This is a genomic window from Pseudomonas sp. IPO3747, from assembly GCF_013385245.1.
In the GTDB taxonomy this organism is placed as follows: domain Bacteria; phylum Pseudomonadota; class Gammaproteobacteria; order Pseudomonadales; family Pseudomonadaceae; genus Aquipseudomonas; species Aquipseudomonas edaphica.
Genome location: NZ_JACAQL010000022.1, coordinates 434,421 through 492,091, shown reverse-complemented (window position 1 = coordinate 492,091; position 57,671 = coordinate 434,421). Strand labels below are relative to the sequence as shown.

General features: G+C 59.3%; 43 protein-coding genes (2 of these 43 cut by a window edge). 20 read left to right on the top strand and 23 right to left on the bottom strand.

All coding sequences use genetic code 11. The features are described 5' to 3' along the window. Positions 1-584 carry the 5' portion of a LysR family transcriptional regulator gene (locus HX790_RS23655; protein WP_017135506.1) on the bottom strand. 316 nt of this gene lie to the left of the window's left edge, so 584 of the gene's 900 nt are visible here — the first part of the coding sequence; it begins with the start codon at positions 582-584; its stop codon lies beyond the left edge, outside the window. Positions 585-661: 77 nt separating this feature from the next. Here HX790_RS23655 and HX790_RS23650 point away from each other — a divergent pair, with 77 nt between their 5' ends. Both HX790_RS23650 and hppD read left to right on the top strand, forming a co-directional pair. Then, entirely contained in the window at positions 662-1,585 is a 924-nt protein-coding gene (locus HX790_RS23650; RefSeq protein ID WP_169985907.1) for a DMT family transporter, read from the top strand. Positions 1,586-1,830: 245 nt separating this feature from the next. Continuing rightward, a complete protein-coding gene (gene hppD, locus HX790_RS23645; RefSeq protein WP_017135508.1) occupies positions 1,831-2,907 on the top strand; it encodes a 4-hydroxyphenylpyruvate dioxygenase in 1,077 nt (358 codons plus the stop codon). A gap of 56 nt (positions 2,908-2,963) precedes the next feature. Here the strand turns inward: hppD and rarD are convergent, their stop codons facing one another. Further along, positions 2,964-3,845: an EamA family transporter RarD gene (rarD, locus tag HX790_RS23640; protein ID WP_017135509.1), complete on the bottom strand. Its 882-nt coding sequence runs from the start codon at positions 3,843-3,845 to the stop codon at positions 2,964-2,966. A gap of 343 nt (positions 3,846-4,188) precedes the next feature. Here rarD and HX790_RS23635 point away from each other — a divergent pair, with 343 nt between their 5' ends. Next, the gene (locus HX790_RS23635) at positions 4,189-5,433 is read left to right on the top strand and encodes a hypothetical protein (protein WP_169985909.1); all 1,245 of its coding nucleotides are present in this window, start codon (positions 4,189-4,191) and stop codon (positions 5,431-5,433) included. A 50-nt stretch (positions 5,434-5,483) separates the two neighbouring features. Here HX790_RS23635 and HX790_RS23630 read toward each other — a convergent pair whose 3' ends face one another. Both HX790_RS23630 and HX790_RS23625 read right to left on the bottom strand, forming a co-directional pair. Beyond that, a complete protein-coding gene (locus HX790_RS23630; protein ID WP_017135511.1) occupies positions 5,484-6,491 on the bottom strand; it encodes an aldo/keto reductase in 1,008 nt (335 codons plus the stop codon). Positions 6,492-6,572: 81 nt separating this feature from the next. Further along, complete coding sequence (locus HX790_RS23625; RefSeq protein WP_176992263.1) at positions 6,573-7,475, bottom strand: LysR family transcriptional regulator; 903 nt, start codon at positions 7,473-7,475, stop codon at positions 6,573-6,575. A gap of 101 nt (positions 7,476-7,576) precedes the next feature. On the opposite strand from HX790_RS23625, the gene HX790_RS23620 reads away from it, so the two are divergent. Then, entirely contained in the window at positions 7,577-8,281 is a 705-nt protein-coding gene (locus tag HX790_RS23620; RefSeq protein WP_017135513.1) for an SDR family oxidoreductase, read from the top strand. Between the two features lie 93 nt (positions 8,282-8,374). Here the strand turns inward: HX790_RS23620 and HX790_RS23615 are convergent, their stop codons facing one another. Beyond that, positions 8,375-9,841: a HAMP domain-containing sensor histidine kinase gene (locus HX790_RS23615; RefSeq protein ID WP_017135514.1), complete on the bottom strand. Its 1,467-nt coding sequence runs from the start codon at positions 9,839-9,841 to the stop codon at positions 8,375-8,377. After that, positions 9,838-10,548 carry a response regulator transcription factor gene (locus HX790_RS23610; protein ID WP_017135515.1) on the bottom strand — a complete coding sequence of 237 codons (711 nt, stop codon included), beginning with the start codon at positions 10,546-10,548 and terminating at the stop codon, positions 9,838-9,840. The genes HX790_RS23615 and HX790_RS23610 overlap by 4 nt, the downstream gene beginning before the upstream one ends. A gap of 271 nt (positions 10,549-10,819) precedes the next feature. Between HX790_RS23610 and msrB the strand changes: the two genes are divergently transcribed. The 3 genes from msrB to msrA all read left to right on the top strand — a co-directional run bounded on the left by msrB (position 10,820) and on the right by msrA (position 13,963). Then, entirely contained in the window at positions 10,820-11,320 is a 501-nt protein-coding gene (msrB, locus tag HX790_RS23605; RefSeq protein ID WP_169985910.1) for a peptide-methionine (R)-S-oxide reductase MsrB, read from the top strand. Positions 11,321-11,358: 38 nt separating this feature from the next. Then, entirely contained in the window at positions 11,359-13,119 is a 1,761-nt protein-coding gene (locus tag HX790_RS23600) for a cytochrome c biogenesis protein DipZ (RefSeq protein WP_176992262.1), read from the top strand. 148 nt (positions 13,120-13,267) lie between these two features. Next, on the top strand, positions 13,268-13,963 hold the full coding sequence (gene msrA, locus HX790_RS23595) for a peptide-methionine (S)-S-oxide reductase MsrA (RefSeq protein ID WP_176992261.1): 696 nt from the start codon (positions 13,268-13,270) through the stop codon (positions 13,961-13,963). Between the two features lie 122 nt (positions 13,964-14,085). Here msrA and HX790_RS23590 read toward each other — a convergent pair whose 3' ends face one another. The 3 genes from HX790_RS23590 to HX790_RS23580 form a co-directional block, all read right to left on the bottom strand. Then, complete coding sequence (locus HX790_RS23590; protein ID WP_017135518.1) at positions 14,086-14,514, bottom strand: nuclear transport factor 2 family protein; 429 nt, start codon at positions 14,512-14,514, stop codon at positions 14,086-14,088. Positions 14,515-14,622: 108 nt separating this feature from the next. Continuing rightward, positions 14,623-15,573, bottom strand: a complete 951-nt coding sequence (locus HX790_RS23585) for an alpha-E domain-containing protein (protein WP_017135519.1) — start codon at positions 15,571-15,573, stop codon at positions 14,623-14,625. A 2-nt stretch (positions 15,574-15,575) separates the two neighbouring features. Next, positions 15,576-16,985 carry a circularly permuted type 2 ATP-grasp protein gene (locus HX790_RS23580; RefSeq protein WP_017135520.1) on the bottom strand — a complete coding sequence of 470 codons (1,410 nt, stop codon included), beginning with the start codon at positions 16,983-16,985 and terminating at the stop codon, positions 15,576-15,578. A gap of 462 nt (positions 16,986-17,447) precedes the next feature. Here HX790_RS23580 and HX790_RS23575 point away from each other — a divergent pair, with 462 nt between their 5' ends. From HX790_RS23575 to HX790_RS23565, 3 genes are all read left to right on the top strand, one after another. Further along, the gene (locus tag HX790_RS23575) at positions 17,448-17,993 is read left to right on the top strand and encodes a hypothetical protein (RefSeq protein ID WP_026013566.1); all 546 of its coding nucleotides are present in this window, start codon (positions 17,448-17,450) and stop codon (positions 17,991-17,993) included. A gap of 72 nt (positions 17,994-18,065) precedes the next feature. Then, a complete protein-coding gene (locus HX790_RS23570) occupies positions 18,066-18,278 on the top strand; it encodes a hypothetical protein (protein WP_017135522.1) in 213 nt (70 codons plus the stop codon). 11 nt (positions 18,279-18,289) lie between these two features. Beyond that, positions 18,290-18,430 carry a hypothetical protein gene (locus tag HX790_RS23565; protein ID WP_176992260.1) on the top strand — a complete coding sequence of 47 codons (141 nt, stop codon included), beginning with the start codon at positions 18,290-18,292 and terminating at the stop codon, positions 18,428-18,430. A 105-nt stretch (positions 18,431-18,535) separates the two neighbouring features. Here the strand turns inward: HX790_RS23565 and HX790_RS23560 are convergent, their stop codons facing one another. After that, complete coding sequence (locus tag HX790_RS23560; protein WP_256349298.1) at positions 18,536-23,449, bottom strand: glycosyltransferase; 4,914 nt, start codon at positions 23,447-23,449, stop codon at positions 18,536-18,538. Between the two features lie 159 nt (positions 23,450-23,608). After that, entirely contained in the window at positions 23,609-24,535 is a 927-nt protein-coding gene (locus tag HX790_RS23555) for a LysR family transcriptional regulator (protein ID WP_017135525.1), read from the bottom strand. 112 nt (positions 24,536-24,647) lie between these two features. Between HX790_RS23555 and HX790_RS23550 the strand changes: the two genes are divergently transcribed. Beyond that, complete coding sequence (locus HX790_RS23550; protein WP_099549847.1) at positions 24,648-25,631, top strand: aldo/keto reductase; 984 nt, start codon at positions 24,648-24,650, stop codon at positions 25,629-25,631. A gap of 176 nt (positions 25,632-25,807) precedes the next feature. Here HX790_RS23550 and ligD read toward each other — a convergent pair whose 3' ends face one another. Next, entirely contained in the window at positions 25,808-28,288 is a 2,481-nt protein-coding gene (gene ligD / locus HX790_RS23545; RefSeq protein WP_099549846.1) for a DNA ligase D, read from the bottom strand. A 24-nt stretch (positions 28,289-28,312) separates the two neighbouring features. After that, complete coding sequence (locus HX790_RS23540) at positions 28,313-29,167, bottom strand: Ku protein (RefSeq protein WP_176992259.1); 855 nt, start codon at positions 29,165-29,167, stop codon at positions 28,313-28,315. A gap of 184 nt (positions 29,168-29,351) precedes the next feature. Here HX790_RS23540 and HX790_RS23535 point away from each other — a divergent pair, with 184 nt between their 5' ends. Continuing rightward, positions 29,352-29,669: a hypothetical protein gene (locus tag HX790_RS23535; protein WP_176992258.1), complete on the top strand. Its 318-nt coding sequence runs from the start codon at positions 29,352-29,354 to the stop codon at positions 29,667-29,669. A gap of 12 nt (positions 29,670-29,681) precedes the next feature. After that, entirely contained in the window at positions 29,682-30,836 is a 1,155-nt protein-coding gene (locus HX790_RS23530; RefSeq protein WP_170038323.1) for a PQQ-dependent sugar dehydrogenase, read from the top strand. Positions 30,837-31,055: 219 nt separating this feature from the next. Here the strand turns inward: HX790_RS23530 and HX790_RS23525 are convergent, their stop codons facing one another. Both HX790_RS23525 and HX790_RS23520 read right to left on the bottom strand, forming a co-directional pair. Further along, positions 31,056-31,535, bottom strand: a complete 480-nt coding sequence (locus HX790_RS23525; RefSeq protein WP_017135531.1) for a nuclear transport factor 2 family protein — start codon at positions 31,533-31,535, stop codon at positions 31,056-31,058. A 54-nt stretch (positions 31,536-31,589) separates the two neighbouring features. Further along, a complete protein-coding gene (locus HX790_RS23520) occupies positions 31,590-32,153 on the bottom strand; it encodes a TetR/AcrR family transcriptional regulator (RefSeq protein WP_138453363.1) in 564 nt (187 codons plus the stop codon). Positions 32,154-32,278: 125 nt separating this feature from the next. On the opposite strand from HX790_RS23520, the gene pssA reads away from it, so the two are divergent. Both pssA and HX790_RS23510 read left to right on the top strand, forming a co-directional pair. Then, on the top strand, positions 32,279-33,622 hold the full coding sequence (gene pssA / locus HX790_RS23515; RefSeq protein WP_017135533.1) for a CDP-diacylglycerol--serine O-phosphatidyltransferase: 1,344 nt from the start codon (positions 32,279-32,281) through the stop codon (positions 33,620-33,622). 363 nt (positions 33,623-33,985) lie between these two features. After that, complete coding sequence (locus tag HX790_RS23510) at positions 33,986-37,843, top strand: hypothetical protein (RefSeq protein ID WP_176992257.1); 3,858 nt, start codon at positions 33,986-33,988, stop codon at positions 37,841-37,843. Between the two features lie 58 nt (positions 37,844-37,901). Here the strand turns inward: HX790_RS23510 and efeO (HX790_RS23505) are convergent, their stop codons facing one another. The 4 genes from efeO (HX790_RS23505) to efeU are packed head-to-tail and all read right to left on the bottom strand — an operon-like array spanning position 37,902 to position 42,123. After that, positions 37,902-38,720: an iron uptake system protein EfeO gene (gene efeO, locus HX790_RS23505; protein WP_017135535.1), complete on the bottom strand. Its 819-nt coding sequence runs from the start codon at positions 38,718-38,720 to the stop codon at positions 37,902-37,904. A gap of 25 nt (positions 38,721-38,745) precedes the next feature. Then, positions 38,746-40,050, bottom strand: coding sequence for an iron uptake transporter deferrochelatase/peroxidase subunit (gene efeB / locus HX790_RS23500; RefSeq protein ID WP_017135536.1), 1,305 nt, complete (start codon positions 40,048-40,050; stop codon positions 38,746-38,748). Between the two features lie 14 nt (positions 40,051-40,064). Further along, the gene (gene efeO, locus HX790_RS23495) at positions 40,065-41,267 is read right to left on the bottom strand and encodes an iron uptake system protein EfeO (protein ID WP_176992256.1); all 1,203 of its coding nucleotides are present in this window, start codon (positions 41,265-41,267) and stop codon (positions 40,065-40,067) included. A 10-nt stretch (positions 41,268-41,277) separates the two neighbouring features. After that, the gene (efeU, locus tag HX790_RS23490) at positions 41,278-42,123 is read right to left on the bottom strand and encodes an iron uptake transporter permease EfeU (RefSeq protein WP_099549836.1); all 846 of its coding nucleotides are present in this window, start codon (positions 42,121-42,123) and stop codon (positions 41,278-41,280) included. A gap of 167 nt (positions 42,124-42,290) precedes the next feature. Between efeU and HX790_RS23485 the strand changes: the two genes are divergently transcribed. Then, positions 42,291-43,310, top strand: a complete 1,020-nt coding sequence (locus tag HX790_RS23485; protein ID WP_017135539.1) for an AraC family transcriptional regulator — start codon at positions 42,291-42,293, stop codon at positions 43,308-43,310. Between the two features lie 131 nt (positions 43,311-43,441). After that, a complete protein-coding gene (locus HX790_RS23480) occupies positions 43,442-46,867 on the top strand; it encodes a hypothetical protein (protein ID WP_176992255.1) in 3,426 nt (1,141 codons plus the stop codon). Positions 46,868-47,083: 216 nt separating this feature from the next. Here the strand turns inward: HX790_RS23480 and HX790_RS23475 are convergent, their stop codons facing one another. The 4 genes from HX790_RS23475 to HX790_RS23460 form a co-directional block, all read right to left on the bottom strand. Next, positions 47,084-48,499, bottom strand: a complete 1,416-nt coding sequence (locus HX790_RS23475) for an efflux transporter outer membrane subunit (RefSeq protein ID WP_099549834.1) — start codon at positions 48,497-48,499, stop codon at positions 47,084-47,086. Then, positions 48,496-51,675, bottom strand: a complete 3,180-nt coding sequence (locus HX790_RS23470) for an efflux RND transporter permease subunit (protein WP_017135542.1) — start codon at positions 51,673-51,675, stop codon at positions 48,496-48,498. Before HX790_RS23470 ends, HX790_RS23475 begins: the two co-directional genes overlap by 4 nt. Before the next feature lie 15 nt (positions 51,676-51,690). Continuing rightward, a complete protein-coding gene (mexE, locus tag HX790_RS23465; RefSeq protein WP_176992254.1) occupies positions 51,691-52,932 on the bottom strand; it encodes a multidrug efflux RND transporter periplasmic adaptor subunit MexE in 1,242 nt (413 codons plus the stop codon). A gap of 253 nt (positions 52,933-53,185) precedes the next feature. Continuing rightward, positions 53,186-54,391: an MFS transporter gene (locus tag HX790_RS23460; RefSeq protein ID WP_176992253.1), complete on the bottom strand. Its 1,206-nt coding sequence runs from the start codon at positions 54,389-54,391 to the stop codon at positions 53,186-53,188. A gap of 114 nt (positions 54,392-54,505) precedes the next feature. Here HX790_RS23460 and HX790_RS23455 point away from each other — a divergent pair, with 114 nt between their 5' ends. The 3 genes in view from HX790_RS23455 to HX790_RS23445 are tightly spaced (at most 50 nt apart) and all read left to right on the top strand, a layout consistent with a single transcriptional unit that may run on beyond the window. Then, positions 54,506-55,417, top strand: coding sequence for a LysR family transcriptional regulator (locus HX790_RS23455; RefSeq protein WP_176992252.1), 912 nt, complete (start codon positions 54,506-54,508; stop codon positions 55,415-55,417). A gap of 42 nt (positions 55,418-55,459) precedes the next feature. After that, complete coding sequence (locus tag HX790_RS23450; RefSeq protein ID WP_176992251.1) at positions 55,460-57,514, top strand: prolyl oligopeptidase family protein; 2,055 nt, start codon at positions 55,460-55,462, stop codon at positions 57,512-57,514. A 50-nt stretch (positions 57,515-57,564) separates the two neighbouring features. Beyond that, positions 57,565-57,671: the beginning of a DUF1460 domain-containing protein gene (locus tag HX790_RS23445; protein WP_099549830.1), read on the top strand. It continues 736 nt past the right edge of the window; only the first 107 of its 843 coding nucleotides appear in the window; the start codon lies at positions 57,565-57,567; the stop codon falls past the right edge of the window.

The window sequence follows — 57,671 nt, the reverse complement described above, 5'->3', positions numbered from 1 at the left end:
AACGGATCGTCACACAGCGCTTGCAAAGGTACTGATGTGCTGGCAACCAGCGCATGGGTGGCCGGCAACAACACGACAAGCTGATCCTCGAACAACGCCACGGTGTCGAAACGCTCACTGTCTGTTGGCGTGTCGGCGAGCACCACAAAACCCACGTCGACACGCCGCTCGTCCAGCCACTGGATGACTTGCCGGTCTGGCCCCTCGTCCACATGCACTTCAATGCCCGGGTAGGCCTGCCGAAAATGGCTGAGGATTGTCGGCAACAAGCGCACCGACGCAGTGGGGCCGAAGGAGCCGATGCGCAAGGTGCCGCGTTTCATGCCACGGGCGTCGGCGGCTTCCTGCTGTAACGTCGCGGCCAGGCCGAGCATAGCACGGGCGCGCCCGAGTAATTGCGCGCCGATATCGCTCAGCTCCACCAACGTCTGGTGGCGCCGAAACAATTCCACGCCCAGCTCCTGCTCCAAGGCCTTGACCGCATGGGACACCGCCGACTGGCTGATACCCAGGCGGTGCGCCGCACTGGTGAAACCTTGCAGCTCGGCCACCAGTGAAAAAATTTCCAGTTGGGTCAAGGTCATGAGTAAAGGCTCATTTTACGATTACTGAACATTAGTCGAAGAATATGCCAACCCTGCCACCTGTCGAGCAACTGCTAATGCATCATTCATCTGATCGCCTCACCTACCTGAAGCTCGCCGCTGTGACCATGATCTGGGGTGGCACCTTTGTCGCCGGGCGCTACCTGGCCCATCAAGTAGACCCGCTGCTGGCCGCCAGCCTGCGGTTTATCCTGGCCAGCCTGGCGCTGCTGCTGTTTATGCTGTGTGCACGCATCCCGCTGGCGCGGCCACGTCCCCGGCAACTGCTACGTCTGGCAGTGCTGGGTTTTTTCGGGATCTTTTTCTACAACCTGTGTTTTTTCTACGGCCTGCAGTACATCAATGCCTCGCGCGCTTCATTGATCGTGGCGTTGAATCCGGCCGTGATCGGCCTGGCTTCCTGGTGGTTGTTCAAAGAGCGCCTCGGCGCTGCCAAGGTGCTGGGCATGGCGTTGTGCCTGGCTGGCGCTGCGGCGGTGATCGTCAGTCGTAACCCGCAACTGCTGCAAGGTGCATCGAGTACCTGGCAGGGCGACGTGCTGGTGTTTGGCTGTGTGCTGGGGTGGGGGATTTACTCGTTGTTTTCCCGCGCGTTGAATCAAAGCCTGGGGCCATTGCAAACCGTCACGTGGTCAGTATTGCTCGGCACCCTGATGCTGACACTGGCCACCGCGCTCACCAGACGCTTCACCGTACAAGGGGTCGTCAGCCTGCACTGGCCGCAGGTTGTGAGCCTGTTGTATTTGGGTGTGCTCGGCTCCGCGCTGGCGTACATCGGCTATTACGATGGCATCCGGCGTATCGGCGCGACCCGCGCGGGCGTGTTCATCGCGCTTAACCCGCTGACGGCGGTGATCTGCGGCGCGCTGCTGCTCGGCGAACAACTGACGTTACCCATGGCGCTGGGTGGCGCGGTGATCCTGTTGGGCATCTATCTGTGCAACAAACCCCTTGCGCAGCCCAGGGCAATAGGGATTTGATGAGAGTGCGGACAAATACTGTTACGCTGTGTAGAATCGATTTACGCATACAAGAATATGGACTTGCGCTCACGCAAGCCTCGGCCGTCAGAGACTGATGTAATCATGAAGCTACTCGGCTCCCCCCTGATCTTTGGTGACTTCCTCGCCCGCAGCGTGCGGGGTCTCTCGTGCGCGCCACCCTGCAACCTCATCCTTGCCTGTATTTGACTGCTTGCTACTTACAAGAATGATGAGGTGCCGAAATGGCCGACCAATACGAAAACCCGATGGGCCTGATGGGCTTTGAATTTATTGAATTCGCATCGCCGACTCCAGGCACCCTGGAGCCGATCTTCGAGATCATGGGCTTCACCAAAGTCGCGACCCACCGCTCCAAGAATGTGCACCTGTATCGCCAGGGCGAGATCAATCTGATCCTCAACAACCAGCCCGACAGCCTGGCGTCGTACTTTGCCGCCGAACACGGCCCGTCGGTGTGTGGCATGGCGTTCCGCGTCAAAGACTCGCAGCAAGCCTACAACCGCGCGCTGGAACTGGGCGCCCAGCCGATTCATATCGAAACCGGCCCGATGGAACTCAACCTGCCAGCCATTAAAGGCATTGGCGGTGCGCCGCTGTACCTGATCGACCGTTTCGGTGAAGGCAGCTCGATTTATGACATCGACTTCGTGTACCTCGAAGGTGTCGACCGCAATCCGGTAGGAGCAGGCCTCAAGGTCATCGACCACCTGACCCACAATGTGTATCGCGGCCGCATGGTCTACTGGGCCAACTTCTACGAGAAACTGTTCAACTTCCGTGAAGCACGCTACTTCGATATCAAGGGTGAATACACCGGCCTCACGTCCAAGGCCATGAGTGCCCCGGACGGCATGATCCGCATCCCGCTGAACGAGGAATCGTCCAAAGGTGCCGGCCAGATCGAAGAGTTCCTGATGCAGTTCAACGGCGAGGGCATCCAGCACGTGGCGTTCCTCACCGAAGACCTGGTCAAGACCTGGGATGCGCTGAAGAAGATCGGCATGCGCTTCATGACTGCGCCGCCGGACACCTACTACGAAATGCTCGAAGGCCGCCTGCCAAACCACGGCGAGCCGGTGGACCAACTGCAGGCGCGCGGTATTTTGCTGGACGGCTCCTCGATCGAGGGCGACAAACGCCTGCTGCTACAGATTTTCTCGGAAACCCTGATGGGGCCGGTGTTCTTCGAATTCATCCAGCGCAAAGGCGACGATGGGTTTGGCGAGGGCAACTTCAAGGCACTGTTCGAGTCGATCGAGCGTGACCAGGTGCGTCGTGGTGTACTGACCACCGACTAAGCACAAAAAAGCCCGGCCGAGGTTAACCCCCGGCCGGGCTTTTTATTGCCTGCGCATCAGGCTTTGCGCTGACGCAGCAGATGCTTGAAACCTTCATACACCAGCACCATCACCGCCAGCCAGATCGGGATATACGTCAGCCACTGGCCGCCCTTGATGCCTTCGCCCAGCAACAAGGCCACGAACAGTAGCAACACAGGCTCCACATAGCTGAGCAAGCCGAACAGGCTGAAGGCCAATAAGCGGCTGGCGATGATGTAGCTCACCAGCGCCGAGGCACTGATCAAACCCAGCATTGGAATCAACGCATAGAGCTTGGGGTGCAGCTCGAGCACGGCAAAACCTTGTTCGCCATGCTGCACAAACCACCAGGCCACCGGCAGCATCAGCGCCATGTCCAGCCACAAGCCACCCAGGTGATCGGTGCTCAGGTATTTGCGTACCACGAAGTAGATCGGGTACCCAATGATTACCACCAGCGTGGCCCAGGAAAAACCACCGGCCTGGTACAACTCATTAAGCACCCCGAGCGCGGCAAAAAATACCGCGATCTGCTGCAAGCGCGACAAGCGTTCGCCGTAGACCAGGCGCCCGGTCAGCACCATGGTCAGTGGCAGCAGGAAATACCCCACCGACACATCCAGGCTGCGCCCGTTCAACGGTGCCCACATAAACAGCCATAACTGTACGCCCAGCAGGGCGGACGACAGCACCACGCCGCCGATCAGCCGCGGCCTGGCCGCCAGCATTCGCAGCAACTCCCACACGCGCCGCCATTCACCGCTGACGATCATGAACACCGTCATGCACGGCACGGTCAGCAGCATGCGCCAACCAAAAATCTCCAGGCCGCTCAAGGGCGTGAGCAGCGAGGTGAAGTAATACATCACGGCAAACAACACCGAGGCCAAGACCGATAAAACAACACCTTTAGACACACTGTCCTCGCGAAAGCTGATTTTTACAGAAGAAGGGGAACTTAGGTGGGGAATATAGGGTTCGTGACACTCTTTGTCACGCCGATTACAACATTTTAATGGAACACCTTCCTACCCCCGTGCCACACAAGTATGACTTTTCGCGGCTAGCATGACTGCGCTTGGTTTTGCATGGAAAGTTTTGCATGGCTTATTAATGCTCTGCAAAAAACATCAACTAATGGAAATAAGTTAGTAAGTGCGACTTTGGTGGGCGTCATCATTGCGTGATGATAACCATGGCTCTGGCAAGGAGTGATTCAGAGGGTTGCAGACTAAGACATTAGATAATGAGGTCCACTCTATGCATGGCATTTCCCCCTATTATGGCTCTTCACCTGCTACCTTCAACGGTTTGCCCGGCATTATAGGCAGGTTCGGCGAAAGCGTTGCGTTTCCGAAAGGTGACACACCGTCCTGGAAAAAACTTGAAACCTATAAGACTTTTTTCGAGTCGGTCGCCAGAGATAACAACAGCGGCGTACTCACGGCGGACGGTAAGGAATTACTGGACGCGGTTGCCTCTCCAGATACTTCTAAACAACCTCGCGTCAGTGCTTATTGCTTCAACGTGGGTCCTTATTCGGCCAGGGACAGTTTTATTGTCAAACGCGAACCGATCGTGCAGGGCGCCGTGAATTTTGTATTGTGGATGCCGGAGAAGGACTTTAAATCAAGTTATGAGTTTAACAGTTATCAGGCAATCGACGATTTTCTGAAAAGTTTACCGAAAAAGACTGACGCCTTTAACGCGTTTCTTGCCCATTTTGTCGACAAGACAGCGACTTCCCCTGTCAGAACAGCAGTACAGGCGCGTGCATCCGCAACGCAAGGCAGCGCACCCAATATGCTGATAGGACCAGGCCAGCAGATCGTAGGGAATGTGTTTGAGCACTTGGATCGAACCAGTGAAAACCCTACGACAATCAGGTTTGTCAACGGGCTTGTCAATCAGCAATTGGAATCGGTCGATCACGGCAGGCCGACCTTTAGCGGCGTGCGGCCCAATGGAGAGAAAGTGGTCTATCGGTACGACTTTCACGGCAACTTGCTGGGTTCGGGTGACAAGGGGAATTTTTACTTCCTTAAAAATGGCGCCCATAGTCAATTGCCACTGGTTCCCATCACATTGCCACAACTAAGAGAGCTCGTCTTCAGGGGCAATGGTGATCTGAACTCTGTGGTCAACGCCTTCGCCAATTTTCTAGAAAGTCCATTTTCCGGGGTCTCAACGCTCCTGCAAGCGCTTGGAGTCGACAAAGCAACTGCCGATACCGTCGAACGCGGCCTGGATAACCCCGTCAATGCCGTGTTGCTTTTCTTGAATAAGAACAACGATATCGGCAGAGTATTCGGTCTGCCAAAAAGTGAAATGAACGCGATACTTACCAACTTTGCGACTGCCGCTCAGGGGTTTGTGCCTGGCTATGGTACTTACAGATCTGTCGCCGCCGTGCTGGCGAAGATATTAAAACAACAACCTGTGACACAAGAAGAGGCCAGAGAAGCCGCCCATGGGTTAGGTGTAAAAGCGGATATAAAACTATAACTCGGTAACCAACAAACCCGCCCACACTGGCGACGGTGGGCGGGGTATGACTACCGACTAATACGCCCTGACACAAAATGGCTCACGTCATTAAACCCCGGCGTAGACGAATGCCCTGGCGTCACCAGCGAGTCAATAAACGCCTCATCTTCTGCCGTGATCTTCACCGCCAGCGCCCCGGTATACGCATCCCACTGCGCCTCGGTACGCGGCCCGACAATCGCCGAACTGACCGCGGAGTTGTTCAGCACCCAGGCAATTGCAAACTCGACCATTCCCACACTCCGTCCTTGGGTGTATTGCTGAATCTGCTGGGCAATGCGCAATGACTCCACCCGCCATTCGGTTTCCAGGATACGCTTGTCCTGGCGCGCCGCACGGCTGCCGGCTTCGGGCGTCACGTCGGGGGCGTATTTGCCACTGAGTACGCCACGGGCCAGTGGGCTATAAGGCACCACACCCAAGCCATAGGCGGCTGCAGCGGTAAGTTGCTCGACCTCGGCCTGGCGGTTGACGATGTTGTACAGCGGCTGGCTGATGATCGGCTGGTCGACCCCTAGACGCTCGGCCACGCGAATCACTTCGGCGATACGCCAACCACGGTAGTTGGACAGGCCCCAATAGCGGATCTTGCCTTGGCGGATCAGGTCGCCAATCGCCGACACGGTGACTTCCAGCGGTGTGTCGTGGTCCTCGCGGTGCAGGTAATAAATGTCCAGGTAGTCGGTGTCCAGGCGCTTAAGGCTGGCTTCCAGTGCATTGAACATGCGCTTGCGGCTCAAGCCGCTGCGGTTGGGCAGGCCGTCCACCGGGCCAAAGCCGACTTTGGTGGCCAGCACCCAATCCGAACGGTGGCGGGCAATGGCCTCGCCGACGATTTCCTCGGAGCGCCCACCGGTGTAGACGTCGGCCGTGTCAATGAAATTGATGCCCTGGTCCCAGGCCTTGTCGATGATGCGCAGCGAGTCTTCCGTGTTGGTCTGCTCGCCAAACATCATGGTGCCCAGGGTTAGTGCGCTGACCTTCAACCCGGACTGGCCCAATGTGCGGTAAATCATGCAAAGCTCCTCATGGCAGGGAAACGTTGCCCATGCAATACCAGACTCGACGGCTCTGGAACAAGCCCTGCGCGCGTTTCTTCATACACTCAGCAAGGTCTGGCAGCGCTGCTGTAAAAAACCATGCAGCACTTTCACCCGTTCCGACACTTGCAGGCGATGTGGGCACATCAGGTTGAACGGCGTGGGCTCGCCTTGCCAGTCGGGCAGCAGCGGCACCAACCGCCCAGCCTTGATATCGCCGGCAATATCCAGGTTGGCCTTATAGGCGATGCCGTGGCCCGCCAGCGCCCAGCGCCGCACGATTTCACCGTCATCGCTCAGGTAGTCACCCGACACCTCGACCTCCTGCAGCAAGGCGCCTTGGCGAAAGTACCAGGTGCTGTTTGCCTGCCCACGGCGCATGTAGCGCAATGTACTGTGCTGCGCCAGGTCGGCCGGCGTGCGCGGTGTGCCATGGCGCGCCAGGTAGTCGGGGCTGGCGCAGGGGATACGATGGTGGCCGGGTACCACGGGCAGCGCCACCAGGCTGGAATCCCTCGGCACACCAAAGCGCAGGGCAATGTCGACGGTGTCGCGGAACAGATCCGCGTTACTGTCGTTGAGCAGTAGCTGCAGGCGGATCGTCGGGTGCGCAAGCTTGAACTCATCCAGCCAGCCGAGCAGTACATTGCGGCCGAAGTCCGAAGGTGCTGCCAGTTGCAATAACCCACTCAAGCTCTGGCCTTGTTGCTTGATCGCCTGCTCGCCTTCGGCCAGCGCTTCGAGGGCTACGCGCACGCTGTCGAGGTAGCGCCGGCCTTCTTCGGTCAGGCGCATGCTACGCGTCGAGCGGGCGAGCAAGCGGATGTCCAGCCGGGTTTCCAGGCGCTTGAGCGCAATACTTGCCGCCGCCGGGGTGAGGTTGAGGCTGCGCGCCGCCGCCGACAGGCTGCCGGTGTCGGCGGTGCGCACGAACACTTCAAGGTCCAGGGTCGAGCTCATTTGTAAAAATCCTTTAAAGATCTTGTCGTTTTACCGGGATTTTTCGCCGATTGCCAAGCTGAGAAGATCAACGCTCACTTTTTTAGCCAGGTAGTAACCCCATGACATCTTCCCTCAGCGGTAAAACCGTTATCGTGATCGGCGGCAGCAGCGGCATCGGTGCCGCCGTGGCCAAGGCCGCCAGCGCCCGTGGTGCACATGTGGTGCTGGCCGGGCGGCGTTTGACCTCGGGTGTCGAAAACGCTGTGCGCAGCGAACCGGTCGACGTCACCGACAGCACCTCCTTGCAACGTTTGTTCGAGACGGTCGGGCGTTTTGACCACTTGGTGTTTACCTCCGGCCCGTCAGTGCGGGCAAAACCGCTGGTCGAGACCGATCTGGACGAGGCCCAGGACAATTTCAGCGTGAAACTCTGGGGCGCATTGCGCGCGATTCAGCAAGCGCTGCCATTTTTGGCAGAGCACGGCAGCATCAGCCTGACCTCGGGCCAACTGGGCCGTAAGTTGATGGCGGGGCAGTTCATCAAGACGGGTATCAATGCTGCGACTGAAGCGCTGGGCAAGCAGCTCGCAAAAGAGTTGGCACCACGGCGCGTCAATGTGATCAGCCCAGGTGTGATCGACACGCCGGCATATGCGGGGTTGGCAGACGAGCAACGCCTGGCGATGTTCGCCAAGGCCGGCACGGCGTTGCCAGTGGGGCGAGTCGGGCAGGCGGATGAAGTGGCGGCGGGTTATGTGCTGGCCATGGAAAATGGCTTTGTCACCGGCGCGGTAATTGATATCGACGGCGGAGGCCTGCTGTAAACACTGAGCAAAAGTGTAGGGCTGGTTCGCAAAGGGCGCAGGCAGTGCAAAAAGGTATGGCGGCACAGGCCGCCATGCCAGCCTAGCCGCAAGTCAACGCGTTGAGGCTCGGGTTTCCAGGGAGAACCTGAACGTCGCGCCATGCCCAGGGCGCTCCACCAGTTCGATACTGCGCCCATGCAGTTGCAGAATGCGGTGCACGATGCGCAAGCCCAGGCCGCCATCGCGGCGTGCGCCGCCGATGGTGAAGGCGCGCAGGAACAAGCCTTCGCGCAATTGGGCATCGATTCCGGGGCCGCTGTCGCTGACCATGACTGCTACGGCACCGGCCTCGGGCGCCAGGATCACCTCGACTTCTCCATTCACCGGCGTATGGCGCAACGCGTTGTCCAGCAGGTTGGTGAGCACCCGTTCGATCAGGCCCAGGTCGGCCATCACCGTCGGCACCTGGGGCGGCAGGGTGGCGATGAGGGTGATGGCACGGGCTTCAGCGGTCAGTTCGAATTTCTGAAAGATATCTTGCACCAGGTCCGGCAGCGAGAAGCCTTCTATCACCGGCTGCACAAAACCGTGCTCCAGGCGCACCAGTTCCAGCAGGGACTGGGCCAGGCCGCCGACTTTACGGCTCTGGTCCAGCGCAATGCCCAGGTAGCGCCGGCGTTCTTCGGGGCTCAGGCTCGCATCCTTGAGCGACAGGGTTTCCAGGTAGCCATGCAACGACGCCAATGGCGTGCGCAGGTCGTGGGAAATATTGGCGACCATCTCCCGACGTTCCTGGTCTTGATGGGTGATGGCGCGCCATTGCTCGCCCAAACGGTTTTCCATCTGCACGAAGGCGTGGTCGAGCACGGCGATTTCATCGCCGCTGTTGAGTTCGGGAACAGCCGTTTCGGCGGCTTTCGGCGCGCCGTTAATGTCGAACTGGCCGACCTTGTCGGTCAGTTGGCGCAGTGGCCGGGTAATCCAGGCAAAGGCGATCAGGCCCGCCATCAGGCAGAGCAGGGCGACCAGGCCGATGGACCACAGGGCGATCTTCAAGGCCATGCCGGTGGCGTCCTTGGCGTCGTACACATCATGGGCTTCGCCCAGCAGCACCACATACAGAAAGCCGGTTTGCTGGCCGTTGGCCTTGAGCGGCGCAGCACTGAATACTTTGCGCCCGTCGACGCTGCGCGGGTCATCGCCAAGGATCGGCAGCATGGCACCGCTGAGAAAACGTCGGACCGGCGCGAGGTCCACATGGTCACGCAGCAAATGCCCGCTGGGTGCGGCGTTACCCACCACACGGCCGTCAATATCGAGCAAGTACACCTCGACACTCGGGTTAACCAGCATCAGTTGGTTGAACAGGTTGCGCACGGCATCCGGCTTGAGGCCGTCGGCGTCCATCAGTTGGGTATCGCGGGCAATGTGCGCCGCCAAGTCACGGGACAGGCCTTGCACCACTTCCAGTTCATGCATGTGGTTGGAACGCACCTGCAGCCAGGCCGACGTGCCGCTGCAGATCACCAGCAACACGGCAAACACCACCGACAGGCGTTGGGTCAGGGTCAGCTTCATGCGGCGCTCTCGGCGAATTTGTAGCCACGGCCCCACACCGTGAGGATGCGCGCCGGGTTGGCCGGGTCGACCTCGACCTTGGCGCGCAGCCGGTTGATATGGGTGTTCACGGTGTGCTCGTAGCCCTCGTGGCTGTAGCCCCACACGGCGTTGAGCAGGTCCATGCGCGAGAAGACTTTACCCGGCTGACGGGCAAAGAAGTACAGCAGGTCAAATTCGCGCGGCGTGAGGTCCAGGCGCTGGCCTTGCAGGGTGGCGTCACGGGTCAGCGGGTTGATGAACAACGCGCCCAGCTCAAGGCTGCCGGCGTCCATCTTCAGGTTGCGCGCCATCGCGTCCACCCGGCGCAACAGTGCCTTGACCCGCGCCACCAACTCCGGCATCGAGAACGGCTTGGCCAAATAGTCGTCAGCACCCAACTCCAGGCCAAGGATGCGGTGCAGTTCGCTGGAACGCGCGCTGGTGATGATGATCGGTGTGTAGCGCGCCATGGCACGGGCACGGCGGCAGATCTCCAGGCCGTCGACGCCGGGCAGCATCAGGTCGAGGATCAGTGCATCCCAGCCACCTTGTTCGAGCAGGCCCAGGCCCTCGGTGCCATCGGCGCTGTGCACCACCTCGAACTGCTCGTCGCGCAGGTGCAGGCAGATCAAGTCGGCAATATGGGCATCGTCCTCGACCACCAGGACGCGTTTGGGCTGATCCATATAAGAAAACCTTCGCTTGTAGTCCGCGCATTGTGCGGCTTTTGCCACAGTGTAGTTATCACGAATTGTTTAACTCTGCGTGAGGATTTCGCGACCGGCCAAGGCTCAGGATGGCTACATTGCAAGTGCGCTGTTGTGGCGAGCGAGCTTGCTCGCGCTGGCTGCGTAGCGGCCCCAAAAAAGCGGGAGCGCTGCGCACTCCAACGCGGGGCAAGCCCGCTCGCCACAGTTGCACGCTCGCCATGAATGCCTATGGGTTGAGGAGAATCGTATGTACTCACGTCGACAAATGCTGCTGGCCGGTGGTGGCCTGGGTGTCGCCGTCCTGGCCGGTGGCCTGCTGAAACAGCTCAACATGGTCACCGAAGTCGAAGCGGCCGAGGCCTTTGAGGTCAGCCATACCGAGGCTCAGTGGCGCAGCCTGCTGACGGCTGAGCAATTTGACGTGCTGCGCGAGGAGGGCACCGAACGCCCTTACAGCAGCACACTCAATGATGAACACCGTGCTGGCACCTTTGCCTGTGCCGGTTGCGCATTGCCGCTGTTCTCCTCGACCACCAAGTTTGACAGCCACACCGGCTGGCCAAGCTTCTGGCAGCCGCTGGACAACGCGGTCGCCAGCCACGTCGACACTTCGTATGGCGTGGTACGCAAGGAAATTCATTGTCGCCGTTGCGGTGGCCACCAAGGGCACGTTTTTGACGATGGCCCGGCGCCCACAGGCCTGCGCTACTGCATGAATGGCGTCGCCATGACGTTCACGGCGGCTTAAGCCGATGTCCATTTTTAATTCGTATAAGGGTCGATTCCATGTGGCTGCTGGTTCTCGCGTATCTGGGCGGCGTGCTGACAATTGTCAGCCCGTGCATCCTGCCTGTTCTGCCTTTTGTCTTCGCTCGCACCGGGCAGCCGTTTATGCGCAGTGGCTTGCCGCTGTTAGCGGGGATGGCGGTGACGTTCGCCCTGGTGGCCTCACTGGCTGCGGTGGGCGGCGGCTGGGTGGTGCAAGTCAATCAATACGGGCGTTGGCTCGCGTTGCTGTGCGTTGCCCTGTTCGGGCTCACGCTGTTGCTGCCGAAACTCTCGGAGCGACTGACGCGGCCATTGGTGGCCGCCGGCAGTCGTTTGTCGGAGGCCGCCGGGGCCGATGCCAAACCGCGTCCGGGCGCGTCGTTCCTGATCGGCGTGGCCACCGGTTTGCTCTGGGCGCCTTGCGCCGGGCCAATCCTGGGGCTGGTGCTGACCGGCGCCGCGCTGCAAGGGGCCAGCATCGGCACTACCTTGCTCTTGCTGGCCTACGCCGCCGGGGCTGCCACCTCCCTGGCCTTGGCCTTGCTGGTCGGCGGTAAAGTCTTTGGCTTGATGAAAAAATCCCTGGGCGCCGGCGAATGGCTGCGCCGTGGCCTGGGTGCGCTGATGCTGGCCGGTGTGGCCGCCATCGCCTTGGGCCTGGACACGGGCGTGTTGTCGCGCTTGTCGACCGCCTCTACCGGTGGCCTTGAACAAAGCCTGGTCGACACACTGAGCGCCAAACCTGCACAGAAGAGCGGGGCGATGATGGCCGGTGGCGCCATGATGGCGGCGGCCAACCACAGCGACACACTGCCTATCGAAGGCACGCTGCCGCCGCTGGAGGGCGCGGTGCAATGGCTCAACAGCCCGCCGCTGACCGCCGAAGCACTCAAGGGCAAAGTGGTACTGGTGGATTTCTGGACCTACTCCTGCATCAACTGCCTGCGCACCTTGCCTTACGTCAAAGCCTGGGCCGAGAAATACAAAGACCAGGGTTTGGTGGTGATCGGCGTACACGCCCCGGAATTTGCCTTTGAACGCGACGTGAACAACGTCACCAAGGCCATGAAAGACCTGGGCATCACCTACCCGGTGGCGATCGACAACAACTACAAGATCTGGCGCGCCTTCAACAACCAATATTGGCCGGCGCATTACTTTGCCGATGCCAAGGGCCAGATTCGTTATCACCACTTCGGTGAAGGCGACTACGCCGAGTCGGAGCGGGTGATTCAGCAACTGTTGCGTGAGGCCGGCTCGACCAACGTCGCCGGTGGTTTGATCGAGGCCGATGCCAAGGGTGTGCAGCAAGCGCCGGACATGAACGAGGTGCAATCGCCGGAAACCTACCTGGGCTTCCAGCGTGCGGAAAACTTCGTCACCACCGGCGCGTTGGGCACCGACAAAGTGGTGAATTACCCGGCGGCCGGCCACCTGGCCCTGAACAACTGGACCCTGGAAGGCCCATGGAATGTCGGCGGTCAGCAAGCCACCCTCGACCAGGCCGGCGGGCGTGTGGTTTACCGCTTTCATGCCCGTGACCTGCACCTGGTGCTGGGGCCTGGCGCCGATGGCAAGCCGGTGCGCTTCAAGGTGACGATTGATGGCCAGGCGCCAGGCGATGCTCATGGCACCGATGTGGCGCCGGATGGCAGCGGTACGGTGACCGAGCAGCGCCTTTACCAACTGGTGCGTCAGAGCGGCGCCGTGCAGGACCGCACCTTCAGCATCGAATTTCTCGACCCGCATGTGTCGGCGTATGCCTTCACTTTCGGTTGAAGTGAAAACCTGATCCATGTGGGAGCTGGCTTGTCGGGTCGCCGCATCGCTGCGATAGCGGTGTACCTGCCGACGATGATGTTGGATCTGCCGGTGCCATCGCAGGCAAGCCAGCTCCCACACTTGACCGCGTACTGGAGTGAGTTCTATGAAGCTTCTCAAGATTTTACCCGCACTGGCCTTCGCCGCTTTCGTCGGCCAAAGCTCGGCGTTCTCCTTCGGTGGCGGCGAAGAGGCCGTGATGATCGCGCCGCCGGCCATGGACCTGCCGGCCGAGCCCGGCAACCTGCAAACCGCGGTGTTCGCCGGGGGGTGCTTCTGGGGTGTCCAAGGCGTGTTCCAGCATGTTCAAGGCGTGAAAAACGCCGTATCCGGCTATGACGGCGGCGCTGCAAACACGGCCCAGTACGAGTCGGTCAGTGACGGCGATACCGGCCACGCCGAATCGGTGTCGGTGACTTACGACCCGAGCAAAGTCAGCTACGGCAAGCTGTTGCAGATCTACTTCTCGGTGGCCCACAACCCCACTGAACTGAACCGCCAGGGCCCGGACAGCGGCACCCAGTACCGTTCGGAAATCTTTGCGCAAAATGCCGAGCAGCAAAAAGTCGCACAGGCCTATATCGCCCAGTTGGACGCCGCCAAAGCGTTCGACAAGCCGATCGTGACCAAGGTCGAGATGGGCAAGACGTTCTACCCGGCGGAGTCCTATCACCAGGATTTTCTGACCGAGAACCCGTCTTACCCGTACATCGTGATCAATGATTTGCCCAAGGTGGCGCAGCTCAAAAAATTGTTTCCCGACCAGTACCGCGCCGAGCCGGTATTAGTCAAAAACCAATAACCACCCGGACTGATCATTCCCACGCTCTGCGTGGGAATGCAGCCCAGGACGCTCCGCGTCCCAAGACGTGACGCAGAGCGTCACAAGAGGCATTCCCACGCGGAGCGTGGGAACGATCGTCTTCAGGATTTGGCCTTGGCCAGGTACGGCGCCAGCCGGCGGCCCATTTCCTCACCCAGCGCCTGCAACCCACTCAACGGGCGCACCATCACTTCAAACTCGACGATCTGCCCCTGTTCATTGAAGCGAATCATATCGATACCCTTGAGCTGTTTTTCACCCACGCGCGCGCTGAACTCCAGCACCACGTTAAGCCCATCGGCACTCGCCAGTTCACGGTGATAGGCGAAGTCTTCGAACACCTTGATCACCGTGTTGAGGATCATCGACACCACCGGCGCGCCGGGGTAGGGCGTGTGGGCCATGGGCGAGCGGAACACCGCGTCAGGTGCGAGCAGTTCGGGCAGGGCGTTGAGGTCGCGTGCGGCCAGCATGGCGTGCCAGCGTTGCAGGGTGTGGGCGGCGGCGGGGTTCAGGTGGAGTTCGGACATGGGCTGTACCTGTTCTTATGTTGGGAAGGTCGTTCACCTGCCCAACATAAGAGCGGCACTCAAGCAGGGTCAATCACCCGAATTGACAGATAAGTAACCCGAATGCACTCACACCACTTCCAGGTACGAGCTGTGAATCGCCCGCGCCAGTTCGCGCACCGTGTCAATAAAGTCCGTGAGCCGGCTGTGCAAGCCGTCCTCCAGGATTTCATCGATGCCGGTATAACGCAGCCGCGCTTCGAACTCGGCCGCCAGGCGTTGAGCCTCGCGCCCGTAACTGCCGGGCAGGTCGGCGAGGATATGGCTCAACTCCTCGATGCACGCGTGCAGTGAGCGCGGTACATCACTGCGCAACAGCAGCAACTCCGAGACCGAGCGCGCATTCAGCGCATTCGGGTACAGCTCGGTGTAAGCCTCAAATGACGACAACGCACGGAGCAGGGCGCTCCACTGGTAATAGCCGCGTGCCGAAAGGTCGCTGACCTCTTCGGATTCTTCGCCGAACATTTCATAACGCGCGTCCAGCAGACGCAACGTGTTGTCCGCACGCTCGACAAAGGTGCCCAGGCGAATAAACCGGTAGGCGTCATTGCGCATGATGGTGCCGGAGGTGGCCCCGCGAAACAGGTGCGAGCGCTGTTTGACCCAGTCACAAAAGTGGCTGATGCCATGGCGCGCCAGGCCGCCGGCGGCGATGCTGCGCATTTCCAGCCAGGTGGCGTTGAGGTTTTCCCACATGTCGGCGGTAATGCGCCCGCGTACGGCGTGGGCATTGCCACGGGCGGCGCGCAGACAGTTGTAGATGCTGGCCGGGTTTTCTTCGTCGAGGGCGAAGAAGTGCAGCATGCGTTCGGCGTCCAGTTGTTTATGACGTTCGAGGTAGCTGTCCAGTGTGCCGCTGCTGAGCAGCGACATGGCCAACTCATCCAGCCCGTCACTGCGCCCGGCCTGGGGCATCAACGACAGCGAATAACTGACTTCCAGCATGCGCGCCAGGTTCTCGGCACGTTCCAGGTAACGGGACATCCAGTACAGATCTGCGGCGGTTCTACTCAACATACTCAGCCCTCCACCACCCAGGTGTCCTTGGTTCCGCCGCCTTGCGACGAGTTGACGATCAACGAGCCTTCCTTCAACGCTACACGGGTCAGCCCGCCAGGCACCAGGCGGGTTTCCTTGCCCGAGAGCACAAACGGGCGCAGGTCGATGTGCCGTGGCGCGATGCCGTTTTCGACGAAGGTGGGGCAGGTGGACAGGCTCAGCGTCGGCTGGGCGATGTAGGCGTGAGGGCGCGCCTTGATGCGTTGGCGGAAGTCCTCGATTTCGGCAGCCGTTGAAGCCGGGCCAACCAGCATGCCGTAGCCGCCGGAGCCTTGGGTTTCCTTGACCACCAGTTCCGGCAAATGCGCCAGCACATGGGACAGTTCATCCGGTTTGCGGCACTGGAAGGTCGGTACGTTTTGCAGCACCGGCTCTTCGTCCAGATAGAAGCGGATCATTTCCGGCACGTAAGGGTAGATGGATTTGTCATCGGCCACGCCGGTGCCGATGGCGTTGGCCAGCACCACATTGCCGGCGCAGTAAGCGGCGACCAGGCCGGGCACGCCAAGCATGGAGTCCGGGTTGAAGGCATGGGGGTCAAGGAATGCGTCGTCGATACGCCGGTAGATCACGTCCACTGGTTTAGGACCGTCGGTGGTGCGCATGAACACTTTCAGGTCGTGCACGAACAGATCGGCGCCTTCCACCAGCTCCACGCCCATTTCCCGGGCCAGGAACGCATGCTCGAAGAACGCGCTGTTAAAACGCCCCGGCGTCAGCACCACCACATTGGGGTTGTCGAGCCGGCTCGAGCTTTTCAGGGTCTTGAGCAGCAGGTTGGGGTAGTGGTCCACCGGCGCGATGCGCTGCTTGGCGAACACTTCCGGGAACAGGCGCATCATCATCTTGCGGTCTTCGAGCATGTAGCTCACGCCGCTGGGGGTGCGCAGGTTGTCTTCAAGCACGTAGTAGGTGCCGTCGCCGTCGCGTACCAGGTCCACGCCGGAAATATGTGAGTAGATGTCACGGTGCAGGTCCAGCCCGACCATCGCCTTTTGATAACCCTCGTTGCCCAGCACCTGGTCCGCCGGGATGATCCCGGCCTTGATGATGCGCTGGTCGTGATAGATATCGGCAAGGAACATGTTCAACGCATTGACGCGCTGGATGCAGCCGCGTTCGATCATGGCCCATTCACTGGCGGGGATGCTGCGCGGGATGATATCGAAGGGGATCAAGCGCTCGGTGTCTTGTTCGTCGCCGTAGAGGGTGAAGGTGATCCCGGCGCGGTGGAAGAGCAAATCGGCTTCGCGACGCCGTTGGGCCAACAGTTCCGGCGGCGTATTGGCCAGCCAGCGGGAGAAGTCCTGATAGTGCGCACGGCAGGCGCCGTTTGCGTCATTCATTTCATCAAAGAAAGATCGAGCCATTCCAGTACCTTGTCAGTGCCCAGGGTTGCCTTGGGTGGCACTGCCGCTTAAAAAAACGCATATTTTTATGAGCCTGTGGCTGAGGGTGCCAACGGGCCTGGTCCTTACTTTCTTATGGGGTCGGCTCTGGGTCGGGGGGTAACGAATGCTCCTGTATCCGGGCAGATGAATGCATTAAGCAATGCTTGTGCCGGAACGGTGTTCAAGGCAGTTATTCCCCTGTGGCGAGCGAGCTTTTGTGGCGAGCGAGCTTGCTCGCGCTGGAGTGCGCAGCGCTCCCGCTTTTATTGGGGCGCTATGCAGCCCAGCGCGAGCAAGCTCGCTCGCCACAAAAGCGTGGTGCCACTAAACGCCGCTCACTACAAGGGTGCAGCGAATGCGCCAAATTGGTGCATGAACAAACTTGAACTTCATCCAGCCCCGATTCTTCTAACAAGGCTCGTCACCTTGTGGAGCACCGCCGTGCCCAGAATCATCTCTCCCAACACACCGGCAGCCGCCCTGGACGATCACAACGAGCACAATGCCAAGATTTTCGGCTCACCCAAAGACCGCCTCGATTTCTATCGCCGCGAGATCCAGTACGAAACCACCATTCTGGCCAACCGTACCGACGCCTATCTCTCGGCACAGTCGTTCCTGGTGATCGCCTTTGTCTCCGGCATGGGTAACCTGAACCCGGAGTGGGGCAAGTTTTTTACCTTGGTTGTGCCCGCGTTTCTGGCCTTCCTCGGCATTCTGAGCTCATTGAATGCCTGGCCAGGTATTCGCGCCGCCTACGAAATTATCGACCACTGGCACTACAAGCAGAGCGAGCTGCTGCGCAGTGAGCCGGTGATGGGCATGGCCTACGATGATTCGCCGCTGTTCTGCGAGACCGAATCGTCCCACAAGGGCTATCGCAAGTCGCTGCTGTTCTCCATGCGTGCACCGTGGCTGTTTATGGTGTTCTGGGTGCTGCTGGGTGCCTATGCGTTCTATATCCAGGTGGATAACCCGGTCTCTTAAGCAATTTGAACTTCGTGGCGCTGCGCACACCCTTAACTCTACGCAGGCTGCGTTTTACTCAAGAGGTGACCTATGAACACCAGCAACGACCCCCAAACCGGCAACCGTAACGACCCGGCCATCGATGGCGGCGAGCCGGCGCCCGGCACCGCTGCCGATGCGCCAAAAGACCCGAAACCTGCCAGCGACCCCAAAGCCCGGGAAAACGACTACAGTCCAGACTTCAAGCCCACGCGCGAGCCCAAGCCTGAAACCGATGCCGATATCGACACCCAAGGTGGTTAGAGGAGAAGGTCATGTCCCAGGACCTCGATGACGATGAAGAACTCAATGACCCGGGCAATGAAGACCCAGGTTCATTGATGGATGATGCAGAAGTACCGCTCAACGACCTCGATGATGCAGCGGATGTAGGCAACACCGAAAGTCAGGATTGAGCGTTCGCCTTGGCTCGTCGTTCATACCACGCCAGCTTTGGCTGAGTGCTCAGGTCATGAACGACGGCCCAGCAACTCGGTGCAGGTTGCTTCAATGTGTTTCGATCAGGTACTGATCCAGGAATGGTCAGCCCCAACTTTCACATTGAACGTGTAGCGAAGCGGGAAGTAATGCTCCTTGGTCTTCAGGATCTGGTAGGGCGCTGTGACTGGCGCCACCACGCCGTGACGTGCATAGGCCTCACTCACGCTTTGTTGAATGTTGACAACCGGACCCTGCGCCACGAGTTTGCCATCGACTAATGTTGCTTCTTTAGAGAGGCCATCCAAGCCTAAGTCGTACATGTCGGGTCTTTTCATTTTAAGCGTGTCATTAAACATATTCGGCCCTACGGTATCGAAAATTTTTGCCTCATACTCCTTGAATTCCGGGGTGAATTGCAGCCTGCCCTCGGGGCCTCGAGTGATAGTCGGTCGATTATTCGCAAAGTAGGGTTTGTTAGTCGCAAACCGTTTATTCATTTCCCTGATCATCTCGTCAAGCACCGGGTTGCCGGGTCGAGTAGCAAAGTTACTGGTGTTATAGAACGTTTTGTAATCGGCCACTTGGTGCGTCACTGGTAAACCGAGCAGCACATCGTCGGCGCCTGCTGCTACATCGACGGCACCGACGTTGCTTTGGATAAGATCATCGGTGTCCAGGTAAAAACCACCGTGTTTATTCATTATCGGGTAGCGGGCTACATCCGAAGCTGCCGCCAGATTCTTCCCTTGCCCTTGTCGGAAGTAGTTGTACATTTCGCCGGTCTTCAACTGCTTGAATGCGGCATCTTCATTAAGATTGAGCACCGTCACGCCGGGAATTTTCTCCTTCAGCTTGCTTTCTATTTGTTTGAACACAGCGGGGCTGTCGGCGTCCACGTGCAGGACTGTTTTATAGCTTGAAGCTCGGGTGGCGTTTTTGGTCATGTTGTCGACCAAGTGGGTGGGAATCTCCTGGCCCGCCCAGAAATAGTTCAACGTTTTGGGCACGGGAGCCAGTTGTTTGGGGATTCTGGGAATCGACGAAATATCCACAAAGTTATAGTGATGGGCGCTGGCTTTTTTAGCCTTTCTGGACGCTTCAAGTGTTCCCCGTTGCCAGTGGCCTTTGGTAGTTCGCCAGTAATACTGCTGGCCTTGCTCGTGGGTGCCTCTCCATGCGCCGGCCGTGCTGTCGAACGCAACTTCCTGATCAACGTTTTTGTAAGTAATCCTGAATGGATTGCCTGAGGTTTCCACGCGTTTAATATCGTCCATCGGCACTACGTAGGTTCCATCTCCCAGCCTGAAAGGCGTCGGTGTGCCACCTGCGCCGGCCAGCAAACGTTCGGATCGGGATAAAGGTGCCCACCCTGTAGGGCCAAGATCCTTGACGGGTATATCGGGGCTCGTGCCGTTCGGATGGCGGATGACGCGCCGGCCGTCTTTGACTTGGGACTCAAAGAGCCTGCCATCAACCTTCACATATTCGCGTTTACTGCGGCCCACCAACACGTTGTTCTGCAACCCCGTGGTCGATAGCTCGTCTGCGGCGATGTAGCGGGCTTCATAACTGTGCAGATCATCCAGTGAGCGTACTTCTCCATTGGCAGCAACGCGGTTAGGTTTAAAGTCTCTCAAGGGCAGGCCCATGGCGCGTTGCTTCAATGCATCGTATTCATGCCAATTACCCAGAAACATCACAGCCTGGCGCTCGACTGTTTCTTGGCCCACCTGGATTGTCCCGGTTGCTGCCAGGCCGTGTTGCTTGCTGATGTTCTGGATTGCGTCGTCACTGGAGATTGCTCGCAAACTATTCGAGTCGCCTGGTTTTGGCACGTCTGGGACGAAGTTCTCCAGCGGCTTGCCGTAGGCCTGCTTCGTGCGCGGGTCCAAGGCGTACCACTTATGGGTTGCCTCATCGAACTTAGCCAGGGCTTTTGTGTTGCGAGTGCTGTTGGCGGCACTGAATGCGCCTTCAGCGATATCGGCCTTTTTGGCCACCTCCAACAGGTTGACATGGCGGTACGAACGGCGCAGATCATTGACACCTTTATAGGCTTTGCCGGCTACAAACTTTACGCCCCTTATAGCGCTACGCGCGAGGTCATCAATACCGCCCAACGGATTGAGCGCGCCCACTGCTGCCCGCCCGACAATCTTGAACCCCAGGGCAGCTTTTGACAGCACGGAAGCACCGACAAATGAAGCTCTCGCGGCCTTGGCAGCGGAGCCGACGCCGACCACGAAACCAAAAATGTCGAACGCCAGGTCGAGAACACCGTCGGCAGTCTTGCCCTCGTTGAAATTTTTAATGGCCGACCTGAACGGAATAAAGCCCAGCAGCACCTCGCGAATGGCTTCGGTGGTGCTGTGTTCCGTCTGAAAGGTCGTTGTTCCCCTGGAATATGCGCCCAACTCAGGCAGCTTCATATCCTCAATCAATGCGTCGGCCAGGTATTGGGTTCTGGCACTGGCGAAGCTCTTCGGTATACCCGTGGCGCCTTTGCGTTCGTCTGTTATTCCCGCGGGGTACTCACCCCTGGGCGTTATCTGGTCTGCTATATAACGTGGGCCGGTAGACGCAAGGCTGGCGGGCGGGAGTGATGCATAAAACAGGCTCGGCTGCGGGGTGATAGTGCCCTCCAGCCGGTTGATTGCGTACTGCCTGGTCTGAGGTTTACCGTTGACGGTACGCAGGGTCTCCACCAGTACCACGCCTGTTTCAACACGCTTGTCATAACTGGAGCCTTGAATGCGGTCGTAGCGAATTTCTTTGTGTACGACGATTTCGCCGAACGCCAGATTTTGCCGGTCTTCCAGTTGCAATTTCGAAATCATGACCTTGAACTGCGCCGACGTGGCCTTTTTGACGGCGTCAGAGAACGTGCGAAAGTCCTCATTGAACTGCTTGATGGGATCCGGCAGGGTTTTGAGGATTGGCAGCAGATCGCCGATATTGATTTCGTCTGATGATGAAACCCATACCGCAGGCTTTCTGTTGTCGGAATCTGGTGGTGGGGATCTAAGCGCCCTGCGATCAATGAGCAGGTCCAACAGTGAGTAGGGGCCGGGGTATACGTTGGTAGAGGGCTGCGACGTAATGCACTTTTTCTCAAACAGCGCTGGGTCCATCCCGGGGCATGCTTTTTTCAAAAGCTCGACCGCAATGGCTTTGGTGGTCGGCGTCTCGAGGAGCGGCAGTGAGGCGGCTTCGCTCATTTCGCTGATATGCCGGTTGAACGCTTCACGCACCTCGGACAGGGCTGTCTGCGTGGTCGGATAGCCCATGCCGTTGGGAACGCCCCAGGCTTTGATCGCCTCGTTCTGGGCGGCATATTCGATCTGGCGTTCCTCGTTCGAGATAGGTGCAATATTGGCCGCGAGCATGATTTGCGCGTAGTCCATGTTGGCTGTCGCGCCTGGCGCTTTCGCTTCCACGCGCGCTACCGCCGTGCTGAAGCTGACCCAGCTGTGCGAACCCATCGTCACTTCCTGCGGGATACCCTTGACCAGAAACTGCGGTGCGCGACTGGCGAGCATGAGGTGGGCCTGCACGGCTGCTGTTTGCGCGCTGGAAGCAAGGCCGTTGGCAAGCAGATGCTCCTCCAGCTCCTTGACCACCCTCGAAGCCGATTTATGGCTGTTGTGGGCTGAAACCAGGGGGTAGCCCTCAATACGTGTTTCACCGTGGGCTTGGTCGTATTTCCCCACGCCCAAGGCCGCCAGCAGCCAGTCGGTGACACTGCCTTTGACTGAGCGAGCCTCGAATGTGGCTTCAATTGCCTTGCCCAGTGCGGTGCCTCTGTCTGAACTTATCAAGCTGCTGATCAACTGCCGTGGATTCAGCTGTTCCTGCGCGGAGATCGATCTGCCGTTGAGCAGATAATCCAGGACATGCTTGAAGGGTTTTAATGTGACGTCGCCGAATTTTCCTTCGGTAATTCCCGTCTTCAGTTGTGTCTGGTTGTCACGTGCAAGTGGTTCGGGCCATGTCAGCGCGCCGCCCAAGTCGCCATGGGGGGCGGCCTTGGGGGGTGTCGTGAGGAGCGCGCTGGAGAGGTTTTCCAGTTGCTCGGGGTTGGTGGGGACGTCAATGCCATGCTCCGTCAGAAATTGAAGCAGGCTGGTTTCGTTGGCGGCGCCAGTGCCCGTTGGCCGGTAGGTGCTGTCTGCAGACAGTGGCAGCGGCTGTCCCAGTTCGGGCTGGAGTTCCTCGAACTTTTTACTGCCATCCTCCAGGGCCATCGCCAGGCGTTGCAGTGCAGCGCCCGCCCGGTGCCAGTTGTGGATATCACCCAGTGCCGCTTTCTGTTCCTGTAGTGTTTCTTCGCTGCGCGACTGGATCTTGTCCGCAAAGCGGTCTGGATCGAGGGTTTTGAAGTTACCCGTCTGGTGGCTGATTTCGTCCGCTCGCTTCAGCATGCCAGACAGCGTCAGGTTCTGTGGCTCCTGATAAAATCGACCGACGAGCTTCCAGGGTACAGGTGCGTCCGGGCTATTGACGGGAGGCGCAAAAGGAAATTCGCCATCTATGACGCTCGCGGCCCGCAGGATAGGCCCGCTCAGGGCAGCCCACTGGCTGTCGTCCTGGCCCAGCGTGTGTAATGTGCTTAGCGGGTCAAGAAAGCGCTCACGGTAAAAGGAAATCTGACCTGATTTGGGATCGATTTTTATCGAGGTGGTATCAACCCCCAAGGCCTTGATCCACTGCTGAACATCGGGCGATTGGAAGGCATCATGCAAGTGCCTCCACCATTGGCCAAAGGTGGAGTGGGGAGCAATGTGATCGAAGTCTTCAACATGAGTGCGACGGCCAGCCAGGTTCAGGGCGATCGCGTATTGCATGGCCAGTTCGCTGTCTCCATTGGCCCGTGTGGCAGCCTGCTCTTCCTGCGGGGCCGCGGTGTCACGTTTTGGCCTTGAAAGCGGCGGCAGTAGCGGCAACGTTGGAGCAGATGAAGGGCGTGCGATGATCTGATTGGAAACACTGTTCATAGTGGGCTGCCGTTGTGCGTGTGGGAATAGCGCCTCGACGTGGGAACTAACGAGGCATTTCCCTTACGTAACAGCCGCTTCGGTTTGATTCCCTGCTTCCACCGATTCAGTCGTAACCCTATATTTCGCCCCCTCCAGGCCAACCTGCCTGGCCCAGGTTCAATGTGTTTCCATTAACTGCGAACCGATGGTTTTCATCCGAATCATATCCATCAACTGGCGCAAACCCGGTTGCGACTGGCGGCGGCTCGGGTAGTACATGCACAGCGGTTCGCCCATGCAGGCCCAGTCCGGCATGACTTCCACCAGGCGACCCTCGGCAAGCTGCTGCTGCACGCGGTCGGACAGGCAATAGGCAATCCCCACGCCTTGCAACGCAGCATTGACGATGGTTTCTGTGTCGGCCGCACTGAAGTGTCCGGGCACATCGATGCGTTGTTGGCGCGCACCGTTGCCCAGCTCCCATTTGTAGGTGGTCTTGTCGCCCAGGTACATGCGGATGCACGCGTGCTCCAGCAGGTCCTTGGGTACCTGAGGTGTACCGCGACGGGCGAGGTAGGCGGGGGAGGCGACCATGATCCAGCGCAGTGCGCCGGTCAGCGGCACCGCGACCATGTCCTGTGGCACGGTCGCACCGTAGCGGATACCCGCGTCGTAGCCTTCGGCAATGATGTCGAGCATGTGGTCTTCGACGATCAAGTCCAGGCGCAACTGCGGGTAGGCGTCGGTGAAGTCGCCGAGGATCGGCGCCAACAGCAGCACGGCTGCATCCCGTGGCACATTGATGCGCAAGCGGCCAATCGGCGCTTCGCGGTGCAGCTCCAGGGTATCGAGACCGTCCTGGATGACGGCAAAGCCCTGGGTGAGTTTTTCCGCCAGCAGGGTGCCGGCGTCAGTCGGTTCCACCGCGCGGCTGGTGCGGTACAGCAGCTTGACCCCCAGGCGCGTTTCGAGGTTGCGCATGGTGTGGCTCAGCGCCGAGGTGGTCACGCCCAGCTCATGGGCGGCATGGCGAAAACTGCGGCGCCGGATGATCGCCATGAACACATTCAGATCGGCCAATTCGGAACGATTAAAAGCCGCCATATCAAGCCTCTTTACTAGGAGTTCGGTTGCATGGGGCGTTGAGCCCTATTCAACATCGGATGATCTAGAGTAATTGTTTTCCTACGTATTTTTGCTCTTCGAGGAGTTTTTTATGCGCATCGAGACCCTCCGGATTGCCGGCATCGACAAGGCCGTCTCGCGGATTGCCCTCGGCACCTGGTCCATGGGGGGGCATTTGTGGGGCGGTGCGGACAACGAGCAGTCGATCAAGACCATTCGTCATGCATTGAACTGCGGCATCAACCTGATCGACACTGCGCCGGTGTATGGCCTTGGGCTGTCCGAAGAACTGATCGGCAAGGCCGTGCGCGGCATGCGCCACAGCGCGGTGATTGCCACCAAGGCCGGCCTGCAATGGGACGACGGCACCACCCGGCGCAATGCCACGGCGCGGCGCATCCGCAAAGAAGTCGAAGACTCTTTGGTGCGCCTGGACACCGACTATATCGACCTGTACCAGGTGCACTGGCCCGACCCGCTGGTGGCCCAGGAAGAAACCGCCGAAGAGCTCGAGCGCCTGCGCCGCGAGGGCAAGATCCTCGCCGTTGGCGTGAGCAACTATTCCTGCGCGCAAATGGACGACTTCAGTCGGCACACGGCGCTGGCCACCGTGCAGCCGCCCTACAACCTGTTCGAGCGCGCCATCGACAGCGACATCCTGCCCTATGCCCGCCAGCGCTCGCTGGTGCTGTTGGCCTATGGCCCGCTGTGCCGTGGCTTGCTGACCGGCAGCATGCACTCGGCCACCCGCTTTGCCGGGGATGATGTGCGCAAGCTTGATCCCAAATTCAAGGCACCGCGTTTCGAGCAATACCTGGCGGCTGTGGCGGCGCTGGACAGCTATGCGCGCGAATGCCATGGCAAGTCGGTGCTGGCCCTGGCCATGCGCTGGGTGTTGGACCAAGGCCCGACCATTGCACTGTGGGGCGCGCGCCGCCCGGAACAATTGAAGGGTTTTGAAGAGGTGTTTGGCTGGCACCTGACCGCCGATGACCTGACACATATCGACCGTATTCTTGCCAGCACGATAAAAGATCCAATCGGGCCGGAATTTATGGCCCCCGCCAAACGTTAGCCTTAACGACAGGGATGTCGGCACACAAACACCATCCCTGTTCGTCGAGGTTTTTGCATGAAGCGCGGTATCGTATTCAAGAACGCTGGTGGTTTGCTTGCTGTGTTGGCTTTGCTGGGGGCCTGGCCAAAGCGATCCCCGACGCTTTCGTATCGGCGGCGGACGCTGGATGCCAATCACTGTGGCGGCTGCGCCCCCAGCTTGCCCCACATCTTCTTGCTGATCTTCTGCCGGTTGGCGTAACCGGCCCAGGGGTCATCCTTGAGCGTGCTCAAACGCTCATGCAGATTAGCCACCGTCCATTGCTGCGCACCGCGTAACCCGTTCAGTTCGTCCTTGCTCACCGGCACCGAGACCGGCAGGCCCGGGCGTGCCCGTACCGAATAGGCCGCCACCGTACTCGCGCCGCGGGCATTGCGCAGGTAGTCGATAAAGATCTTGCCAATGCGGTTCTTCGGGCCACTGGTAGCGGTAAAGCGTTCAGGCAGTTGCTGTGCCATAAACTGTGCGATGGCCTTGGCAAAGGCCTTTACTGTCTCCCAGCCGTCCCGGCGCGCCAGCGGGATGACCACGTGCAGGCCTTTGCCACCGCTGGTTTTGACGAACGCCTCAAGGCCCAACTCATCCAGTACCGACAGGGTCAATTGCGCGGCCTCCAGCATGCTTTTCCAGGGCAGCGCCGGGTCCGGGTCGAGATCGAGCACAAACCGGTCCGGGGTTTCGATTTTGTCGGCAGTCGCGCCCCAGGTGTGCAGCTCAATGGTGCCCATCTGCACGGCGCCGAGCAGGGCTTTGGTGGTGTCGATTTCCATCAGCCGTGCATGGCCAGGGTCGAGGTTCTGGTCCAGTTGTTTGATATGGGGAATGGCCAGGCGCTCTGCATGTTTTTGGAAGAATTGCTCGCCTTCGATGCCATCCGGCGCGCGCAGTAGCGAGACCGGCCGGTGGCGCAGAAACGGCAGGAGCCATTCGCTGATGCTGGCGTAAAAGTCTGCCAACTGCTGCTTTTGCGTGCCACTTCGTGGATCGATCACGCGATCGGGGTGCGTGATGTTCACGCCGTTGCCGGCTTTTTTCGGCACTGAGGCCTGCTTGAGAGATTTGGCCGCGCGCGGTTGCTCATGGATGATCTGCGCCACAGGCTTGTCGCTGCGCATCGCCACGAATGAGGCTTGGCGTACCACGCCTTCGCGGGTCCATTCGGCGAAATTGACTTCGCCGACCAGCTCGGGCTCCACCCAGTGCACGCCGCGTGCCTGGCTGCTGGTCAGCGGGTTTTGCAGTGGCGAAGTTTTGCGCGCCAAAGGCGTGAGCTGGGCGTAAATCGCTTTGAGCGCGTGCTGATCAAACCCGGTGCCGACACGCCCGGCATACACCAAGCCGTTGTCGTCATTGACCGCCAGCAGCAACGCGCCGAAGCCGGTGCGCGAACCTTGCGGGCGGGTGTAACCGACAATCACAAACTCCTGACGCAGGCGGCATTTGAGTTTGATCCAGTCGGCACTGCGGCTGGACACATACGGGCTGCCGACGCGCTTGCCGATCACGCCTTCGAGCGCCAGGTCGCAGGCGCTTTCGAAGATGTCGCGTTGGTTGGCGGCGAAGGTTTCGGAAAACCGCAGCAATTTGCTGCGGCTGCCCGACAGCGCGGATTTAAGCGCAGCACGGCGCTGTTCCACGGGCGCTTCACGCAGGTCTTTTCCGTGTAAAAAAGGTGCATCGAACAGGTAGTAAACGATGTCCAGGCTGCGGCCGATATCGAACGCATTTTGCAACGCCTGGAAGTCCGGTAAACCATCGGCGTTAAGGCTGACCACTTCGCCATCCAGCCAGCTGTCCTTGAGCTTGAGGGCTTGGAGGGCCTTGACCTGGCGCGGCAAACGCTCGGTCCAGTCATGACCGTTGCGAGTGAACAGGCGCACATCGCCGTCGCGGATACGCGCCAGCATGCGGTAGCCGTCGAATTTGATCTCGTATTGCCAATCGCCGGGCGGGGCGCGGTCGACCAGGGTGGCCAGTTGTGGCGCGAATTGATCGGGCAGGGCGGTCTTGGCTTTCTGGCGCTTTGCACGCGGTGCAGGCGCGGGCTTGCCCACGGTGGCATCGCTGAGCACGCTTTTGGGCTGGGCCTTTACGATGTCGTAGTCTGCGGCCGGGCGGGCTTGCTGATCCTTTTCCTTGATCAGCAACCACTGCTCCTTGTCGCCGCTGCCCTTGAGGCGGGTGCGTACCAGCGCCCAATCGCCGGAGAGTTTTTCACCGACCAGGGTGAATTTGAGTTTGCCGGCTGCATACGCCTTGTGCGGATCGTCGTGAGGCTGCCAGACCCCCCGATCCCACACGATCACATCGCCGGCGCCATACTGCCCGGCGGCGATATTGCCTTCGAAGTTGCCGTAACTCAGTGGGTGGTCTTCAACGTGGACCGCCAGGCGTTTCTGGCTGGGGTCCAGGCTCGGGCCTTTGGGCACCGCCCAGCTTTTGAGTACGCCATCAAGTTCCAGGCGAAAGTCATAGTGCAGGTTGCGCGCGTCGTGTTTTTGAATCACGAATGACAATGCCGAGGCTTTGGATTTGCTGGCAGGTGCATCGCCTGCGGGCTCTGCGGTGATCTCGAAGTCGCGTTTGCGCGTGTATTCGCTCAGGGGCTTGGCCATGGCGTTCTCCTGCTGATGGCGGGCTCAAGAGGCCTTTTTGCTGGTTTTTTTCGCGGCCGGTTTTTTTGCTGCGGACTTTTTCGCGGCGGGCTTGCCGGCCAGGCTGCGCTTGAGCAGTTCGGTCAGATCGATTACATCGGCAGATTTGCGTTCTTCGCTGCCTGGCTGGCTTTCGACGTCTTCTATTTTGCCGGCCTTGGCCTTCTTCGCCACCAGCGCCATGATCTTTTCCTGGAAGCTGTCGCGGTATTCGTCCGGCTGCCAGTCGGCGCTCATGTCTTCGACCAGGCGCTTGGCCATGTCCAATTCGCCCTTGGCCAGGCTCGGTTTGGTCACGTCACTGCCCAGTTCAAGCTCGTCGAGGCTGCGTACTTCGGCGGGCCAGCGCAGCATCACCAATACCAGCGCTGATTCCAGCGGCATCAGCGCTGCCAGGTGCTGTTTGGTGTGCAGCACCACATTGGCCAGGGCGACCTTGGCGGTTTTTTTCAGGGTCTCACGCAGCAGCGCGTAAACTTTGCCGCCGCGTTTGTCCGGGGCCAGGAAGTAGGGCGTGTCGATGTTTTGCAGCGGGATCTGGTCGGCGGCAACAAAGGCAATGATTTCGATGGTCTGGGTCGACTTGGGGTGGGCCGAGCGAATCTCGTCTTCGCTGAGCACCACATAGCGGCCTTTCTCAAAGGCCACGCCCTTGACGATATTGTCTTTGGTGACTTCCTTGCCAGTCGTCTTGTTGATGCGCTTGTAGCCCACCGGGTCCATGCTGCGTTTGTCCAGCCAGTCAAAGTCAACGCCCTGGGAGGACGTGGCCGAGACCAGCGAGACCGGGATATGGACCAAGCCGAAACTGATGGCGCCTTTCCAGATTGCCCTTGGCATGGCTGCGGTTCCTTGAGAAGAGTCGGTGTTCTGGTGACTCGCAGGCTGGCGCAAAAGTTTCGGCGGACGGATGCGCGGACAGATCGTGTTACATCTGATGAGAAACTATTTAATGTCGAAAGCCGAACCCAAGGCGTAGCGTGTTATCGAAAGCACGTACTACTCGCCCCAATGAGGCTTTGTCATGAACAGCTGTGTGCGTTACCTCGCCGTAGTCGCGCTGGGCCTGGCCCTCGCGCCATTGGCCCAGGCGCAGAACCTGCCCGGCAGCTACAACACCAATAACAGCCCAATCCATCGGGCTAACCCCAACAGCATGCAGGGCACCCAGCCCAATGCGCCGGCCGCCACCCGCGGGGTTCAACCCGCGCCGACCGGCCCTGTACCGACCGTGGAAAACGGCGGTATCGGCAATCGTTACCCGACGCGTAACGCGGCCCCGAGCCGTCCTGCCACTGCACCCAAAGCGCCCACTTACGATGCCAACGGCAATCGCCGGTAAGGACTCTGTCTTATGTTTCTACGCAAAACCCTGTTAGCCGCTATCTGCGCAACCCTGCTGCCCGTGACGGCCGTCATGGCGGCGGATGCCCAGCAGTTCCCCAGTGAGCAAGGCAGCATCACTGCCACCCCCATTGCCAAAGGCCTCGATCACCCGTGGGCCGTGGCGTTTCTGCCGGACAAACAAGGCTTCCTGGTGACCGAGCGCCCCGGCCACCTGCGCTTTGTCAGCCCGGACGGCAAGCTCTCTGCGCCGCTGACCGGCGTGCCGCAGGTGTGGGCCAAAGGGCAGGGCGGTTTGCTCGACGTGGTGCTGTCGCCAGACTTCAAGCAAGACCGCCTGGTCTACCTGTCGTATGCCGAAGGCGGCGGCGAGGGTGGCAAGGCCGGCACTGCCGTGGGGCGTGGGCGTTTGGCCGATGATTTGAGCGGGCTCAAAGACTTCAAAGTGATATTGCGCCAGGAGCCCAAACTGTCGACCGGCAATCACTTCGGCTCGCGACTGGCGTTCGACCGGGACGGCTACCTGTTTGTGACCCTGGGCGAGAACAATGACCGGCCGACGGCCCAGGACCTGGACAAGTTGCAAGGCAAAGTCGTGCGCATTTACCCGGATGGCCGTGTGCCGGACGACAACCCCTTTGTGGGCCAGCAGGGCGTGCGCCCGGAGATCTGGTCCTACGGCCAGCGTAACCCGCAGGGGTTGGCGTTGAACCCCTGGAGCGGCACGATCTGGGAAAACGAACATGGCCCGCGCGGTGGCGATGAAATAAACATCATCGAGCGCGGCAAAAACTATGGCTGGCCCCTGGCAACCCACGGCATCAATTATTCGCTGACGCCGATTCCGGAAGCCAAGGGCAAGGCTGTGGAGGGCACTGTGGAACCCCACCACGTCTGGGAAAAATCACCCGGCATCAGTGGCATGGCGTTCTATGACGCCGAGCGTTTCAAAGCCTGGGACCACAACCTGTTTATCGGCGCGTTGGCCAGCCAGGAGTTGATTCGCCTGCAGTTCGATGGCGACAAGGTGATCCACGAGGAGCGCCTGCTGGGCGGGTTGAAGGCACGGATTCGCGATGTGCGTCAGGGGCCGGACGGCTTCCTGTATGTGCTGACCGATGAGGACAAGGGCGTACTGTATCGCGTCGGCTTGAATCAGGACTGACAGAGGCTGATGGTCCAATGTGGGAGCTGGCTTGAAGGCCGCCAATTTCTCCTGTGGCGAGCAGGCTTGTCCTGCGTTGGGCTGCGAAGCAGCCCCTAACCCGGACGCCGAGTTTTTTCAGGAAAATTGCAGTGCCTTCACTCGGGCCGCTTCGCAGCCCAACGCAGGACAAGCCTGCTCGCCACAATAACCGGTTGTGTAGATACCTATGCGTGTGGCTTACAGGCCGAGGTCGGATAACCCCGGATGATCATCCGGGCGCCGGCCCAACGGCCAGTGGAACTTGCGCTCGGTTGCTTTGATCGGCAGATCGTTGATGCAGGCAAAACGGTTGGCCATCAGGCCGTTTTCGTCGAATTCCCAGTTTTCGTTGCCATAGGAACGGAACCAGTTGCCGGAGTCGTCATGCCACTCATAGGCATAGCGCACGGCGATACGGTTGTCGGTGAATGCCCACAACTCCTTGATCAGACGATAGTCCAGTTCCTTGGCCCATTTGCGCGTGAGAAAACCCTTGGCCTCTTCGCGGTTATGCGCGAATTCGGCACGGTTTCGCCACTGCGTGTCCAGGGTATACGCCAGCGACACGCGTTGCGGGTCGCGGGAGTTCCAGCCGTCTTCGGCCAGGCGCACTTTTTCAATGGCCGATTCACGCGTGAACGGTGGCAGCGGCGGACGTTGTTCTGCTGTCGATGACATGGGGCAGCTCCTATCAATACCAAGGTGTTGTCGAAAGTTGCTCAGCCTGTGCGTTCAAAGTCCTAATAACGTTCGCGCCATGCATTGCGCATTATCAGCTGCTGTTGAATCGCCCATGACCAGGGCAACGGTAATGGCGCCATCGATCAGAATCAGCAGGTGCGCTGCCTGCCGTTCGGGGTCGGGGGTGCCATGTGCTTTACACAGTTCGAGGGCGTACTCGAACAGTTTTTGTTTATGCGCCTTGGCCAGCAGGCGCACCGGGTCTTGCGCATCGCCGGTTTCGCCACTGGTGTTGATAAAGGCGCAGCCGCGAAAGTCTGCCGAGCCAAACCAGGCCTTGAGTGCGCTGAACAGCGCCAGCAGGCGCTCGCCGCTGCCTTCGCTGCGTTCCACTTCAGTGCGTAGCCACTGCATCCAGCGTGCGTCGCGGCGTTGCAGGGCAGCGATGACCAGCTCGTCTTTATTGGCAAAGTAACGGTAAATACTTTTGCGTGAGACGCCGGCGGTTTTCACCAGTAACTCCATGCCGGTGGCGGCGATGCCGTGGCGATAGATCAACTTCTCGGTGACGTCGAGGATAATGTCGCGGGTTTCGTTGCTGTTAATATCGTTCATGCAACAAACAGTAGAACGATCGTTCTTCATGGTCAATTAAATTTTTTCCATTGGCCACGACGAGACCTGAGCAGCCCCATGGTGTAAGCTCTGTGCCTCTTCGGATTCGACCCATTGCGAGCCTTATGCCGTCGTTCTTCAAACGCTCCCTGTTGCCCAAACTGCGTGGTTTCCCGCTGTCTCCCGATGCCATCGACGTGCTGTCCGGTGCCGCTGCGTACCGTCTGTGCCTGCTGGAAAAAATCGCCCAGGCCACACAACGCATCTACATCGTCGCGCTGTACTTGCAGCAGGACGAAGCGGGGCAGGAAATCTACGACGCCTTACACGCCGCCAAGGCGGCACGGCCCGAGTTGGATATCGTGGTGGTGGTTGACTGGTTGCGCGCCCAGCGCGGCCTGATCGGCGCCGGCAAGCAGCCGGGCAACAGCGCCTGGTACCAGGCCATGACCCACTCCCACGCCAGCGAAGTACCGGTGTACGGCGTGCCGGTGCAAACCCGCGAACTGTTCGGCGTGTTGCACCTCAAGGGCTTTGTGATCGATGACAGCGTGCTGTACAGCGGCGCCAGCCTGAACAATGTGTACTTGCACAAGTTCGACAAATACCGCTTTGACCGCTATCACCTGATCCACAGCAAGTCCTTGGCTGATTCGATGCAACACCTGGTGGAACACGGCCTGGTCGCGTCCAAAGCCGTGCATCGCCTGGACCTGCCAAACCTGCCGACCACCCGCAGCCTGCGCAATGACATCGGTGACTTGCGCAGCCGCTTGAAGCACGCGACCTACGACACCACCACAGGTTTGCTGCCCAATGGGCACTTGTCGGTCAGCCCGTTGCTGGGTGTGGGCAAGAACAATCCGTTGAACCGGGTGATCCTCGAACTCATTGCCAGTGCCCAGCATCAACTGACCATCTGCACGCCGTATTTCAACCTGCCGCTGCCGGTGACCCGCGAAATAAACCGCGCCCTGGCGCGTGGGGTGAAGGTCGACATTATCGTCGGCGACAAAACCGCCAACGATTTCTACATCCCGCCCAGCGAGCCGTTCAAGGTGATCTCGGCCTTGCCTTACCTGTATGAAATCAGCCTGCGCCGCTTCGCCAAACGCCATCAGCCGATGATCGACAGCGGCCAGTTGAACCTGCACTTATGGCGTGACGGCGACAACACTTATCACCTTAAGGGTATGTGGGTCGACCAGCGTTACACCTTGCTCACGGGCAACAACCTCAACCCACGGGCATTCCGCCTCGATCTGGAAAATGCCTTGCTGATCGATGATCCCAAGGGCGAGTGGCTGGCGCCGCGGCGCACAGAGCTCGCGCAGATCTTCCAGCACACCACGCGCATCGAGCGGTATCAGCAATTGCAGACCCTGGTGGAGTATCCGCCAGCAGTCGGCAAGTTTTTGCGCCGGGTCAGCCGGGTGCGGATTGAGCGGTTGCTTTACCGGATCTTGTAGGAAAGCGGACGCGTTACCGCAAACTCTCAGAAGGTCTTCGCCATCTTGAGAGTTTGCCTACACCCAGGTTCGTACATTTCTCTGTGGAACAGATCTAAGGGACGTGCACGCTGCCACTCGCTTGTGCGCACATACCTGCGCTCATTGAGTGGATCTCCCACCCGCAAGGGCTTGGTCGCCAGATGGTGGCCCACAACGGGCACATCCTTTCGGTGCCGGTTCAAGCGCTCAGGTTTTCACACTATTCCTCAGTCAATCGAGAAATTTCCTACTCTGCATCTCAAGAATTCTTAATATTTTCTTAACCGACTGTTTTTAGGGACGAGAACTCTCATCAACCCAACCGGTAGAGAGAATTTTTGAATGTCGACAAGCCTTGCCAAGGGTAGCGTTACAGTTGTCAGTCATCCCCACCTGTCTCAGATGCAGCTCCCCACGGGGCCTGCTGTAAAGCCTGCAACGCCTGACCCCGCTGTTTTGCCAATGATTGAAAACGGGCCGCCTGCAGGCGCACCCCGCCCGGTACGCGGACAGCTGACGCAATTCAAGTTTGAACCCGCATCGATACGCAAGACGCGCGAGGTTGCGTCTGAAAGTGACGCGCACGCCCCCGACGCTGAGCGCAAAACAGCGGTTTATCCCGCATTGGCGCAAGCAAAAAAAGCCGACAGCAGCCTGCAGAAAACCCTCACTCATCTGCTGACTACCCACAAACTGAACGCCGACCCGTTTCCTCCAGGTGCCTCGATAAGGCCCTTCATTGATGCCTACACTGAGGCGGTGAACGAGCCACAGGTGCAGGCCTGGCTCACATCCAAAGGCCTGGATCTATCAACTGCGCTTGTTTTCAGCGACAGGGTCGAAGGCACAGTGGTGGTTGACGGCAAAACAGTCGCGCGAACCTTCACGACCACCGACGGCTCCGGCTGGTGGGAGGTCAGCGCGAAAGTGAGTGCGGCAGTGAAGCAGTTGAAGCCGAGTGATATGGGTGTATTGCTGCCGGGCCAGCACACGGTCAAATTTCGCGATTTTAATGCGGTGCTTGAATTCTACGGTGTGGAATATCCGGCCCCTCAAATAGATGCAAAGGCGCTTGGGAAACGCCTGAAAAAACACGGCTGGCCGCCGATATCCGACCAGCATCGCGACCAGTGGCGCCGGCAGTATGAGCAGCTCATGCAGCACAACAGTGACATTGATGTGCGAACGCACCTCACCTCTCAGTTGCGAGGGTTGGTCAAGGACCGTGGGGAGGGTGATACGCCCACTCTGAGCGCGCAGTACGCCACCGTTTATCCTGAATCGACGCTGGCACACAAAAGTCATGCGCCCCGTGAACGTTTTGTTGAGTGGCTGGGCAGGCCGGCGTTCAAGGCTTTCATCGAGAGGTCCGGTCTGGGTGGTGCTGAGAGCGTTTACAGGATATCCAATGGAAGCCTTGAGATACGTGACTCGGCCAATCAATGGATCAGTGTTCAAGTCATTCTTGACCAAGAGATCTACAACGTTTCGATAGGTGGCAGCCCGGCCGAAAAAGCCGCTATCCACGCGCTCAATAACGACCTCCATCAACTGGTAGAGATGAGCAAGGCGACCGGGAATGCCCTGTACTCCCAGGCCGTTTATGACGTGCGGCAAGTACTGGCGTTTTCCGGGCTGGGAAGCCCCGAAACGGTTACGCAGATCAATTCGGCCATCAGTTGGCTGACCGCCAAGCTGCCACCCGCGCCAACGCAGGGTGACTATGCCCGTTTGTCACCTTATACATGGGCCCCTGGCGCGCTGTCGCCCGCTGACCTGAACGTGTTGAAGGCAGCGTCCAGCGGGCCTGGCTCGGTGTCCGAACTGTTCGCCAGCCATATGGCCCGGACAAATTTGCCCCGCGACCCTGACCTGCAACTGCAGCAGTTTTTCGACTCGCACGAGGCGATCATCAAGGCTCAGGCATTGGCGCAGCAGTTGAATATGGCTGAGGTTACCGGCGGCAAACAGCTGTCAAAGGCTACCCGCCATCAACTCCTGGCGGCCACCATCAAGGCCAGCGTCAATGCACAGATGCCTGGCAAGCCTGGGATGGTTGCGGGCTACGACATTTATCAGCCCAACAACCTTGGTCGTACCTTGGACGAAGTACGTGCTGACATTGAAGGCTTATTGAGAAAAAAGGGTGCCGACGTCAATACCGCGCCCTTGATCGCCCATATGTTGTTGGCACAGGCGGCCCCCGAGTTTCTGATCAAAACGGATCCTGGGTTATCGCCACAGGCACCTGAGGCGCTCAAGCTGTCTCCTGGCCAAGTCAGCGTGGGCTCGACCGCTTGGATGAGCCTGCGCCTGGGTTGCGCCATGGCGGAAAAACTCAGTGGGGCAGGCAGTTCGCGCGCATTGAACATCTCGGAGGCGCAAGCCCTTACCCGACTCGAACCCATGGGGCCGGAGCACGAGACGCTGATCAAATGCCTGGGGGCTGCGCCTCTGTTGGATTGGACGGTGATGGCCGGTGTGTTTCCCAAAACCAGCGATGGGACTTATTCCGCAGGGGATTATCGGGCGGCCGCGCAAGCGTTTGCTGACCGCCAGAGCAGTACTGTCGCGGCCTTCCAGAGCCTGACAAGTGAGCCACCTTCGCAGACGAGCCTATTGATTGATCAATTGGTTCTGTTGTTTCCCGAAATGACGCGGGATGAGATCGCCAAGATCAAGTTGACGCTGGTGACCGACAAACCGTATGACGCCAGAAACGAGGGCCACCTGGAAACACGTACCCCGTTGTTGACCGAGTTGATCCTTGCCGGAGAACCTGAGGAGGACCCTTTTTTCGTGGCTCAGCAGTGGGTGAATACGCGACTTTTTGGCGAGAAGAAATACGCATTCACGCACCCCACTATCTCCCAGGAAACCTTTGAAGAAAGAATCAAGAAGCTTCCACGTATCAAGCCGCTGGTAGCGCCGGCAGTGGACCAATACCTGGCCGACAGTCGTCGCGCACAGGAAACGGTGATCAAACTGATGATCGCCAATGCACCGCTGGATGTACGCACAGGGTTGGAGTCCGGCGATGTGGAGATTTTCACGTTGCGTGAGGAAACCGGGGAATCCCTGGCACAGGATCAGGGGAGCGACTCGAAGGTGGTCGAAAAGAGGGCCAAGCAGGGTGTGTTGTTGCGCTACAAAAACAAGGGGCCAGAGGGAGGCGATACCTGTCTCGAAATGTTCCCGGGGTCCATGAAAGTGTGCAAGCGTAACTTGCTGTTCTCTACGCTAAAGTTGGACGGGGTGATTGAAAAGGGGACGGTCCCGTATGGTCCTTTTGCCAATGTACCTGCGGACTATCGCAAGGCAACACAAGTAGATTTTGACCTTCAGGCCTATCAGACAGGCAGCGAGCTGCGTCCCGGCGTGCGAACCAAGGCCATTATCGAAAAGTTCGGAGAGACGTTGCCGGGGCAGAGTTCGTCGAGGTGGGCCAGCAGCACGCCAGGTGCTGTGCCTAACAGTTGGGCGTCGAAAAAAACCAACGATATAGCCAGGGCCATCGTCAACGCTACGTTCGATGTGAAGCGCGAGACGCTGTTGGAATACGCCAACGCGCCGACAACGCTACAGAGAAGACGCAGTTATCCGTTTGATTCCGGAAAGGTCTTTACCCGTGAAAACCTCAGGATGGTATTAAGCCTGATCCCATTTGTGGGGGCGATTGCCGATATCGCCGACGGCAACATTGGCGCAGGCCTGAAGGGGCTGGTGATCGACTTTACTTCCTTTGCGTTTACCGGTGGGTTACGTGGCTTTTTCAGTGGGTTCAAAACGGTTGTGCCGTTCGGCAGTCGTGCGTTTACGATGACCGCGCTGAAGGGCGGATCGAAAACGTTGCGCGGTTTGTTCAACCCGCTGGACGGGGTTTTTGATGTGTTCAGGATTGGCCCCAAAGCCCTGGGGGCGGCCAGGCAGGTGCTCAGAGGCGAATTGGTTTGTGTGGGGCCAGGCTTTTTTCTGACGACCACCGCCTTTGAGAAATGCCGTTGGGGGCTTGGGGCGTATGACGCGTTAGCCCCACGGCAGGCGAGCGGCGCTTACCCAGGAAGCCAGCTGGGCGTGAGTCGAAGTTGCCCGACATATGCGGTACAAATAGACACTAAATGGTATGCGATTGATCCGGTAACGCAGATACCCACTGGAGCGCCAATTGAAGACTTCAAGCCCGACGCACCGGTGAACTAAGCACCAATAGGCCCCGAGCCGTGCCTTGCGGTATGAATGCATGGCTCGGGGCTTTTAATCAGTTCAGACCCAACTTGCCGCGCAAGGTCGACAGGTCCTCAGCCAAGGTGTTGACCGGGCCCACCAGGGCCTTGCGGTCGGTTTCCTTGACCTTGTCGTAGGTCTCATAACCGCCGTCCTTGGTTTTGTACTTGGCCAGGATCTTGTCCACGGCGGCAAAGTTCTTGTCGACTTTGGCCAGGAAGACTTTGTCCTGCTTCTCGATCTGGCCACGGAACAGGTCGACGATTTTCTTCGCGCCGTCGATGTTGCCCTGGAAGTCATACAGGTCGGTGTGGCTGTAACGGTCTTCTTCACCGGAGATCTTGGTGGCAGCCACTTCTTCCAACAGTGCTGCTGCGCCGCCGACGACTTTTTCCGGCGGGAAGGTCAGGCCATCCACGCGGGTTTTGAGGTCGTTGACGTCGGTGTTGAGTTTGGCGGTCAGCGCTTCCAGACCTTTGGTGGTCTTTTCGGAGAACAGCACGTATTCGATGCGGTGGAAACCGGTGAAGTCTTCAGCGGTCACGCCTTTCTCGTGGTCGTCAACACGCGAGTCGATCGAAGCGTCGAGGTCGCTGAACAGCTCGGCGATCGGCTCGATGGACTCATAGTGCACGCGGGTCGGTGCGTAGAGCTTCTGCGCAGTGGCCAGGTCGCCTTTGTTGATGGCATCGGTGAACGCCTTGGTCTGGGTGACCAATTCGCCGATTTCTTCGGTGACGTAGATCTTGTAGTCCGACACCGGGCCTACCAGGTCCAGAGGCGCGGTGGCGGCGAAGGCTGCCAACGGTGAAAGGGTCATTAGCAACGACAACGCGATAGTCGACTTCTTCATGGGGCTTTTCCGCTCTGGGTTTGTTTTAGGTCTTGGCAGTGGTTTGAGAGTGCGTTGCAGCGAGCAGCGTGCGGCCAAGGAAGTCCTTAGGCCCCGTCACCCCAGGCAAGGTGAAGAAGTACCCGCCGCCAACCGGCTTGAGGTATTCCTCCAGGGGCTCGCCGTTGAGCCGGGTTTGCACACTGATAAAGCCTTTCTCCAGGTCAGCCTGGTAGCAGATGAACAACAGCCCCATGTCCAGCTGACCGTTTTTGTTGACGCCGTTGGAGTAGTTGAACGGCCGACGCAGGATCAGGTTGGCCTGTGTCTGCGGGGTGCGCGGGTTGGCCAGGCGGATGTGCGCATCGAGCTTGGTCAACTTGCCTTGCGGGTCTTTGCTGTAGTCAGGTACTTGGGTTTCTTTGTCGCCATCCATGGGCGCGCCAGTCGGTTTGATACGGCCGATGATGCTTTCCTGTTCCTGCAGCGGCGTGCGGTCCCAACGCTCGACGAAGTTGCGGATGATGCGCACGGCCTGGTAGCTGCCGTGGGCGGCCCACGCCGGTTCGTCGCTGCCGGGCTGCACCCAGACGATCTGGTCCATCGCCTTGGCATCGTTGGAGTTCGGGTTGGCCGAGCCGTCACGGAAACCGAGGAAGTTGCGTGCGCTCTGCGCCGGTTCACCGGGTTTGGCCGGTGCCTGGGGCGGTACGCTGCCTTCCTGTTTCCAGCGCACCAGCAGCAGGTCGGGCAGGTTCTTCACGATGTCGCGCAGGGCGTGGATGTTGGTGTCCGGGGTGTTCGAGCTGAATTGCAGGCTCAGGTCGCCGTGACACTGCGCGGGTTCCAGCGCATCGTTGGGGAAGCCGACCATGCGGCTCAGGCGCTTGGGTTTGGCTGCCGCCAGGCCGAAGCGCTCATCGAACAGCGATTCGCCGACCGAGACGGTGATGGTCAGGTTATCCGGCGTGACCACCGGGCCGAGGATCCCGGAGTCGGTGGGCGGCAGTTTCGGGTCGACTTGCGGCACGGTGCCGCCGGTCATCAGAAACGCAATGCGCTCATTCAAGGTGCGGAACAGGCGCTCCAGGTCTTCGCGATCGCTGGCCAGCACGTCGAAGGCGACGAGCATGCCGCAGGCCGGGCGCGGGGTGACGATGCCGGTCTGGTGCTGGCCGAAAAAGTCGTGGTGGTCCTGGGTCTTGTCACTGCGTGGTGCGGTGGTGACTTGCTCGGCTGCGGCGGCCATGGCCGGGCAGGTCAGGGTGCTGCCGGCAATCGCGGCACCGGTGGCGGCCATGCCCAACAGGACGCGGCGACGTTGCGCGGAAAACTGTTCTGAATCACTCATCTATTAGGTCGTCTTCACTGCAGGCCGGAAAGGCCAAGGGCGGGGTCGATTCCATCGAGTGCAACGGCCAGAGCCTTGGCCTTGTCGGCGATCTGCTTGCGCTGATCGGCCGTGACGCTGTCGTAGCGGCTGTACTGGCCGTCGACTTTAAAACTGTTGAGTTGGGCATCGAAGGCATCGAGCGCGCTGTCGATTTTTGGCAACAGGTCCGCCGCCGATTTGGTCAGCAATGGGCGCATCAGGTCGACCACCTTGCGGGCGGCCACCAGGTTGGCGGCAAAACCGTTCAAGTCGATATGGCTGTAGCGTTCCTCTTCACCGCTGGCGGCACGCACATCCGCCAGGCTGTTGAGGTTGCGCACCACAATGCTGACCAGTTGTTCCGGCGGCAGTGATTGCGCAAGCAGCTGTTGCTTGAGGGTGGTGACGTCAGTGACCAGGCGCTCGGCGATCGGGCCGAGGCCATCGAGGCTGCGCTGCTGGAACAGGCTGTATTCGAGGCGGTGGAAGCCGCTGAACGCAGGGTCTTGCTCGCGTTTTTCGAAGTAATCGGCGCGGGCGTTGATCGCGTTGTCCAGCTCGGCCAGACGTTGCGCGGCGGGAGCCAGGCGCTGATACGCTTCACGTGCCGGCACATACAGCGCTTGCGCCTGGGCCAGGTCACCGGCGGCAATGGCTTGCTGCATCGCGGTCACGGCCTTGACCAGTGCACTGCCTTGGCCGCTCAGGTACACCCGGAACTCCGACAGCGGGCCGATAAAGGCCACCATCGACGGTTTGGCCTTGGCCTGGGCATTGGACTCGGCGGTCGGGGTCACATGCAGCGTGCCGCGCGGGTTGCTCAGCAAGCCGCAGGTGATCGCATAGTCGCCGGGCAACAGGTTGGCGTTGATCACCTGGCTTAGGCCCGGCGCGATATTTTCGCGTTCTTCAATCACCAGCACGCCGTCGAGGATTTCCCATTCCACCGCGCGGTCGGAGCGGTTGATGATGCGAAAACTCGCGCGCCCGGCGGGCACGCTGATTTCATTCGGCTCGCAAGCGTGAGCGTGAATCGTCACGGCGATTTCATTGTGGTTGGTCTGACGCTTGGCGGCAGCCAATTGCGCGGCGTAATAAAACAGCGCACCGGCGGCGATCATCACCACCACCGAGCCGGCCACTGCCCAGCGCAGGGCGCGCGACGGCGGTGCCGGTTGAAGGGTTGGGTTGGACAAGAGACGGTCCTTAATGGCTGGAAACGGAAGAAGGTTTGGCGACAGGCTTGGCAGGGGCCGAGGGCAGGAAGAACATCACCAGCGCCACCACCAGATAAATCAGATAGGCACCCAGGGTGCTCACGGTCGGCGCTTCCTGGTAGCCGAACATCCCGGCGAGCACCGAACCCAACGGGCTGTCCATCGGCAGCACGGCGCTGAAGTCGAACAACACGGTTTGCAGGTGGTTCCACACCCCGGCTTCATGCAGCGCCTGCACCGAGTTGGCAAGAATGCCGGCGGCCACCACCAGGATGAACAGGCCGGTCCAGCGGAAAAACGCGCCGAGGTTCAGGCGCATGCTGCCGGTGTAGATCAGGAAGCCGACGATAATCGCCAGGATCAAGCCGAGCAGGGCGCCAATCGGGGCGCCCGGACCTTCGCTTTGCTGGAACACGGCGAGCAGGAAGAACACGGTTTCCAGACCTTCACGGGCCACGGCAAAGAACACCATGGCGATCAGCGCGATGACTTGGTGCTTGGAGCCGGCCAGTGCATGATCCAGGGATTCGTGCAGGGAATGCTTGATGGAGCGCGCCACCTTGCGCATCCAGAACACCATGGAGCTGAGGATGCCGACGGCTACCAAGCCGACGATACCTTCGAACAATTCCTGTTGTTTCTGCGGGAACTCCGCACTGACCAGTTCCAGGCCGCCACCTACCAGCAGGGCCAACGCAGCGGCCAGGAACACGCCGATCCACACGGCGGGCATCCACTGGCCACGGCCGGTCTGTTGCAGGTAACTGGCAATAATGCCAACGATCAATGCGGCTTCAATGCCTTCGCGCAGCATGATTAGAAAGGGAACGAGCATTCGGCACCGCATCAAGGCTGGATAGGATGCTAATTTGTAACATAATGATACTCATTACTAAACAGCCAATATTGACCTTTGCTGAACTGCGGCTGAACGGTGGTGGCGAATCGCAACCGCCCTTATGATGCATCCCATCTTTTGCAGCATTGAATAGCCCGATTCCCATGGCGGAAAAAGACACCATCTCTATCCATCTTGTGCGCGAAGCCTTGCTGCAGAGCTGCGCGCCCGGCACGGCCACGGTTGAAGCCTTGAGCAAGGTCGGAATAGACCCGGCGCTGCTCGAGCAGCCCGACGCTCGCGTGCCCGCCACGGCCTACGCACGCCTGTGGCGCTTGCTGGCGCGGCGCATGGACGATGAGTTTTTTGGCATGGACCCGCGCCAACTCAAGTCTGGCAGCCTGGCGTTCCTGTGCCGCGCCGCGATGGCGCAACCGAGCCTGGATGCCGGCCTGGAAACCGGCCTGGGTTTTTTGTCGCTGATGTTCGAGCAGATGCCTGCACAGCTGGTGCGCCAACAGAGCCTGGCAGAAATCGTCTTGCTCGAACCCGAACCCAAACGCGCGTTTACCTATTTCACCTATTGGATGATCGTCCACGGCGTGGCCTGTTGGCTGGCGGGTCGGCGTATCCCGATACTCGCCATTGAGCTGCGTTGCCCGCAGCCGCAATTCTGTGATGACTACCGCGTGATGTTCTCCGACAACCTGCGCTTTGATCGGCCACGCACGCGCATGATCTTTTCTGCCGACTGTCTCGACCTGCCGATCAAGCGTAGCCCGGAAGAACTCAAGCGGTTCCTGGCGCATGCGCCGGCCAACATACTGGTCAAGTACCGCGACCCGGCGAGCCTGGCCAATCGCATCAAAAATGATCTGCGCCATATGCCTGCCAATACCTGGCCCGAAACCGAAGGCTTGGCGGCCAACCTGTGTATATCGGCGTCAACCTTGCGTCGCCGCCTGGCAGATGAAGGGCAGACTTATCAGGGGCTCAAGGATAGCGTGCGCAAGGAACTGGCGATTGTCTGGCTTGCCGAGGCCGATATCAGTTTTGTTGAAATTGCCGTGCGCCTTGGTTTTGCTGATGTCAGCTCATTCTACAAAGCCTTCCGCAAATGGTCCGGCTCAAACCCAGGGCACTACCGCAGCCTGATTCTGAGTGACGCGTTGCCGTCTTTGTGACGCAGGCTCATGCGTTGATTAGCAGGAGGTAATGTGTACATACACTTGCTGCACTGCGCTTCAGAATAAGCCGATCCGTTTCGAAGGGGCGGCTCTCAGATTATTAGGCTCCTTTCTCTGGAGTACGTCTAATGAGCTTATCCCGTGTTGATACAGGCAACAGTGCGCTCTCACACCAATCAAATCCGTCACCCGGTGAGCTGAACCTGGCGACGTCAACCGGCCAAACCGACAAGCTGGCGGTTGCCGTTAAACCAACCGCTGAAGCTGACGCTGAACTGGCCACCCTGCTGAGTAGCGGGCACCAAGACGAATGGCGCTTTCAAGATTTGTCGCCAGAGACGTCGATTGGCAAATGGATGGGCCACTTTGTTGACGCGTGGAACGCGCCGTCCCTGCAGGCTTGGGTAAGGGCGCAAAATTTCGTGATGCCTAGGTTTCACATAGTGGGGTCCACCCTGACGGTACAAGCGCAAGATACCGGTAAAATCACTACATTTACCCCGTCTGATGGCAGCGGTTGGTGGCCGATCGGACGGCAGGTGATTGCCAGTGCTGCCATGCTTGATCCGCAAGCAAATGGCCTGAGCAACCCCGGAACCAGGCTTTTGCCCGCTGAGATTGCGGCGTTCTACGGCGTTCGCTGGCCCATCAACAGTACCGATGCCGACGCTCTCAAAGCCACCGGTTTTCCGGTAAAGCCTGTTGAGGAAGACCCCCTGCGGTCGCCTGAAATGCGCAAGCTGGCAGAGCGTGAGTTCATGGATGTAGAAAATGAAAGCGCATTGATAAATACGCTGCTCAGTAAGCTCAAGGACAAACCAGACAACGAGGACATCGACCTCAGAGCGATTTCCCAGGACATTGCACCGGGGTCGTCACTTGGGATTGCCAATCGCTCGGGGCTCAGAATAGTGAAGCGCTTGATGCGCGATCCTCTGATGGCACCCATCTTGAGCGCAAACCGCACAGGCGTGAATGCCCAGGTTCGGCTGGAGAATGGGCAGTTTATGGTCAGCGCCAACGGCACATCTGGACCGTGGCGCAACGTGACGGAGCAAGTTCTGGCCCATCCCACGCTCGCGCAACTGCTCGACAGTGCCATTCAGCAATCGGAAGCAACTGGAAAAATAATCAGATCACATTCAATCGGCGATGTATGGCAATTGCTGCGCTATGCAACGTCGAGCGAATTACCGGCCGTCATGACTGCCAGCGACTTGCGCAACATTATGAATTGGAAACTCAACCCGCTACCACCAGAACCACCACTTGGCAGCTATGCCCGTAATTTTCTGGAAGATCAGCAATCACCTGATTCCCTGACCGAGGGGCAACGTATCAGAGTCCGCCGCTCAGCACCCGGCAACAACATACCCCCACAGTTGACACTGCTTGATTGCTCACCCAAACCCTGGGCAGGCCAGAGCCCGGTATCCATCCGCCAGAATGCCGACGAACTCATTAGCCAAGCGTTGACTCAAGGTGCAGGACTGAGGCGCTGTGAGCCCATTCTTGCTGCACTTAAAGACGACGGGGCAGAGGTGCGCGGGAAGGCTTCGCCAAGCTATCGCAAACAGCTGATCCTTACCCGTGATCTGCTGATCATAGATCCAACGCTGGGTACGCAGCGCAATCATATCGGCGGCTACAACCTGTACTCGGCATCAAACGCAGGAAAAACCCTGTTCGAGGTGCGTACTGAGCTTGAACAACACCTGGCCAGAGAAAAACAACTGCCCCTCGATCAAGCGATACTGGTCACGCATGCATTGTTGTCGACCGTCGCCCCCGAGTTTCTGGTGAAGGGCGCGGATACTGTACGTGTGGGGACGTTGCCACTGGTCAGCCTGCGCGTCCACACGGCACTGGCGGAAATGGCATCTCAAGGCAGTTCGCGGCTGATGAGTGTAGAACAACTTGGCTCTCGTGCCTTACTGAGGCCGGTCTCGCCTGAACACGAACAATTGGAAGCAATGCACTGTGCCGGACCGATATACGATTGGGCCTTGGCCCAGGGGCTCGTGACCGAGGAGGATGATTACTCACCCACAGCGCTGAATGCCGCGGCAATTGCTTACAACAAGCGCGTGGAGGACAGTGGGCTAGTGGCCGCCAGCCTTGATAAGGCCAGCTCATTACTTAAAGCCCGCACGCATGTAGGTGAACAGGAATTGGAGCGTGTTTGCCCTGGCCAGAGTGAGTTCTTTAGTAAAAGGACGGTACTGTTCAAGCCCAGTTCTTCAGTTGTTAACGCTGTACCCTTGAGCAACATTGCGAACTCAGCCATCAACGCGTGGAAACCTGATACCACTGTCCTTGGGCTTGCAGCGGGGCCTTGTTCAATCAAGGATTTATACTTGTCAGGCGAGTTGACGGCTGAAAATATAAGCACGAAAGAATGGAACTTTATCAACCCTTCAGATAAAACCGCGTTCGAGGCATTGAAGAATCAACTTGTAAAGTTGAAGCCGATCGAAAGCGTGTTTCTATTGCCCGTCGTGCAGGGAATTACAAGCTTGGCAACCTATCAGGGCATTGCCACGAAAATGCTGATGAGCGAATTGCCTGTTGAAGACAGGCGAAGGTTAGAGTCTGGCGAAGTCACCGTCTATGGCGCTTCGACTCAAGAGGGCGACCTCAATCAAGAAGAGGCTCAGCAAAAAATCGGGCCTGTTCTATTTCTCAGAGATGCGTCGGGCGCCAAGTGTTATGAGTTTCTCCCCGGCTGTAACCGCTACGCAGAACGCCCGGAACTGGTCGACGCCATGACGTTTATGAGTGATTCGGGTACCGATTCCTTCGGGAAAATCATGCGCCGGCGTCTAAGCCCGACACTGCCGGTTGATATTGAGGTCGTCGCGCACTTTCCCGCGCCGCCTAAGCGTCAGGACGCTTCAGCGGGCTTGCCCAATACCTATTCATCGACACGAACGGCTGAAATTCTTAGAGCCCTGCAACTGGAAAATTTGCTCGTCGACCCCTTGCTGCTGATGAAGCAAGCTGCAGGCACGACGTATAACGAAGCCGTTCAGCAGCGTTTGGATGCTATTGATAATTTCGTCATCAATACCCTGATTCCGTTCAAAGGCAATATCGAAGAGCTCGCCTCAGGCGATCGCCGTCGTGTTGCCGTGGGCGCTATTGGGCTGGGCTTGGAAATTGTAGGTGCTCTGTTTGTGGCCGCCAGTGCCGTCAGCGCGGTCGCAAAGGCAGGGTCGATAGCTGCCAAGTTAGCCGTTGCGGGTAAAGCAGTGCTGTCGATGTTTAATCTACCGGGGGCAGTGGCCGGCACGGCGAAATCCTTGTTTCGTCTCACCGCAATGGGCGTCAGAAGCGTGGGGGTGAACGTCCCTAAATCATTAGGGAAAGGACTCTCTGATTTCAGAAAACTGGTGTGTGGTAGCAAAAAAACCGCGACATTAATCAGGCTATCGCCACGCGAGCGTACGGGCAAAGAAGTCACTAACTTAGTGGGAAACATCGGATTGCCAAATACGGTTAACGGCACGATAGATTTTGCCCAGCAATCACCGCCCAAGGCGTCTGAAGGCTGAATCGTTTCTAAAACGTAACCACTGTTGTTTCGAGCAGGGATGCTCATCTCTCGCTGGTTTGACCCCGACTCTGCGCGCGCCCCGACAACTGTCGCCCTCCTGCACGACCGAGCTGAAAGCCTCACCTCAAATCATCAGCAAAAAAAAGCCCCGCGACCGAATGAGCCGCAGGGCTAAAAATTGGCTGGATGCGACCAACCAAAGGAGCTCGTTACATCACTTGCTGCTGGCGACGACCGTGTCCGGCTGCCAGCCACCGCCCAGGGCCTTGTAGATCGCGACGATGCCGCGATACAAGTCCACTTCGGCCTGGGCCTGGGAGTCTTCAGCCGCCAAGCGCTCACGCTGCGCATCGAGCAGCACCAGGAAGTCCACGGTGCCTTCGCGATAACGAATCGCGGCGAGGTCTGCGGCAGCGCGGCTGGATTCACTTTGACGAATCAGCGAGACCAGGCGCTGCTGGCGTTTGCCGTAATCACTGAAGGCATTCTCCGATTCTTCCAACGCCAGCAACACTTGCTGCTCATAGGTCGCCAGGGCGCCATCGGCTTCGGCATTCGCACCGCGCAACCGTGCACGCACGCTGCCCAGGTCAAAGGCGGCCCAGGTGATGCTAGGGCCAAGGGACCAGGCATTGGCGGCAGCCGAACCGATCTGCGAACCACGCCCGGCGGTAAAGCCGAGGAAGCCGCTGAGGCTGACCCGTGGGAACAGGTCGGCCTTGGCCACGCCGATACGCGCGGTGGCGGCGGCCAGTTTGCGTTCGGCGCTGAGAATGTCCGGGCGACGTTGCAGCAACTGGCCGGGGTCGCCGATCGGCAAGGCCTTGGCAATCGCCGGCAGGTCTTTGGGGCTCAGGTCCACGCTCAGCTTGTCGGGGCGCTGGCCGAGGAGGGTGGCGATGCGGTTACGCTCGCGCACTTGCTCGGCTTGCAGTTGCGGCACGCTGGCTTCAACGGCGGCCAGGCGTGCGTCGGCGCGTTCTACATCGAGCTGATCGCCCACACCGGCATCACGCAGGCTCACGGTAATGGTGCGCGATTCCTGCTGGTTCTTCAGGTTGTCCAGAGCAATGCGTTCACGCAATTGAGCGCCGCGCAGTTGGCCGTAGGCGTCTACCAGTTCGGCAATCATGGTGACTTGCAGTTGGTACAGGTCGGCTTCGGCGACCTGTTGGTCCGCATCGCTGGCTTCCAGGTTGCGGCGGATGCGGCCGAACAAGTCGACTTCCCAGGCCATGTCCAGGCCCAGGTCGTAGCGCTCACTGTTGACGCGTTTCGTGGTCTGGCCCGGGATCTGGCCTTTGCCCACGTCGCTGCTGGCGCGAGAGGTGACGACCGGCATGATGTCGGTGGCCACGTCATCACGGATGGCGCGTGCCGCCCGCAGACGGGCGAACGCCACACGCAGGTCGCGGTTACCGCTCAACGACTGGGTGACCAGTTGGTTGAGGGTCGGGTCCTCGAACTGCTGCCACCAGATGCCTTCGTACTTGGCGTGGTCATAGCTTTTGGTGTCGGCGGCGGCCGTGATATTGGCCGCCTCCAATTTTTCGGTTTTGTAGTCCGGGCCTACGGCACAGGCGCTCAGCGCCAGTACCAGCAAGCTCGGCAAAAATACTTTCACGCTCATTGCTGTGTCTCCAGCTTCAAGGCCTTGGCCGCTTTGCGTGCTTCGCCGCGCTCCACATAACGACGGATCAGGACGTAGAACACTGGGGTCAGCAACAGACCGAAGAAGGTCACCCCGATCATCCCGGAGAACACCGCCACACCCATGGCATGACGCATCTCGGCACCGGCACCGCTGGACAACACCAGGGGCACCACACCCATGATGAAGGCGAACGAGGTCATCAGGATCGGCCGCAGACGCAAGCGGCAAGCTTCCAGTACCGCGGCCAGCGGATCGAGACCTTCCTGCTGTTTATCCTTGGCAAACTCGACGATCAGAATCGCGTTCTTACACGCCAGGCCCACCAATACGATCAGGCCGATCTGGGTGAAGATGTTGTTGTCGCCACCGGAGATAATCACCCCGGTGATGGCCGACAGCAGGGTCATCGGTACGATCAGGATCACCGCCAGTGGCAGGCTCCAGCTTTCGTATTGGGCGGCGAGCACCAGGAACGCCAGCAGTACGCAGAGCGGGAACACGAACAGCGCGGTATTGCCCGAGAGGATTTGCTGATAGGTCAGGTCGGTCCACTCGTAGGTCATGCCGTTGGGCAATTCATCTTTGAGCAGTTTCTCAATCGCCGCCTGAGCCTGGCCGGAGCTGTAGCCCGGTGCGGCGTTGCCGTTGATTTCGGCGGTGATAAAGCCGTTGTAGTGCATCACGCGGTCCGGCCCCGAGGTGTCGCTGACCTTGATAAAGGTCGCCAGAGGGATCATCTCGCCCTTGTTGTTACGCACTTTCAGCTGGCCGATCTGGTCTTCATCCAGGCGGAACTGCTGGTCTGCCTGCACGTTGACCTGGTAAGTACGGCCAAAGCGGTTGAAGTCGTTGGCATACAACGAACCCAGGTAGATCTGCAGGGTGTCGAAGATGTCGCTGATCGCCACGCCATGGGTCTTGGCTTTTTCGCGGTCGATGGCAGCATCGACCTGCGGTACGTTGACCGTGTAGCTGGTGAACAGGCCGAACAATTCAGGCGTGGTACGGCTCTTGGTGATGATGTTCTGCACTTCCTTGTACAGCTCGTCGTAACCCAGGTTGCCACGGTCTTCGATTTGCAGGCGGAACCCGCCGATCGTACCCAGGCCCTGTACCGGCGGCGGTGGGAAGATCGCCATGTAGGCTTCCTCGATGCTGCTGTATTTGCCGTTCAATGCACCGGCAATTGCGCCAGCGGACATGCTCGGGTCTTTACGCTCATCGAAGGGCTTCAAGGTCACGAACACGATGCCGCTGTTCGGACTGTTGGTGAAGCCGTTGATCGACAGGCCCGGGAAGGCGACAGCGGCTTCCACGCCGGGTTGTTTCAGCGCGATGTCAGACATGCGCTTGATCACGTCTTCGGTACGGTCCAGGCTCGCGGCGTCCGGCAATTGCGCAAAAGCCACCAGGTACTGCTTGTCCTGGGCCGGTACGAAACCGGTTGGCGTGTGGGCAAAGCCCAGCCAGGTCAGGACCATCAGGCCGGCGTACAGGAACAGCGCGATACCACTGCCGCGAATCACCCGGCGTACGGTGCCCACATACCCATGGCTGGCTTTCTCGAAGAAGCGGTTGAATGGGCGGAACAACCAGCCACCCAACAGCTTGTCGAGCACCTTGGAGAAGCGATCCTTCGGCGCGTCATGGCTGCGCAGCAACACGGCGGCCAGGGCAGGGGACAAGGTCAGCGAGTTGAATGCCGAGATCACCGTGGAAATGGCAATGGTCAACGCGAACTGCTTATAGAACTGACCGGTCAAGCCGCTGATAAAGGCCGCTGGAATGAACACCGCACACAGCACCAACGCGGTCGCGATGATCGGGCCGGTTACTTCGCTCATGGCCTTTTCGGTGGCCGGGAACGGTTCGAGTCCCAACTCGATATTTCGCTCGACGTTCTCCACCACCACGATGGCGTCGTCCACCACGATACCGATGGCCAGTACCAGGCCGAACAGCGACAGTGCGTTGAGCGAGAAGCCAAACAAGTGCATCACCGCAAAGGTACCGATCAACGATACCGGCACCGCCACCAATGGAATAATCGAGGCGCGCCAGGTTTGCAGGAACAGGATCACCACCAGCACCACCAGAATCAGTGCTTCGAACAGGGTGTGAACCACCGCCTCAATAGAGCCACGCACGAAGATGGTAGGGTCATAGACGATGCTGAAATCCATGCCTTCCGGGAAGCTCTTTTTCAGCTCCGCCATCTTGGCGCGTACTTCGTTGGAGATCTCGATGGCGTTGGAACCTGGGCGCTGGAAGATCGGGATCGCCACCGCCGGCTGGTTGTTGAGCAACGAGCGCAGCGCATACTGGCTGGAACCCAGCTCTACCCGTGCAATGTCTTTAAGGCGGGTGATTTCACCGTTGGCGCCGGAGCGGATAATGATGTTCTCGAACTCCTCCTCCGTCACCAGGCGGCCCTGAGTGTTCACCGACAACTGGAAGCTGGTGGCATTCGGTGCAGGTTGCGCACCCAGGGCACCGGCGGCCACTTGACGGTTCTGCTCACGAATCGCGTTGACCACATCGGTGGCGGTCAGGTTGCGCGAAGCGGTTTTGTTCGGGTCCAGCCAAACACGCAGGGAGTAGTCGCCCATGCCGAACAACTGCACGTCACCCACACCGCCCAGACGCGCCAACTCATCCTTTACGTTGAGCAAGGCATAGTTGGACAGGTAGAGCATGTCGTAACGCTTGTCCGGCGAGGTCAAGTGCACAACCATGGTCAGGTCAGGGGAAGCCTTGTCGACCGTAATACCGATGCGCGTCACTTCCTCAGGCAGCTTGGGCTGCGTGCGCGTCACACGGTTCTGCACCTGCACCTGCGCGTTATCCAGGTCGGTGCCCAGGGCGAAGGTGATGGTCAGGGTCAGCTTGCCATCGGCAGTCGACTGCGAGGACATGTACAGCATGTTCTCGACGCCGGTAATGGCTTGCTCCAACGGAGCGGCCACGGTTTCACCGATGACTTTGGGGTTGGCGCCCGGGAAGTTGGCACGTACCACCACGGTGGGCGGCACCACTTCCGGGTATTCGCTGATCGGCAGTTGGAACAGCGAGATCGCACCGGCGATCAAAATCAACAGCGACAGCACCGCTGCGAAGATCGGCCGCGAAATGAAGAACTTGGAAAAATTCATCTTGAGTTGTATCCCTTAACCGCGTGGAGTCGCGACGGCTGCGAGCTTGGGCGCGGCTTTATCCGGCGCCACTTGTTCCAGGTTGCTGGCTTCAAGCGCTTGTCGTTGTTGTGCCAAGGCGGCGAGGGTTTCCTTGCTGGCCATCGGGATCGTTTCCGGCGCAACCGGCGAACCCGGACGAATGCGCTGCAAGCCCTTCACGACGATGGTGTCGTCCTTGTTCAAACCGCTGCGCACGATGCGCAGGCCTTCGATCTTCGGCCCCAGTTCCACCGAGCGATAAGCCGGCTTGTCGCCGTCCATCACCAGCACGAACTTCTTGCCAAGGTCGGTGCCCACCGCTTCGTCGTTGATCAGCACGGCGGAGTAGGTGCCGCTGCCGACCAACTTCAAGCGGGCATACAGGCCCGGGGTGTATTCGCCCTTGCTGTTATCGAACACGGCGCGACCACGGATGGTGCCAGTGGCCGGGTTGACCTGGTTGTCGACGAAGTTCATCTGGCCCAGGTGCGGGTTGCCGGTTTCGTTGGACAGGCCCAGGTACACAGGAGTGGTCGCGCCACGGCGGCCTTCACGAGCCAGCTCGGTGTATTTGAGGTACACGCGCTCGTCGGCGTCGAAGTAGGCGTAAACCTTGTCGGTAGAGACCACGCTGGTCAGCGGCGTGGTGTCGGCGGTCACCAGGTTGCCGGCGGTGATTTCAGCACGGCTGACGCGGCCACTGATCGGCGAGGTCACGCGGGTGAAACTCAGGTTCAGCTTGGCCAGGTCCAACTGCGCCTGGATCCCGGCGACAGCGGCGCGAGCTTCCTGGGCGGCGGTGGTGCGCGAGTCAGCCAGTTCGGCGGAGATCGCATTGCTCTGACGCAGACGCTCGCCGCGTTGCGCTTCGTTATCGCTGCGGCTGGCGGCGGCTTTGGTTTGTGCCAGTTGGGCTTCGAGGCGGCGCACCTCAGCCTGGAACGGGCGCGGGTCGATCTGGAACAGCAGGTCGCCTTTCTTCACCAGAGCGCCTTCGGTGAAGGCCACCTGGTCGATCTGGCCGGACACGCGCGGACGAATTTGCACGGTTTCCGGGGCTTCCAGGCGACCGGTGAATTCATCCCACTCGTTGACCGGCTGTTCCAGCACCTTGGCCACACTGATTTTCGCGGGGGGCATGGCGGCCGCTTGATCCGGGGTCTTACCGCAGGCGCTCATCACCACCACGGCCAAAATCGCCAAGGGGAAGCGCAAGTGTTTGAGTGACTGTTCCATGAGGTGCATCCGCCAATGTATTTGAGATGGGCGGATCATGCGCGGCGAGGTGCTATGTCACGAATCGAATGAAACAAAGGTAACTATCATTCGGAATGATATAAGCGAGAGGCGAGCCCTCTAGAATGGCGTTTTCGTTAGGGAGCTATCAATGGGCGTGATGACAAAGGTGTATTGCGTAGCGTGCAAGGAACGAGGCTCACAACCCGCTGTCGTTGCCTCGCAACAAGATGAATTCACTCCTTCAACCGTCTCACGGTGGCGTCAGGCTGCCACGCTTACTAGCAGTCAGCCCTCCCAAAAAGTACATCAACCCGCCCGCCACAACAAAAACCACCAACATATAAAACATGCTGTACGCCGGCTGCGTAGCCAACACCCACCCACACAACACCGGCCCCAACGCCGCGCCGACATTGCCCAGGTTCTGCGCGGCGTAGTACATGCCGCGCAGGTGATTGGGCGCGATGTTATCGATGAACATGTATTCGGCCGGGAACACGATAATTTCGCCAAGGGTGAAAATCGCCATCGACAGCACCCACATCAGCAGCGTGGTCGACAGCGCAAACCCGCCCAGCCCGACAATAAACAGGCTCAGGCCAGCGGCAAGCCACCGACTCAGGTAGCGCGGGGAAATCCGTTTGCCGAGGCTGTATTGCAAGCTGATAACTGTCAGGGCATTGGTGGCCACGATTGTGCTGATGATCCGGTAGGTCTCCTGAGGTGTAGTGGTGACGATCAGGTACTGCGAGAGGTAGGCCGTGAACTGGCCGAATACCACGGCACTGAGAAGTCCGCCGAGGGTAAAGCACACCAGGCGGTAATCGCGCAGCAGCAGTGTGGCGACCGCCAGGAACGCTACGGGTGGCTGGTTTGCTTGGGCCGTCTCCAAACGCCTGTCGCCCCACACGAAGTAAATAAACAAGAACCCGGCACCCAGCCCGGCTGACATCAGAAACGGCAGGCTGGCATCCACGGCGGCCAACCCCGCGCCCAGGAACGGCCCGACGGCATAACCGATATTGGTCAGCGTGTATTTGATCGAAAACGCTTCACTGCGCTGCTCAACGGGGAGCAGGCTGCCAAACCCGGCTTTTACCGCGATATCAATCACCGCATACGCCAGGTTCACCAACACCAGGCACAGGTAAAACAGCCAGAGCGCAGGCGCGATAGGGGCGCCGAGAAAGCCCAGCGTGAACACACCGCAGAAGAGCAGGATAAGCCGGTAACTGCTCATCCGATCCACCAGAAAGCCGCCATACAGGCTCAGCAGCGAGCCAATGATCAGTGTGCTGCCGATCACCAAGCCGATATCGGCGATGCTCAAGCCAAAGTGGCTCGACAAATAGATGACCAGGTAGGGCAGGGTGATTGCGCGGGCGAGCGTCAGTATCAGCGAGGCGCTCAATAGCAGGTTGAGGGTGGCGGGGTAGTTTTTCAGCGTGGCCAGCATTCGAGCCTCAGAGTCCATTTATCAGAGTACAAGCAGCTTACCTTTGAACCGAGTTCTGATTTAGGATGGTTTTTATCCAGACACAGGAACTCAATTCATGAATAAGGGCTGTGCATGTTTTCTTCAGAGCGCCTGAAGGGCATCGATGTATTCGTCTGTGTCGCGCAGTACGGCAGCTTTACGGCGACCGCCGGGAAAATGAACCTGACCGCCTCGGCCGTGAGTAAAAGCATTGCGCGCCTGGAAGCCCGTCTGGGTGCCCGACTGTTCCAACGCACCACGCGCAGGTTGTCGCTGACCGATGCCGGCGTTGCCTACCTGCGCACCTGCACCGGCGTATTAACCGACCTGGAAGAAGCCGAATGGGCATTGCAGGCTGAAAACACCGAACTGCGCGGGCGTGTGCGCATTGACCTGCCCGGCGCCTTTGGCCAGGCGCAGGTGCTGCCGATCCTGCTGCCGTGGCTGAACACTCATCCATTGCTGACCCCGCACATCTCCTTCTCTGATGGCTTTGTCGATCCGTTCAAGGAAGGCGTGGATATCGTCGTGCACATCGGCGACGACCCGGCCTGGCCGGAGACGGTAGGGCACCAGTTACTTACCCGAGAGTGGCATGTTTTATGTGCGTCCCCTGCGTATCTCACTCGCCACGGCACGCCACAGTCCGAGCGTGACCTTGAACAGCATCAGTGCATTGCCTACGGCTGGGTCGATGGTCGCGTCAGCCACTGGCAGCACGCCGGCGAACATGGCGCGACACTGCACAGCCACGTGCAGCCGCAACTGGTGATCGGCCATGGCAACGGCCTGAAGATGGCTGCGCTGGCCGGCTGCGGTATTGCACAACTGCCGTCGTGGCTGATTGAGCAACACTTGCAGGACGGGTCGCTGGTGCAAGTCTTGCCGCAATGGGCAAGTGAAGGGATGGGCATCAGTGTGGCCTGGATCAAAAGCCGCCACGCGCTGCCCAAGGTGCGTGCGGTGGTGGAGGTGCTGGTTGCAGGGTTGGGCGCGGTTGAGTGAAACTCCTTGATTTTCCGAACAAATTTTCCACAGGATGCGCAGATGCCAAACCTCCCGACACCGCCTTCCACGGGCGACGATCCTTACCTTTGGCTGGAAGACGTCGACAGCACGCAGGCGCTGGATTGGGTGCGCGCACAAAACCTCAAGGCCCACGCCCGACTCGCCGAATCCGCGCCTTTCAAGGCGATGCAGGCCGACCTGCTGGCGGTGCTCGATTCGGACAGCAATATCCCTTACGTGGAAAAAATCGGCGCCCACTATTACAACTTCTGGGTCGACGCCGCCCACCCTCGCGGCCTGTGGCGGCGGACCACGCTGGCGCAATATCGCAAGGCGCAACCGGCCTGGGAAACCGTGCTGGACATCGACGCGTTGAATGCCCGGGAAGGTGAGAATTGGGTATGGCACGGCGCCGACTGCCTGCACCCTGGCTATCAACGCGCCTTGGTTGCACTGTCCCGCGGTGGTGCGGACGCGAGTGTCACGCGCGAATTCGACCTGGTCGAAAAAGCCTGGGTCAATGACGGCTTCGAGTTGCCCGAATCCAAGGGCGGGCTGGGTTGGATCGACCACGACAACGTGTATGTGTTTACCGACTTCGGTGCAGACAGCATGACCCGCTCGGGTTACCCGCGCATCGTCAAGCAGTGGCAGCGCGGTACACCCCTGAGTGCCGCGACGATCGTCTACGAAGGCCGGCACGACGATATGTATATCGCGGCGATGCACGACAGCACGCCGGGTTACGAGCGTGATTTCGTCAGCCGCACCCTGGCGTTCTACAACAACGAGCTGTACCTGCGCGCCCCGGATGGCACGCTGAGCAAAATCGACGCGCCGAACTCGGCCGACAAGTCGGTGCACAAAGACTGGTTGCTCCTGCAATTGCGTGATGATTGGGCAGTGGGTGATGGCTATGTGGCTGGCTCGTTGCTGGCGATCAACTTTGCACGCTTCATGGCCGGCGCGCGGGATTTCGACCTGTTGTTCGAACCATCGGACAGCACCTCGCTGGCCGGCATGGACTGGACCCGCAACCACTTGGTACTCAACGTGCTGGAGGACGTCAGAAACCGCCTCAGCGTGCTGACGCCGGGCCCACAAGGCTGGGCACGCAGCGCATTTATCGGCGCGCCGGCGATGGCGACCGTGGATGTGAGCGCCGTCGACAGCGATGACAGCGACGCCGTGTGGATGGTCACCCGAGGTTTTCTCACGCCGGTCACGCTGTCACTGGCCGACCTTGACGCGCAACCTGAAGTGCTCAAAGCCATGCCGGCGTTCTTCGATGCGAGCCGGCATGAGGTTGAACAGCATTTTGCCGTGTCCAAGGACGGCACCCGCGTGCCGTATTTCCTGGTGCACGAACAGGGCTTGCAGTACAACGCCAACGCGCCGACCTTGCTCTACGGTTATGGCGGTTTTGAAGTGTCGCTGTGCCCGGAGTATTCCGGCGGGCTGGGCCGCGCCTGGCTGTCCAAAGGCGGTGTGTATGCCGTGGCGAATATTCGCGGCGGCGGCGAATACGGCCCGCGTTGGCATCAGGCGGCGCTCAAGCACAAGCGTGCGCGCGCCTATGAGGATTTTGCCGCCGTGGCGCAAGACCTGATCAACCGCAACATCACCTCGCCCCGGCACCTGGCCGTGCAAGGTGGCAGCAACGGCGGCCTGTTGACCGGCAATATGCTCACCCAATACCCCGAGTTGTTCGCGGCCGTGGTCGTCCAGGTGCCTTTGCTCGACATGCAGCGCTATCACCACTTGCTGGCGGGCGCCTCATGGATGGAAGAGTACGGCAACCCGGACGTGCCTGAAGAATGGGCCTACATCCAGACGTTTTCACCCTACCACCTGTTCGACCCGGCCAAGACCTACCCGCCGGTGCTGTTCACCACCTCGACCCGCGATGACCGCGTACACCCGGCCCATGCCCGTAAACTTGCGGCCAAAATGATCGATGCCGGCCAGGACGTGACGTACTACGAAAACATCGAAGGCGGCCACGGCGGCGCGGCGGATAATGCCCAGAGTGCGTACATGAAAGCGCTGGTCTATGGCTTTCTGTGGGAGCGCTTGAGCGCCGGCCACGGCTGACTTGCGCTGGCAGGTATGATCGGATGCCCCTTGGATAAGTGAAGAGTCAGATGCGCACACCCTATGTTTTTATCTTGATGTCGATGCTGTTGGCGGGTTGCGGCTCGTCGGGCGCAACCACTGGAAATCATGCGCTCGAACGTCAGCAAAATGCAGC

Coding starts and splice junctions, on each gene's coding strand:
- efeO (WP_017135535.1), bottom strand. CDS start 38,720: ATGAAGAAGTCGACTATCGCGTTGTCGTTGCTAATGACCCTTTCACCG.
- msrB (WP_169985910.1), top strand. CDS start 10,820: ATGTACTCACGTCGACAAATGCTGCTGGCCGGTGGTGGCCTGGGTGTC.
- ligD (WP_099549846.1), bottom strand. CDS start 28,288: ATGGCCAAGCCCCTGAGCGAATACACGCGCAAACGCGACTTCGAGATC.
- mexE (WP_176992254.1), bottom strand. CDS start 52,932: ATGGAACAGTCACTCAAACACTTGCGCTTCCCCTTGGCGATTTTGGCC.
- HX790_RS23525 (WP_017135531.1), bottom strand. CDS start 31,535: ATGTCATCGACAGCAGAACAACGTCCGCCGCTGCCACCGTTCACGCGT.
- HX790_RS23625 (WP_176992263.1), bottom strand. CDS start 7,475: ATGAGCTCGACCCTGGACCTTGAAGTGTTCGTGCGCACCGCCGACACC.
- efeB (WP_017135536.1), bottom strand. CDS start 40,050: ATGAGTGATTCAGAACAGTTTTCCGCGCAACGTCGCCGCGTCCTGTTG.
- HX790_RS23600 (WP_176992262.1), top strand. CDS start 11,359: ATGTGGCTGCTGGTTCTCGCGTATCTGGGCGGCGTGCTGACAATTGTC.
- HX790_RS23650 (WP_169985907.1), top strand. CDS start 662: ATGCATCATTCATCTGATCGCCTCACCTACCTGAAGCTCGCCGCTGTG.
- efeU (WP_099549836.1), bottom strand. CDS start 42,123: ATGCTCGTTCCCTTTCTAATCATGCTGCGCGAAGGCATTGAAGCCGCA.
- HX790_RS23585 (WP_017135519.1), bottom strand. CDS start 15,573: ATGTTGAGTAGAACCGCCGCAGATCTGTACTGGATGTCCCGTTACCTG.
- HX790_RS23530 (WP_170038323.1), top strand. CDS start 29,682: ATGTTTCTACGCAAAACCCTGTTAGCCGCTATCTGCGCAACCCTGCTG.
- HX790_RS23535 (WP_176992258.1), top strand. CDS start 29,352: ATGAACAGCTGTGTGCGTTACCTCGCCGTAGTCGCGCTGGGCCTGGCC.
- HX790_RS23580 (WP_017135520.1), bottom strand. CDS start 16,985: ATGGCTCGATCTTTCTTTGATGAAATGAATGACGCAAACGGCGCCTGC.
- HX790_RS23455 (WP_176992252.1), top strand. CDS start 54,506: ATGTTTTCTTCAGAGCGCCTGAAGGGCATCGATGTATTCGTCTGTGTC.
- HX790_RS23540 (WP_176992259.1), bottom strand. CDS start 29,167: ATGCCAAGGGCAATCTGGAAAGGCGCCATCAGTTTCGGCTTGGTCCAT.
- HX790_RS23560 (WP_256349298.1), bottom strand. CDS start 23,449: ATGAACAGTGTTTCCAATCAGATCATCGCACGCCCTTCATCTGCTCCA.
- HX790_RS23620 (WP_017135513.1), top strand. CDS start 7,577: ATGACATCTTCCCTCAGCGGTAAAACCGTTATCGTGATCGGCGGCAGC.
- msrA (WP_176992261.1), top strand. CDS start 13,268: ATGAAGCTTCTCAAGATTTTACCCGCACTGGCCTTCGCCGCTTTCGTC.
- HX790_RS23460 (WP_176992253.1), bottom strand. CDS start 54,391: ATGCTGGCCACGCTGAAAAACTACCCCGCCACCCTCAACCTGCTATTG.
- HX790_RS23555 (WP_017135525.1), bottom strand. CDS start 24,535: ATGGCGGCTTTTAATCGTTCCGAATTGGCCGATCTGAATGTGTTCATG.
- HX790_RS23475 (WP_099549834.1), bottom strand. CDS start 48,499: ATGAGCGTGAAAGTATTTTTGCCGAGCTTGCTGGTACTGGCGCTGAGC.
- HX790_RS23635 (WP_169985909.1), top strand. CDS start 4,189: ATGCATGGCATTTCCCCCTATTATGGCTCTTCACCTGCTACCTTCAAC.
- pssA (WP_017135533.1), top strand. CDS start 32,279: ATGCCGTCGTTCTTCAAACGCTCCCTGTTGCCCAAACTGCGTGGTTTC.
- HX790_RS23630 (WP_017135511.1), bottom strand. CDS start 6,491: ATGATTTACCGCACATTGGGCCAGTCCGGGTTGAAGGTCAGCGCACTA.
- HX790_RS23520 (WP_138453363.1), bottom strand. CDS start 32,153: ATGAACGATATTAACAGCAACGAAACCCGCGACATTATCCTCGACGTC.
- HX790_RS23565 (WP_176992260.1), top strand. CDS start 18,290: ATGTCCCAGGACCTCGATGACGATGAAGAACTCAATGACCCGGGCAAT.
- HX790_RS23450 (WP_176992251.1), top strand. CDS start 55,460: ATGCCAAACCTCCCGACACCGCCTTCCACGGGCGACGATCCTTACCTT.
- HX790_RS23510 (WP_176992257.1), top strand. CDS start 33,986: ATGTCGACAAGCCTTGCCAAGGGTAGCGTTACAGTTGTCAGTCATCCC.
- HX790_RS23590 (WP_017135518.1), bottom strand. CDS start 14,514: ATGTCCGAACTCCACCTGAACCCCGCCGCCGCCCACACCCTGCAACGC.
- HX790_RS23550 (WP_099549847.1), top strand. CDS start 24,648: ATGCGCATCGAGACCCTCCGGATTGCCGGCATCGACAAGGCCGTCTCG.
- HX790_RS23610 (WP_017135515.1), bottom strand. CDS start 10,548: ATGGATCAGCCCAAACGCGTCCTGGTGGTCGAGGACGATGCCCATATT.
- hppD (WP_017135508.1), top strand. CDS start 1,831: ATGGCCGACCAATACGAAAACCCGATGGGCCTGATGGGCTTTGAATTT.
- HX790_RS23485 (WP_017135539.1), top strand. CDS start 42,291: ATGGCGGAAAAAGACACCATCTCTATCCATCTTGTGCGCGAAGCCTTG.
- HX790_RS23570 (WP_017135522.1), top strand. CDS start 18,066: ATGAACACCAGCAACGACCCCCAAACCGGCAACCGTAACGACCCGGCC.
- HX790_RS23480 (WP_176992255.1), top strand. CDS start 43,442: ATGAGCTTATCCCGTGTTGATACAGGCAACAGTGCGCTCTCACACCAA.
- HX790_RS23470 (WP_017135542.1), bottom strand. CDS start 51,675: ATGAATTTTTCCAAGTTCTTCATTTCGCGGCCGATCTTCGCAGCGGTG.
- HX790_RS23615 (WP_017135514.1), bottom strand. CDS start 9,841: ATGAAGCTGACCCTGACCCAACGCCTGTCGGTGGTGTTTGCCGTGTTG.